58 protein-coding genes (1 of these 58 only partly in view) are annotated in these 56,730 nt (G+C 64.0%); 22 read left to right on the forward strand and 36 right to left on the reverse strand.

Annotation, left to right across the window (positions count from 1 at the left end; translation table 11 throughout):
* The 6 genes from WBA38_RS09105 to cysE form a co-directional block, all read left to right on the forward strand.
* Positions 1–671 (forward strand): DUF222 domain-containing protein (locus WBA38_RS09105; RefSeq protein ID WP_424322533.1); only part of this gene is annotated, 671 nt, incomplete at its 5' end.
* Between the two features lie 247 nt (positions 672–918).
* The gene (locus WBA38_RS09110) at positions 919–1,533 is read left to right on the forward strand and encodes a biotin transporter BioY (protein ID WP_424293055.1); all 615 of its coding nucleotides are present in this window, start codon (positions 919–921) and stop codon (positions 1,531–1,533) included.
* Positions 1,526–2,221 (forward strand): energy-coupling factor ABC transporter ATP-binding protein, encoded by a 696-nt coding sequence (locus tag WBA38_RS09115; RefSeq protein ID WP_424293056.1) that lies wholly within the window; start codon positions 1,526–1,528, stop codon positions 2,219–2,221. The genes WBA38_RS09110 and WBA38_RS09115 overlap by 8 nt, the downstream gene beginning before the upstream one ends.
* Positions 2,218–2,814 (forward strand): CbiQ family ECF transporter T component, encoded by a 597-nt coding sequence (locus WBA38_RS09120; protein ID WP_424322534.1) that lies wholly within the window; start codon positions 2,218–2,220, stop codon positions 2,812–2,814. The genes WBA38_RS09115 and WBA38_RS09120 overlap by 4 nt, the downstream gene beginning before the upstream one ends.
* 331 nt (positions 2,815–3,145) lie before the next feature.
* Entirely contained in the window at positions 3,146–4,084 is a 939-nt protein-coding gene (cysK, locus tag WBA38_RS09125) for a cysteine synthase A (protein WP_424293058.1), read from the forward strand.
* A complete protein-coding gene (gene cysE / locus WBA38_RS09130; RefSeq protein ID WP_424293059.1) occupies positions 4,084–4,662 on the forward strand; it encodes a serine O-acetyltransferase in 579 nt (192 codons plus the stop codon). Before cysK ends, cysE begins: the two co-directional genes overlap by 1 nt.
* A gap of 41 nt (positions 4,663–4,703) precedes the next feature.
* On the opposite strand, the gene WBA38_RS09135 is transcribed toward cysE, so the two are convergent.
* The 5 genes from WBA38_RS09135 to guaB all read right to left on the reverse strand — a co-directional run bounded on the left by WBA38_RS09135 (position 4,704) and on the right by guaB (position 11,157).
* Positions 4,704–6,452, reverse strand: coding sequence for a GMC family oxidoreductase N-terminal domain-containing protein (locus tag WBA38_RS09135; protein ID WP_424293060.1), 1,749 nt, complete (start codon positions 6,450–6,452; stop codon positions 4,704–4,706).
* A gap of 49 nt (positions 6,453–6,501) precedes the next feature.
* Positions 6,502–7,089, reverse strand: a complete 588-nt coding sequence (locus WBA38_RS09140) for a TetR/AcrR family transcriptional regulator (RefSeq protein ID WP_424293061.1) — start codon at positions 7,087–7,089, stop codon at positions 6,502–6,504.
* The gene (locus WBA38_RS09145; RefSeq protein WP_424322535.1) at positions 7,086–8,306 is read right to left on the reverse strand and encodes a cytochrome P450; all 1,221 of its coding nucleotides are present in this window, start codon (positions 8,304–8,306) and stop codon (positions 7,086–7,088) included. The genes WBA38_RS09140 and WBA38_RS09145 overlap by 4 nt, the downstream gene beginning before the upstream one ends.
* Before the next feature lie 111 nt (positions 8,307–8,417).
* Entirely contained in the window at positions 8,418–9,584 is a 1,167-nt protein-coding gene (locus tag WBA38_RS09150) for a GuaB3 family IMP dehydrogenase-related protein (RefSeq protein ID WP_424293063.1), read from the reverse strand.
* A 61-nt stretch (positions 9,585–9,645) separates the two neighbouring features.
* A complete protein-coding gene (guaB, locus tag WBA38_RS09155) occupies positions 9,646–11,157 on the reverse strand; it encodes an IMP dehydrogenase (RefSeq protein WP_424293064.1) in 1,512 nt (503 codons plus the stop codon).
* Between the two features lie 65 nt (positions 11,158–11,222).
* On the opposite strand from guaB, the gene WBA38_RS09160 reads away from it, so the two are divergent.
* The gene (locus tag WBA38_RS09160) at positions 11,223–11,609 is read left to right on the forward strand and encodes a DUF5319 domain-containing protein (RefSeq protein ID WP_424293065.1); all 387 of its coding nucleotides are present in this window, start codon (positions 11,223–11,225) and stop codon (positions 11,607–11,609) included.
* Positions 11,610–11,705: 96 nt separating this feature from the next.
* Here the strand turns inward: WBA38_RS09160 and WBA38_RS09165 are convergent, their stop codons facing one another.
* From WBA38_RS09165 to WBA38_RS09175, 3 genes are all read right to left on the reverse strand, one after another.
* A complete protein-coding gene (locus WBA38_RS09165; protein ID WP_424293066.1) occupies positions 11,706–12,533 on the reverse strand; it encodes an anti-sigma-D factor RsdA in 828 nt (275 codons plus the stop codon).
* A complete protein-coding gene (locus tag WBA38_RS09170) occupies positions 12,533–13,105 on the reverse strand; it encodes a sigma-70 family RNA polymerase sigma factor (protein WP_424322536.1) in 573 nt (190 codons plus the stop codon). Before WBA38_RS09170 ends, WBA38_RS09165 begins: the two co-directional genes overlap by 1 nt.
* Positions 13,106–13,176: 71 nt before the next feature.
* On the reverse strand, positions 13,177–13,977 hold the full coding sequence (locus WBA38_RS09175; RefSeq protein ID WP_424322537.1) for a hypothetical protein: 801 nt from the start codon (positions 13,975–13,977) through the stop codon (positions 13,177–13,179).
* A 455-nt stretch (positions 13,978–14,432) separates the two neighbouring features.
* On the opposite strand from WBA38_RS09175, the gene WBA38_RS09180 reads away from it, so the two are divergent.
* Positions 14,433–14,729 carry a WhiB family transcriptional regulator gene (locus tag WBA38_RS09180; RefSeq protein WP_424322538.1) on the forward strand — a complete coding sequence of 99 codons (297 nt, stop codon included), beginning with the start codon at positions 14,433–14,435 and terminating at the stop codon, positions 14,727–14,729.
* An 87-nt stretch (positions 14,730–14,816) separates the two neighbouring features.
* Here WBA38_RS09180 and groES read toward each other — a convergent pair whose 3' ends face one another.
* The 16 genes from groES to rplM all read right to left on the reverse strand — a co-directional run bounded on the left by groES (position 14,817) and on the right by rplM (position 28,424).
* Positions 14,817–15,107: a co-chaperone GroES gene (groES, locus tag WBA38_RS09185; RefSeq protein ID WP_424293771.1), complete on the reverse strand. Its 291-nt coding sequence runs from the start codon at positions 15,105–15,107 to the stop codon at positions 14,817–14,819.
* A 169-nt stretch (positions 15,108–15,276) separates the two neighbouring features.
* Positions 15,277–16,305, reverse strand: a complete 1,029-nt coding sequence (gene tsaD, locus WBA38_RS09190) for a tRNA (adenosine(37)-N6)-threonylcarbamoyltransferase complex transferase subunit TsaD (RefSeq protein WP_424322539.1) — start codon at positions 16,303–16,305, stop codon at positions 15,277–15,279.
* The gene (gene rimI, locus WBA38_RS09195) at positions 16,302–16,838 is read right to left on the reverse strand and encodes a ribosomal protein S18-alanine N-acetyltransferase (protein WP_424293769.1); all 537 of its coding nucleotides are present in this window, start codon (positions 16,836–16,838) and stop codon (positions 16,302–16,304) included. The genes tsaD and rimI overlap by 4 nt, the downstream gene beginning before the upstream one ends.
* A complete protein-coding gene (gene tsaB, locus WBA38_RS09200) occupies positions 16,831–17,532 on the reverse strand; it encodes a tRNA (adenosine(37)-N6)-threonylcarbamoyltransferase complex dimerization subunit type 1 TsaB (protein WP_424293768.1) in 702 nt (233 codons plus the stop codon). The genes rimI and tsaB overlap by 8 nt, the downstream gene beginning before the upstream one ends.
* The gene (gene tsaE, locus WBA38_RS09205; RefSeq protein ID WP_424293767.1) at positions 17,529–18,011 is read right to left on the reverse strand and encodes a tRNA (adenosine(37)-N6)-threonylcarbamoyltransferase complex ATPase subunit type 1 TsaE; all 483 of its coding nucleotides are present in this window, start codon (positions 18,009–18,011) and stop codon (positions 17,529–17,531) included. Before tsaE ends, tsaB begins: the two co-directional genes overlap by 4 nt.
* On the reverse strand, positions 18,004–19,185 hold the full coding sequence (locus tag WBA38_RS09210) for an alpha/beta fold hydrolase (protein ID WP_424293766.1): 1,182 nt from the start codon (positions 19,183–19,185) through the stop codon (positions 18,004–18,006). The genes tsaE and WBA38_RS09210 overlap by 8 nt, the downstream gene beginning before the upstream one ends.
* Positions 19,178–20,401, reverse strand: coding sequence for an alanine racemase (gene alr / locus WBA38_RS09215; protein WP_424293765.1), 1,224 nt, complete (start codon positions 20,399–20,401; stop codon positions 19,178–19,180). Before alr ends, WBA38_RS09210 begins: the two co-directional genes overlap by 8 nt.
* A gap of 6 nt (positions 20,402–20,407) precedes the next feature.
* Entirely contained in the window at positions 20,408–21,850 is a 1,443-nt protein-coding gene (locus WBA38_RS09220; protein ID WP_424293764.1) for an NAD(P)H-hydrate dehydratase, read from the reverse strand.
* Positions 21,851–21,930: 80 nt separating this feature from the next.
* Positions 21,931–23,793: a glutamine--fructose-6-phosphate transaminase (isomerizing) gene (glmS, locus tag WBA38_RS09225; protein WP_424293763.1), complete on the reverse strand. Its 1,863-nt coding sequence runs from the start codon at positions 23,791–23,793 to the stop codon at positions 21,931–21,933.
* Between the two features lie 18 nt (positions 23,794–23,811).
* The gene (locus WBA38_RS09230; RefSeq protein ID WP_424293772.1) at positions 23,812–24,669 is read right to left on the reverse strand and encodes a dienelactone hydrolase family protein; all 858 of its coding nucleotides are present in this window, start codon (positions 24,667–24,669) and stop codon (positions 23,812–23,814) included.
* Positions 24,670–24,781: 112 nt separating this feature from the next.
* Positions 24,782–25,036, reverse strand: coding sequence for a hypothetical protein (locus tag WBA38_RS09235; protein ID WP_424293762.1), 255 nt, complete (start codon positions 25,034–25,036; stop codon positions 24,782–24,784).
* The gene (locus WBA38_RS09240; protein ID WP_424293761.1) at positions 25,033–25,650 is read right to left on the reverse strand and encodes a hypothetical protein; all 618 of its coding nucleotides are present in this window, start codon (positions 25,648–25,650) and stop codon (positions 25,033–25,035) included. The genes WBA38_RS09235 and WBA38_RS09240 overlap by 4 nt, the downstream gene beginning before the upstream one ends.
* Positions 25,647–26,024 (reverse strand): hypothetical protein, encoded by a 378-nt coding sequence (locus tag WBA38_RS09245; RefSeq protein WP_424293760.1) that lies wholly within the window; start codon positions 26,022–26,024, stop codon positions 25,647–25,649. Before WBA38_RS09245 ends, WBA38_RS09240 begins: the two co-directional genes overlap by 4 nt.
* A 72-nt stretch (positions 26,025–26,096) precedes the next feature.
* Positions 26,097–27,455, reverse strand: coding sequence for a phosphoglucosamine mutase (gene glmM, locus WBA38_RS09250; RefSeq protein ID WP_424293759.1), 1,359 nt, complete (start codon positions 27,453–27,455; stop codon positions 26,097–26,099).
* A 1-nt stretch (position 27,456) separates the two neighbouring features.
* Entirely contained in the window at positions 27,457–27,984 is a 528-nt protein-coding gene (rpsI, locus tag WBA38_RS09255) for a 30S ribosomal protein S9 (RefSeq protein ID WP_424293758.1), read from the reverse strand.
* Complete coding sequence (gene rplM / locus WBA38_RS09260) at positions 27,981–28,424, reverse strand: 50S ribosomal protein L13 (protein WP_424293757.1); 444 nt, start codon at positions 28,422–28,424, stop codon at positions 27,981–27,983. The genes rpsI and rplM overlap by 4 nt, the downstream gene beginning before the upstream one ends.
* Before the next feature lie 194 nt (positions 28,425–28,618).
* Here rplM and WBA38_RS09265 point away from each other — a divergent pair, with 194 nt between their 5' ends.
* Together WBA38_RS09265 and WBA38_RS09270 are read left to right on the forward strand one after the other, a co-directional pair.
* Complete coding sequence (locus WBA38_RS09265) at positions 28,619–29,155, forward strand: YceI family protein (protein ID WP_424293756.1); 537 nt, start codon at positions 28,619–28,621, stop codon at positions 29,153–29,155.
* Between the two features lie 20 nt (positions 29,156–29,175).
* Complete coding sequence (locus tag WBA38_RS09270) at positions 29,176–30,003, forward strand: SDR family NAD(P)-dependent oxidoreductase (protein WP_424293755.1); 828 nt, start codon at positions 29,176–29,178, stop codon at positions 30,001–30,003.
* Positions 30,004–30,064: 61 nt separating this feature from the next.
* Here the strand turns inward: WBA38_RS09270 and WBA38_RS09275 are convergent, their stop codons facing one another.
* Both WBA38_RS09275 and eccCa read right to left on the reverse strand, forming a co-directional pair.
* Positions 30,065–31,246, reverse strand: a complete 1,182-nt coding sequence (locus tag WBA38_RS09275; RefSeq protein ID WP_424322540.1) for a type VII secretion-associated protein — start codon at positions 31,244–31,246, stop codon at positions 30,065–30,067.
* Entirely contained in the window at positions 31,243–35,193 is a 3,951-nt protein-coding gene (gene eccCa, locus WBA38_RS09280; protein ID WP_424322541.1) for a type VII secretion protein EccCa, read from the reverse strand. The genes WBA38_RS09275 and eccCa overlap by 4 nt, the downstream gene beginning before the upstream one ends.
* Positions 35,194–35,419: 226 nt before the next feature.
* Between eccCa and WBA38_RS09285 the strand changes: the two genes are divergently transcribed.
* The 3 genes from WBA38_RS09285 to mycP all read left to right on the forward strand — a co-directional run bounded on the left by WBA38_RS09285 (position 35,420) and on the right by mycP (position 38,913).
* A complete protein-coding gene (locus WBA38_RS09285) occupies positions 35,420–35,989 on the forward strand; it encodes a TetR/AcrR family transcriptional regulator (RefSeq protein ID WP_424293692.1) in 570 nt (189 codons plus the stop codon).
* A gap of 150 nt (positions 35,990–36,139) precedes the next feature.
* A complete protein-coding gene (gene eccD, locus WBA38_RS09290; RefSeq protein ID WP_424322542.1) occupies positions 36,140–37,600 on the forward strand; it encodes a type VII secretion integral membrane protein EccD in 1,461 nt (486 codons plus the stop codon).
* A complete protein-coding gene (gene mycP, locus WBA38_RS09295; RefSeq protein ID WP_424322543.1) occupies positions 37,597–38,913 on the forward strand; it encodes a type VII secretion-associated serine protease mycosin in 1,317 nt (438 codons plus the stop codon). The genes eccD and mycP overlap by 4 nt, the downstream gene beginning before the upstream one ends.
* Positions 38,914–38,926: 13 nt before the next feature.
* Here the strand turns inward: mycP and WBA38_RS09300 are convergent, their stop codons facing one another.
* A complete protein-coding gene (locus WBA38_RS09300; protein WP_424293689.1) occupies positions 38,927–39,589 on the reverse strand; it encodes a hypothetical protein in 663 nt (220 codons plus the stop codon).
* 117 nt (positions 39,590–39,706) lie between these two features.
* Complete coding sequence (locus WBA38_RS09305; protein ID WP_424293688.1) at positions 39,707–40,660, reverse strand: 4-hydroxy-3-methylbut-2-enyl diphosphate reductase; 954 nt, start codon at positions 40,658–40,660, stop codon at positions 39,707–39,709.
* A gap of 34 nt (positions 40,661–40,694) precedes the next feature.
* Between WBA38_RS09305 and WBA38_RS09310 the strand changes: the two genes are divergently transcribed.
* From WBA38_RS09310 to WBA38_RS09320, 3 genes are read left to right on the forward strand one after another with little or no spacing between them, the layout of a single operon-like run.
* Positions 40,695–41,408 (forward strand): lipid droplet-associated protein, encoded by a 714-nt coding sequence (locus WBA38_RS09310; RefSeq protein WP_424293687.1) that lies wholly within the window; start codon positions 40,695–40,697, stop codon positions 41,406–41,408.
* Positions 41,405–42,661, forward strand: coding sequence for an exodeoxyribonuclease VII large subunit (xseA, locus tag WBA38_RS09315; protein WP_424322544.1), 1,257 nt, complete (start codon positions 41,405–41,407; stop codon positions 42,659–42,661). The genes WBA38_RS09310 and xseA overlap by 4 nt, the downstream gene beginning before the upstream one ends.
* Complete coding sequence (locus WBA38_RS09320; protein ID WP_424322545.1) at positions 42,658–42,909, forward strand: exodeoxyribonuclease VII small subunit; 252 nt, start codon at positions 42,658–42,660, stop codon at positions 42,907–42,909. Before xseA ends, WBA38_RS09320 begins: the two co-directional genes overlap by 4 nt.
* A 9-nt stretch (positions 42,910–42,918) precedes the next feature.
* On the opposite strand, the gene WBA38_RS09325 is transcribed toward WBA38_RS09320, so the two are convergent.
* The gene (locus WBA38_RS09325) at positions 42,919–43,497 is read right to left on the reverse strand and encodes a DUF4245 domain-containing protein (protein ID WP_424322546.1); all 579 of its coding nucleotides are present in this window, start codon (positions 43,495–43,497) and stop codon (positions 42,919–42,921) included.
* 105 nt (positions 43,498–43,602) lie between these two features.
* On the opposite strand from WBA38_RS09325, the gene glpX reads away from it, so the two are divergent.
* Positions 43,603–44,589, forward strand: coding sequence for a class II fructose-bisphosphatase (gene glpX, locus WBA38_RS09330; RefSeq protein ID WP_424295667.1), 987 nt, complete (start codon positions 43,603–43,605; stop codon positions 44,587–44,589).
* Positions 44,590–44,674: 85 nt separating this feature from the next.
* Here the strand turns inward: glpX and WBA38_RS09335 are convergent, their stop codons facing one another.
* The gene (locus WBA38_RS09335) at positions 44,675–45,391 is read right to left on the reverse strand and encodes an ABC transporter ATP-binding protein (RefSeq protein WP_424322547.1); all 717 of its coding nucleotides are present in this window, start codon (positions 45,389–45,391) and stop codon (positions 44,675–44,677) included.
* A gap of 29 nt (positions 45,392–45,420) precedes the next feature.
* Positions 45,421–46,404 (reverse strand): ABC transporter permease, encoded by a 984-nt coding sequence (locus WBA38_RS09340; protein ID WP_424295663.1) that lies wholly within the window; start codon positions 46,402–46,404, stop codon positions 45,421–45,423.
* Positions 46,405–46,540: 136 nt separating this feature from the next.
* Between WBA38_RS09340 and WBA38_RS09345 the strand changes: the two genes are divergently transcribed.
* The 3 genes from WBA38_RS09345 to WBA38_RS09355 all read left to right on the forward strand — a co-directional run bounded on the left by WBA38_RS09345 (position 46,541) and on the right by WBA38_RS09355 (position 49,128).
* Positions 46,541–47,725, forward strand: a complete 1,185-nt coding sequence (locus WBA38_RS09345) for a sensor histidine kinase (protein WP_424322548.1) — start codon at positions 46,541–46,543, stop codon at positions 47,723–47,725.
* Positions 47,722–48,354 (forward strand): response regulator, encoded by a 633-nt coding sequence (locus WBA38_RS09350; RefSeq protein ID WP_424295659.1) that lies wholly within the window; start codon positions 47,722–47,724, stop codon positions 48,352–48,354. The genes WBA38_RS09345 and WBA38_RS09350 overlap by 4 nt, the downstream gene beginning before the upstream one ends.
* 93 nt (positions 48,355–48,447) lie before the next feature.
* Complete coding sequence (locus WBA38_RS09355; protein WP_424295657.1) at positions 48,448–49,128, forward strand: PIG-L deacetylase family protein; 681 nt, start codon at positions 48,448–48,450, stop codon at positions 49,126–49,128.
* Between the two features lie 85 nt (positions 49,129–49,213).
* Here WBA38_RS09355 and WBA38_RS09360 read toward each other — a convergent pair whose 3' ends face one another.
* On the reverse strand, positions 49,214–50,065 hold the full coding sequence (locus WBA38_RS09360) for a L,D-transpeptidase family protein (RefSeq protein ID WP_424322554.1): 852 nt from the start codon (positions 50,063–50,065) through the stop codon (positions 49,214–49,216).
* A 119-nt stretch (positions 50,066–50,184) separates the two neighbouring features.
* Between WBA38_RS09360 and WBA38_RS09365 the strand changes: the two genes are divergently transcribed.
* Positions 50,185–50,784, forward strand: coding sequence for a class I SAM-dependent methyltransferase (locus tag WBA38_RS09365; protein ID WP_424322549.1), 600 nt, complete (start codon positions 50,185–50,187; stop codon positions 50,782–50,784).
* Positions 50,785–50,884: 100 nt separating this feature from the next.
* Positions 50,885–51,709 carry a DUF559 domain-containing protein gene (locus tag WBA38_RS09370; protein ID WP_424322550.1) on the forward strand — a complete coding sequence of 275 codons (825 nt, stop codon included), beginning with the start codon at positions 50,885–50,887 and terminating at the stop codon, positions 51,707–51,709.
* Between the two features lie 78 nt (positions 51,710–51,787).
* Here the strand turns inward: WBA38_RS09370 and WBA38_RS09375 are convergent, their stop codons facing one another.
* The 4 genes from WBA38_RS09375 to WBA38_RS09390 all read right to left on the reverse strand — a co-directional run.
* On the reverse strand, positions 51,788–53,089 hold the full coding sequence (locus WBA38_RS09375) for a PhoH family protein (protein WP_424295652.1): 1,302 nt from the start codon (positions 53,087–53,089) through the stop codon (positions 51,788–51,790).
* A gap of 361 nt (positions 53,090–53,450) precedes the next feature.
* The gene (locus WBA38_RS09380; protein ID WP_424295650.1) at positions 53,451–54,317 is read right to left on the reverse strand and encodes an acyl-ACP desaturase; all 867 of its coding nucleotides are present in this window, start codon (positions 54,315–54,317) and stop codon (positions 53,451–53,453) included.
* An 80-nt stretch (positions 54,318–54,397) separates the two neighbouring features.
* The gene (glyA, locus tag WBA38_RS09385; protein ID WP_424295648.1) at positions 54,398–55,690 is read right to left on the reverse strand and encodes a serine hydroxymethyltransferase; all 1,293 of its coding nucleotides are present in this window, start codon (positions 55,688–55,690) and stop codon (positions 54,398–54,400) included.
* A gap of 11 nt (positions 55,691–55,701) precedes the next feature.
* Positions 55,702–56,730: the 3' portion of a DUF885 domain-containing protein gene (locus tag WBA38_RS09390; RefSeq protein WP_424295646.1), read on the reverse strand. 201 nt of this gene lie beyond the right edge of the window; 1,029 of the gene's 1,230 nt are visible here — the last part of the coding sequence; its start codon lies off the right edge, out of view; its stop codon occupies positions 55,702–55,704.

Consider the following 56,730-nt stretch of genomic DNA (forward strand, 5'->3'; position numbering starts at 1 on the left):
ATGACCGTTCGCTCGGCCAACGCCAGCACGACGCCCTGCTGGCGCTGCTGGAGGCCGAGCAAGCCCTGCGGCCCGGCACCGGCCGGGCCCTGTCCTCGGAGTTGGTCATCACGGTGACCGACCGGGAGTTGGCCGAACAGGCCGGAGTCGCCCTCACTGCGACCGGCACCCGCGTTCCAGTCGGCGAGCTCGTCGACCTCGCCGCGAATGCCACCCCGCATTTGGCGGTCTTCGCCAACTCCACCGGCCAGCCCCTGTACTTGGGGCGGGGGTCGCGGTTGGCCAACAAGCCCCAACGCCTCATGCTTTTCGCCCGCGACCGCGGGTGCACCGCCCACCACTGCAATGCCCCGTTCGCCCGGACCGAGGCCCACCACTTCCCGGACTGGGCCGACGGTGGTCCCACCGATGTGGACCATTTGGGCGCCGCATGCGGACGCCACAACCGCAGCGTGGGCAAGAACGTCGGCGAGTGGGAAACCAAACTCGTTGTGGACGGCCCCGCCCGGGGCCGGGTCGCCTGGCGACCCCGCACCCCCGGCAGGCGTGCCGCGTGGCGGGTCAACCCGACCCACCACGCAGAGTTGCTCCCCGTGAACGGCCCGCACGGCCCGCCGGCTCCGGAAGATTCTCGGCTCGAGGCCCACCTCGAGCACCTGTTGGGGGCGTAACCCACCCGACCAGCCGGACACCCCGGCCGGTCGGGGGTTCAGTCACGCCCACACAACCCAACAAACGCAGATTGGACAGCGAAACGAGGGTTGGGCGGGGCGACTTCTGAAGAGCCCTCCGCAGCGACGAAGCGCTAGCGAAGGAGCGAGGACTGCCGAAGCAGAAGTCGCCCCGCCAAACCCAGACAACCTGTACAACGTACAGGCCCGGTGACGTACCGATATCCGGGGCGAATACGATGTTCACATGACGAATCCCTCCCCAGAGATCGCGGACACTCGACGCTGGTGGTCGCTGACCACCGTCGACCTCGCGCAAGCCGCGGTCTTCGCCGCGCTGATCGCAGTCCTCGGCCTCGCCCCGGCGATCAATCTCTCGGCAGGTGTGCCGATTACGCTGCAGACCCTCGGCGTAATGCTGGCGGGTGCTGTCCTCGGACCGAAGAAGGGCACTCTCGCCGTCGCCATCTTTATGGTTCTAGCGATTGCGGGCCTACCGATTTTGGCTGGCGGCCGTACCGGATGGGTGGCATTGAACTCCCCGACCGGCGGCTATTTCCTCGGGTTCCTGCCCGGTGCCCTGGTCGTCGGCCTGCTCACCGCCTACATGATGCCCCGCTACAACATCATTCTCGGCATCATCATCAACTTCATTGGCGGCGCCATTGTTATCTACATTTTTGGCATCACCTATCAGATGATTCGCACGGACCTGGGTCTGTGGAAGCTCATTACCTTGAATGCTCCGTTCTTGATTGGTGACACGATTAAGGCGGTTATCGCCGCCCTGGTCGCTGCGCCGGTCCATCGTGGCCGTCCCGGTCTCATCACTCCGCTGCGGTCGAAGCGTAAGAGTGTCTGACCAGGATGGCTCCATCCTCTTCGAGGGCGTTGAGCATGCCTTCGGAGATCGAGTTGTGTTGCGCGGCATCAACCTCGAAATCCGCGAGCATCGTGTCGGGATCGTCGGCGCTAATGGCAGTGGCAAGTCCACCCTTGCCCGAATGATTAATGGACTTGTCCTCCCCGACCGCGGATCGGTCACGGTGAACGGGCTCGACGTCCGCAAAAATAAGCGCAAGGTGCGCCGCGACGTCGGCTTCATTTTCTCCGACCCGGACCGGCAGATCATCATGCCGACCGTCGTCGAGGACATCGAATTGTCCCTGTCGCGAATCATCTCGGATAAGGCGCAACGAAAGGCCCGCGCCCATGAGGTTCTCGCAGATTTCGGTCTTGCCGGACACGCCGACCAGCCGGCGCATCAACTCTCGGGAGGGCAGAAACAGTTGCTGGCACTCGCGGCCGTCATGGTGGTGGGCCCCAGCATTCTGGTAGCCGATGAGCCGACCACGATGCTCGACCTCCGGAATTCGCTCATGCTGAGAGAGACTTTTACCGAACTGGCCGAGCAGTTGGTGGTCCTGACCCACGACCTCCCCATGCTCGATGAGTTCGATCGCGTTATCGTGCTCGATGACGGACGGGTGGTTGCCGACGACGCCCCGGCTCCGGCGATTGCGTTTTACCGGACGTTGATGAGTCGATGATCGGCGTCTACGTTCCCGGAAATTCGCTGTTGCATCGACTGCCGGCGGGTTTCAAAATGCTCGCCCTGATGGCGGCGATCATCACCGTTGCGGTGGTGGTCCGGACGCCGATGGCTGCGTGGATCGCTCTCGCGGCTACGGCCGCGGTGTTTCTCATCGCGATGATTCCGTTCCGTGCCGCGTGGTCGCAGATCCGTGGCCTGCTGTGGCTGCTTGGTGTGCTGTTCCTGTTTCAGTGGATCGTCACCGACCTTTCGCGTGCGTTCGTCGTGACTGCGATTCTGCTTGCCTCTGCTGGGCTGGCGGCAGTCGTCACGCTCACCACTCGCACCACCGATATGCTCGACGCGATCATCGGCGCACTGCGCCCCGTGGAGCGTTTCGGTGTCCGCACCGACCTCATCGCCATGACGTTCGCCCTGACCATCCGCAGTATCCCGCTCATCGCCGATGTTCTCTCGCAGGTAGACCAGGCACGGCGTGCGCGGGGCCTCCGCGCTGGCCCGCGAGTTCTGCTGGCGCCCACCGTTCTTGCGGCCCTGCAGACGGCGGACGGGTTCGCCGAAACCCTGGCCGCGCGCGGCATGGATTGACCGGTTCGGTGCCACTTCCGCATTGCGCGGAACAACTGCTGTCGCCGACTTGTTAATCTCAATAGTGACGGCCTACGACGATGAGGAGAACGCGGTGGAGATCTTCCCGCACTTGTCGCGCGCTCTGTTCGCTCATTCCGCGTATCTGCTGACCGATCACTGTCTGTAGAGCGCCCGATTTCCGTGTGCCGAGCCTGTTCGGCACTCGTTTTCCGGCGCTCACCCCTCAGCCCGCGTTCCGATGCATTCGCATCGAACGCTTTTCACCGCCCCCGATCCACCCTGTACGGACGCCCGCGCGCGTCCACCCAAAACACTCTGAGGAATTGACATGTCGCCCAACGTTTTCGACGACGCCACCGCTCTTATCGGACGCACCCCGCTGGTGCGCCTCAACCGCATCACCGACGGTGCCGGGGCTACCGTCTTGGCGAAGCTCGAGTACTACAACCCGACCAACTCGGTGAAGGATCGCATCGGCGTCGCCATCGTCGACGCTGCCGAGGCCTCGGGCGAACTACCTCCGGGCGGCACCATCATTGAGGCCACCAGCGGCAACACCGGCATCGCGTTGGCGATGGTCGGCGCAGCTCGCGGCTACAAGGTGGTACTCGCGATGCCCGAGTCGATGTCGAAGGAACGTCGCGCGCTGCTGCGCGCCTTCGGTGCCGAGCTGCTCCTGACCCCGGCCGGTGAAGGCATGGCTGGCGCAGTGTCCGCTGCGGAAAAGGTCGCCGCCGAGCGTCCCGGAGCGGTGCTGGCTCGCCAGTTCGCCAACCCCGCTAACGCTGACATCCACCGTCGCACCACCGCGGAAGAGATCTGGGCCGATACCGCCGGCGATGTCGATGCGATCGTGGCCGGAATCGGCACCGGCGGCACCGTTACCGGCATCGGCCAGGTGCTGAAGGACCGCAAGCCAGACGTCAAGATTTACGCTGTCGAGCCGGCCGAGTCGGCCATCCTCAACGGTGGTGCACCCGGCCCGCACAAGATCCAGGGTCTCGGCGCCAACTTCATCCCCGAGGTACTCGACCAGACCGTGCTGGACGAAGTCATCGACATTGATGCCACTACCTCGGTCGAGTGGGCTCGTCGTGCGGCCACCGAAGAGGGGCTTCTCGTGGGGATCTCGTCCGGTGCCGCTATTGCCGCCGCCGTCCAGGTCGCAAAGCGCCCGGAGTTTGCCGGCAAGACGATCGTTGTTGTGCTCCCCGATTTCGGTGAGCGCTACCTGTCAACCCTGCTATTTGAAGGATTGGTGGACTGATGTCCAAGCTGTCGCGATTGCGCGAAGAGTTGCTCGAGGACCTGCGAGTCGCTCAAGAACGGGATCCGGCAGCTCGATCGGCATTCGAGATTGCCCTCGCCTACCCCGGGGTGCATGCCGTCTGGATTCATCGACTCTCGCATCGGCTCTGGAATTCCGGCATGGTGGCGAAGCTGCCCGCGCGACTTCTGTCGCAACTCGGGCGCTTCGTCACCGGCATTGAGATTCATCCGGGCGCGGTGATCGGTCGACGACTATTCATCGACCATGGCATGGGCGTCGTGATCGGTGAGACGACCGTCATCGGCGACGACGTCCTCATGTTCCACGGCACCACCCTTGGCGGTGTGAGCATGTCGAAGGGCAAGCGCCATCCGACTGTCGGCAACCGCGTCCTCATTGGCGCGGGCGCCAAGGTCCTGGGGCCGATCAGCATTGGCGACGACGCGAAGGTCGGCGCCAATGCGGTTGTCGTGCACGACATTCCGGCTGGCAGCGTAGCTGTCGGACCCGTGGCGACCACCCGCGGACGCGTCACCCAAGCGGACCCCTACGCTGACCCCGCGCTCTACATCTAAGGGCCGGACTACCGATCAGGTAACACCAAAGCCGGTGACGGTCAGGCCGTCTCGACCGACTTCGGCTTGTTCACCGGCGTGATCGACAAGCGGAGCGCACCCGGCGCGCTGGCTGGCACGACCGGCGCGTTGGGTGCCACCGGATCCAAACGGGTGTACGCCTCCCCCTGTGCTGGGCGCGTATCGGCTTCGCCCTTGTTGGGCCAGAGTGACGCTGCGCGTTCTGCTTGCGCACAGATCGACAGCGACGGGTTCACACCCAGGTTTGCGGTGATGGATGCGCCGTCGGTGATGTGCAGCGTCGGGTAGTTCCACACGCGGTGGTAGGGATCGATGACGCCGGAGGTTGGTTCGTCGGAGATCACGCAGCCACCGAGGTAGTGCGCGGTGAGCGGCATGTTCGCGACGTCGCCCCAGGTACCCCCCGCGAGACCGCCGGGCAGTTTGCGTGCCATGCGGCGCGTCGCCTCATTCCCCTTCGGGATCCACGTGGGGTTCGGTTCGCCATGTCCCTGCTTGCTGGTCACGTAGCGGAACGGGCCGCGCTTGCGAACAAAGGTGGTCAGCGAGTTGTTGCTGGTTTGCATCACGAGCGCAATAACGGTCCGCTGGCTCCACTGCCGCACCCAGAGGAGGCGGATCAGCAGCAGCGGGTTCTTGATGATCTCTTTCAGCGCCTGCCCGAGCCGGTTGGGGACACTGCCACCGTCGGTCAGGATGGTCTGCAGGTAGGCGATGGCGTTGCTGCCCTTGCCGTAACGCACCGGTTCGATGTGCGTGGTGCTCTCCGGATAGAACGACGACGTGATCGCGACGCCCTCGGAGTAGTCGCTGGCGGGGTCGTACTTGCGGGCCATTGCCCCGAGGATCGACTCCGAGTTGGTCCGGGTCAGGACCCCAAGCGAGTCCGACAGCTTCGGCAGGGTCGAGCCTTTGGCCGCGTGCATCAACTTTTGGGTATTGAAAGTTCCTGCCGCCACGATCACCTGTCCGGCACGGAAGGTACGACGCCGTGCGCCGAACGGACCCCACGACGACGATCCGTGCGTCGACACCGTCCACGACCCGTCAGCATTCTCGACGAGGCCGTCGACGGTAGTGCGGTCGATGATCTTCGCGCCGTTGCGTTCGGCGAGACCCAGGTAGTTTTTCATCAGGGTGTTCTTGGCACCGACGCGGCAACCGGTCATGCAGGCACCGCACTCGGTGCAGGCGGTGCGGTCGGGGCCCGCGCCGCCGAAGTACGGGTCGGCGACCTTTTCGCCGGGGGCACCTTCGCCGCCCGTCTTGGCGCCGAAGAAGACACCGACCGGGGTTGGGCCAAAGGTTTCGCCGACTCCCATGTCCTCGGCGACTTCCTTCATGACGCGGTCAGAGTTGGTGAAGGTCGGGTTTGTGACGACTCCGAGCATGCGACGCGCCTGCTCGTAGTGGGGTGTCAGTTCGGCTTCCCAGTCGGTGATGTGATTCCACTGCGGATCGGTGAAGAACGGCTTCCCCGGCTTGTAGAGGGTGTTCGCGTAGTTCAGGGAGCCACCGCCGACACCTGCACCAGCCAAGATCATGACGTCCTTCAGCAGGTGCATGCGCTGGATGCCGTAGAGGCCGAGTTTGGGAGCCCAGAGCCATTTGTGAAGGCGCCAACTGGTCTTGGCAAACTGGTCGTCTTCGAAGCGTCGACCGGCTTCGATTACCCCGACCCGATAGCCCTTTTCTACGAGGCGGAGCGCGCTGACGCTGCCCCCGAATCCGGAACCAATGATGAGAACGTCGAAGTCAGTCTGCGCCATAAGTGATCATGCTAATGATCATTGGCGAGGTATCAAAGTAAGCGCAGGCTCAGTAGTTACCCGCCGGTACCCCGGTGGAGATCACCCCGGGGGTGACGAACTGCGAAATCATGGCGCGTTCCTGCTCATCCGATTCGCCGGGAACCGTCAACAGCGAGACGATCACCCGTATCACCCACCGTGCGGCCAACTGGTTGTCCGGCGTGCCCGGCCCCAGGAAGGCTCCCGCCGCCTTCTCGATCAGCTCCGACGACAACGCCAGCTCCGTGGTGACCCCCGCGCCGCGCGGCACAAACCACACGGCCAAGGCCCGATCTCGGCGAACCCGGTGCAGTGCCGCCAGAATCGACGAGGTCAGTCGCTCACCCGGGTCAGCAAGGTGCGCCACCCCCGCCGCCACTTCGGCCCCGATACGCCGCGCTACCCGCTCCACGTAGGCCAACTGCAGTTGGGTGCGACCGTCGAAGTAGCGGTAAAGCGTGGCGCGCGAACATCCGACTGCCGCGGCAATGTCCGACATGGATGCTTCCGCGCCGAGCTCTTCAAAGACCTGCTCGGCGATCGCCAGGATTCCGTCCTGCACCACTTCGCGACGCGCACCGCGCATCCACTCGGTGCCTCGAGGTTGATCGCTCATGCCGTGAACGGTACCGACACCGGTCGTCGGACATAGTTTCCGGTTGCCCACTCGATTCCGTCGACGTCGACCGCGAAATCAGGGCAGCGTTTCAGCAACTCTTCCAACGCAATTCGCGCTTGCATCCGCGCCGCCGAAGCACCGAGGCAGTGATGCGCCCCGTGACTGAAGGTCAGGATGTTCGACGGGTCGCGATGCACGTCGAGTTCCCCCGCGTTGGGTCCGTACATGCGCTCGTCGCGGTTGGCCGACCCGTAACAGAGCAGCACCTTGCGGCCCGCCGGAATTGGCACACCTTCGATCTCGACGTCGGCGGTGGTGGTGCGACACAGCCCCTGCACCGGCGAGGTGAGCCGTAGAAGTTCGTTGACGGCAATCGGTAAGATATCCGGTTCCCTCAGCAGCACCTCGCGCTGGTCGCGATGCAGGGTGAGGAGCGCTGAGGAACCGCCGAGCATGCCGGTAGTCGTGTCGTTGCCACCGGAGACCATCGTGAACGCGAACGCCAATACCGACAGCAGGCCGCCGGGGTTTCCCTCCGGATCGTCAGCTAGGCCAGCCGCCACCAAATGCGACACCGTGTCATCACCGGGATGATTGCGACGAAAGTCGATGAGGTCGGTGAAGTACGCCATCAATCCCATCACCGCGCCTGCTGCCCCCTGCGCGGCCGCTCCCATGTCGGCACCGGGGTTGGCGGCGACGATGGCGTCGGTCCACTCATCGAACTGGCTGCGGTCCGCTTCTGGTACGCCCAAGTAGTGCGCAACCACCATGCTCGGTAACGGTTTGAACAGGTCGACTGCGATGTCGCCGCCGCCGCGGGCCGACAGGTCTTCGAGTCGCTCGGAAACAAACTGGCGGACAATTGGTTCCAGCGTGGTGACCTGCTTGGGCGTAAATCCGCGAGCCACGAGCTTGCGAAAGTCTGTGTGCCCCGGCGGATCTTGCATCACCATCGGCGGGTTATCTTGCAGCCCAATCTTTTCCAGCTCGCCGTAAGTCACGGTGAGACCCTGTGCGGAGGAGAACGTCTCCCAGTCGCGGGCCGCCGCCATCACGTCTTCGTGACGCGTGAGCACGTAGAAGTCCGACTCCGGATGCTTCTCCGGCACTACGTGATGCACCGGGTCGTTGTCCCGCAGTGCGGCGTACATGTCGAACGGATTGCGCCAGGAGTCGCCAGATCGGAGCGTGTACGACAAAGTCTCGGTCATGTCTTAAGACTGAGACAAATTTACAATACTGTCAATAGGTTGGGGCCCGAAAAGACCGCTGCCGCCCGTTGGTTAAACCAGCGAGCGGCAGCGGTGAAGAGCAGGGAGACGTCAGGCGCGGACCGACAGTCCCACCTTCTGGAATTCCTTCAGGTCGGAATAGCCAGCCTTGGCCATGGAACGGCGCAGACCGCCGACCAAGTTCAGCAGGCCGTCAGGGTCGTCGGACGGACCGTTCAGCACCGTATCGAGCGAAGGTCGTCCTTCGTCGAGTGCCACCTGCAGCAGGGCACCGCGCGGGGTATCCGGGTGTGCCGCAGCCGACGGCCAGAACCAGCCGTGGCCGGGAGCCGACGCAGCTGCTGCGAGCGGGGTACCCAGAACTGCTGCATCCGCACCGCAGGCGATGGCCTTGGCGAGGTCGCCCGAGGTGTGGATGTCACCATCGGCGATCACGTGAACGTACCGCCCACCGGTCTCGTCCAGGTAGTCGCGGCGTGCTGCGGCAGCGTCGGCAATGGCCGTGGCCATCGGAACACCGATACCCAGCACCTCGTTGGTCGTGGTGGACCCCTCGGTAGAGCCGTAGCCGACGATCACGCCTGCCGCACCGGTCCGCATCAGGTGCAGTGCCGTGCGGTGGTCGTGGACGCCACCGGCGATCACCGGGATGTCGAGGTCGGCGATGAACGTCTTCAGGTTCAGCGGCTTCACCTCCGACTCATCGTCGTCGGTGCGGTCAACCAGGGTCACGTGCTCTGCGGAAATGATGGTGCCGTGAACCACCAGGACTTCCGCGCCCGCCGCGATCAGCGTCGGCGTCAACTCGGGTGCGTGCTGCGGGCTCACGCGCACGGCGGTGGTGACACCGGCCGCCCGAATCTCAGCGACCGCTTTCGACAGGAGGTCAGGGTTGATTGGTGCCCGATGTAGTTCCTGCAGGCGACGAATGGCTGCCGACGGGTCGGGATTGTTTTCCGCAATCTCGACCAATTCGGCGATCTTTTCCTCGACCTGCTCGTGGCGGGCCCACAGGCCTTCGCCGTTGAGGAGGCCCAAGGCTCCGGCCTGGCCCATGGCAATCGCCGCAGCGGGCGAACCGAGGGCGTCCGTCGGGTGGTTCAGGATGGGTGAATCGAAGCGGTAAGCATCGATCTGCCAGGAAGTCGAAACGTTCTTCGACGACCGTGTCCGACGAGAGGGGACAATCGAAATGTCTTCCAATTCGTACGTCCGGCGGGCCGTCCGTCCCATACCGAATTCGACGAGGTCACGCACTATTGCGCCTTTCTAGTGGACTTCCGATGAACAGCTACGGCGAAGGCCGCCGCAAACCGGCTCAGCGTGAATAGTAGTTGGGCGCCTCAGCGGTGAGGGTGATGTCGTGAGGGTGGGACTCTTTCAGACCCGCCGCGGTGATCTGAACGAAGCGCGCTTGCTGCAGGTCGTCGATCGTTTGCGAACCCGTGTACCCCATCGCGGCACGCAGTCCACCGGTCAACTGGTGGATCACCTGCGACAGCGGACCGCGGAACGGAACCCGGCCTTCGATACCTTCGGGAACGAGCTTGTCTTCAGCGAGGACGTCGTCCTGGAAGTAGCGGTCCTTGGAGTACGACTTGCCCTGGCCGCGTCCCTGCATGGCACCCAGCGACCCCATGCCACGGTAGCTCTTGAACTGCTTGCCGTTCACCAGCACCAACTCACCGGGCGACTCAGCGGTACCCGCCAACAGCGAGCCCAGCATTGCGGTCGACGCGCCGGCGGCCAACGCCTTGGCGACATCGCCCGAGTACTGGAGACCACCGTCGGCGATGACGGGGATCCCAGCGGGCGCACAGGCTGCGCTGGCCTCGAGGATCGCGGTGATCTGCGGCGCACCAACACCGGCGACGACGCGCGTGGTGCAGATGGAACCGGGACCGACACCGACCTTGACCGCGTCAACACCGGCATCGATCAGCGCCTGAGCACCTTCGCGGGTGGCGACGTTGCCGCCGATGAGCTGTACGCGATCACCGATCTCAGCCTTGAGCTTGGCGATCATCTCCAGCACGCCGCGCGAGTGGCCGTGCGCACTGTCGACAACCAGCACATCAACGCCAACCTCGGCGAGTGCGAGCGCGCGCGTCCAGGCTTCGTCGCCCGCACCGACCGCCGCACCGACGAGCAGTCGACCATCGGCATCCTTGGTGGCGAGCGGGTGCTGCTCGGTCTTCACGAAGTCCTTGACCGTGATGAGGCCGGTCAGCTTGCCTGCTCCGTCGACGATCGGCAGCTTCTCAATTTTGTGACGACGCAACAGCCCGAGCGCGGCTTCCGCGGACACGCCTTCGGCGACGGTGATCAGCGGTGCCGGGGTCATTACCTCGGACACCTGACGAGAACTGTCGGCTTCGAAGAGCATGTCGCGGTTGGTGATGATGCCCACAAGGTCGCCGCCCTTGTCGACGACGGGCAGGCCAGAAATCCGGTAACGCCCACAGATCGCGTCAACCTCGGCGAGGGTGTCGGTCGGGAGGCAGGTCACCGGATCGGTAACCATTCCGGCCTCGGAGCGCTTCACGGTGTCAACAGCGGCGACCTGCGCCTCGACCGACAGGTTGCGATGCAGGACGCCCATGCCACCGGCGCGGGCCATGGCGATCGCCATGCGCGCTTCAGTGACTGTGTCCATAGCCGAACTCACGAGAGGCACCTTGAGGGTGATTCCGCGAGTCAATTTCGATGAGGTATCCACCGCGTTGGGGACCACCTCGGAGGCTGCCGGCAACAGCAGCACGTCATCGAAGGTGAGTCCGAGCATTTGGACCTTGTTTGGATCATCTCCACCAGTACGTACCTGCGTCATCTATACATCGTATCCACTGCGAAACGAGTGCGCCGTTGGCGTCCGGTTTCAGCTACGGTGGAAGCGTGCATGACCAGTTCCCTGGGCTCCCGCCAGATCCGTTCGCCGGAGACCCTGACGACCCCGCTTCGGCACTCGAGGCCCTCGACCCCGGAATCCCCCTTGACGAGGGAGAACGCACCGCTGTCGAGGAGGATCTCGCTGACCTCGACGTGTACCAACGCCTGCTCCACCCCCGGGGTGTTCGCGGGTTGGTGGTGATGTGCGAGGACTGTCGTGAAGATCACTACCACGACTGGGACATGCTTCGTTCAAATCTGAAGCAGTTGCTCATTGATGGTTCCGTGCGGCCACACGAACCGGCCGTCGATCCGCAGCCCGAGGACTACGTCACGTGGGACTACTGCCGTGGCTACGCCGACGCCTCGCTGCACTATCACGAGCGCTACTAGCTGCCAGCAGACCTGTAGCAGACGCAAATCAAACAGCGCCGCCGATCGTTACCTGGACTGGTAACAATCGGCGGCGTTGTTTATTGCTCTTGTTAACTACTCAGCTGGTGAAGTACTCGTCACCAGGCTTGAAGCAGGCGTTGACGACGAAGGCTTCGGGGTTTCAGACTTGGTCGGCGTCGGGGTCTTGGTACTCGACTGAGTACTCGGCGGCGTACTGGTCTCCGACGGCGTGGTCGGATCAGTCGTCGGTTCCTCAGGCACCGTCGTGTCGGTTACCGTGGGCACTGAAGAAGTAGACGGCAAGGCTGGCAGCGAGGGAATCAACGCGCCGGGATCCTGCTGCTTGATCTCGTCAATCATTTCCCGGAGTTGGTTGACCTCGTCCTTGTCGCGGATGGGGCCAAGATCGTCTTCCGCCTTGGCAATCAACTTCTTGGCTTTGACGGTGTCGCCCGCGGCCAGCGCCTTGCGGGCCTCGTTGATGTTGCCTTGGGCATCCATCCGGGCCTGGGTCTGCTGGGCCTGTTCGGAGAACACGACCTGTTTCACGTTCCACAGCGGATCACCCGGTTGCGAGCCCTCCGACAACACCAGGAGACCGGCTCCGGCAATTGCGAGGATCGCCGCCGCACCCGAGATGATGCGTAGCCTGCGCGAGAGGCCGCCGCGACTTTCGCGTTCATTCACGCGAACGATCGCTTCTTCGACGGCGTTGATCGTCGGTGCGGTGGGCATCGGCGTCGCCAGCGTATCTGCGCGCCAGCCAGCGATCAGACCTGCGAGTTGGTATTCGGTCTCATCGTTGATGATGGCCGCGCGTCCGGCAGCGAGGTCGTCAATGAATGCATCGTCACGGCGAACCGCAGACACGTCGATTGGGCCGCTCGACATGTCGTCTGAGGACATGTTGTCTTCGGTCATCAACGCTCACCCCTTGGATCAATAGTTTTCTTCAGTTTGGCGAGTGCCCGATGCTGGGCAACACGGACTGCTCCGGGACTGCTGCCGACCATTTCTGCGGTTTCTTCCGCAGACAGCCCCACGACCAGTCGCAGCACCAAGATCTCGCGCTGCTTCTCTGGCAGGATCGTCAGCAGTTCTCGCATCTGCCGCGAGGCGTCCGATTCGAGAGCGGACTGTTCGGGTCCGTTCGCGAAATCCACGTAGTCGGGAACTTCGTCGACAGGATCGGCTTTGACTCGCGCAGCCGACCGCATCGCGTCGGCAACCTTGTGCGAGGCGATGCCGTAGACGAATGCCATGAAAGGCCGCCCTTGGTCTTCGTACCTGGGCAAAGCTGTCATTACCGCCATCAACACCTCCTGCGCTACGTCGTCGGCCGAGAACAAGTGCCGTTCACCAACACCGATGCGTCCCCGGCAGTACCGCAAGACTGGCTCACGTACTGATTCGAGAACTGAGTTCAGCGCTTGACGGTCGCCGCCAGCTGCTGCACGGACCGCTTGACCCAACGCCTCACCTGTCAGTTTCATCGTCGCTTCGGTGCCCAAGTGTTACGCATTCGAGAAGAAATGACTGAAGCTCTTCTTTGTGCCGTCTTCCGTCAGTCATTGATCAAGCCTACCGATCCACGATTGTCCGGTTCCGCAACGGGCACAAAGGGCATGCCCCAGTCGATCAACACCGCTTGCAACTCGGCAGCTCGAGCGGCGGCTTCGCCTCCATCCGGGCGCAATCCGGCGAGCATGGTGCGCGCCGCCCATTCCAAGGGCGCGAGGCCGGCCGCGGCGCAGTCGTTGGCGATCCGTTCAGCATCGTCGGCGGCAGTGTCGCCGTTACTTGCCGCGGTGGCGATGAGCGCAGTCTTGAGCCGATGCCGGATCGACGGCGCGTCGGCCGCCAACTCAACGGCCCGCGCGGCGAGGCTGGCTGCGGGAGCACCCGAGTAGAGAGCCAATTCGGTGCGTACCCATGCAAGGCGCAGCTGGAGCCTGCCATCACAAGCCCATTGCGGCTCATAGTCCGTTTGGGCCGACCACAGTTGTGCTGCGGCACGATCGAGAAGTCGACGAGAGCCGTCGAAATCCCAAATCCCCAGACTGTCTGCTGCCAGTCCCACCAAAGCGTCAATCTGGGCTGCACGCGCCCAGGGGCTGGCAGTGCGCGCCTGCGCCGCCACCAGCAGCGCCGCCCCGTCGTCTATCTGCGCGTCGGCGTGCCGACCGGCCTGGCGGGTCAGCGAAGCCCTCGTCGACAACGACAGAGACTTCACGGCTGCGTCGACTCGCGGGTCGCGGAGCAGGTCGGCCACCACGGTCCGTGCGGCAGCCGCGCGCCCGCGAGCGCCGAGTTCCACGGCGTCGACCCATCGCATCAGGCTGGCGACATCACCACTCAAGGCCATTTCCGTCTGAAAAACTTCCCGAGGATCAGCCCACCACTGGTCCAACATTTCCCAACACGCCTTTCGTCAATCGCGCTCCGATGAGGAATACAGATTGCATTTCGACTAACAAACGATGATCAAACGGCGGCACATTTGCCCCAACCGAAAACTCCCGTTAGCGCTGCCGTTACTTTCGTAAGCTTGCGCTCCATCTTCTCATTGACGCCCGGACCATCGGGAATCGCCTGCAAGCAGCCAGCTTCTGGCGAATATCCGCAGGTCAGGGCGAACAAGGTCGGACCACTGCGGGCCACACTATCAGCATATAGTGGCCTTCATCACGTCACTTGCCGTTCATCTAGCGAATCGAAAAGTCCGACAAAAAGGCCCCGTGAGCGGGTTTGACTCTCTTTTCTGAACACACATACCGTGACACTCGTAGGTAATAGGCGTTTCCCATTCAGGAGCGAATTTTGACGACCACACTTGACCGACTGCCCGGCCCCAACTCGGATTTCTGGGATTGGCAGATGAACGGTAAATGCCGCGGCCTCGAATCAGCAGTCTTCTTCCATCCCGAAGGAGAGCGCGGCCAAGCCCGGATGCGACGTGAACGCCAGGCCAAGCAGGTCTGCGCAGCGTGCCCCGTCTTGACCCAATGCCGATCGCACGCCTTGAGCGTCGACGAGCCATACGGTATCTGGGGTGGCCTCACCGAGTCCGAACGAAACCAGATGCGCCGCCGCAACCCGGGTCGCATCGCCAGTTAGGTCAACTTCCAGGTACAAAAGCTTTCAAATACAAAGAAGCCCCGGTTGATATTCAACCGGGGCTTCTTTAGTTTGCTGCAGGCTATATCAGCCAACAACGGCGAGGATGTCGCGAGCCGACAGGATCAGGTATTCCTGACCGTCGTACTTAACCTCGGTTCCGCCGTACTTGCTGTAGATAACGACGTCGCCTTCCTTGACGTCGACCGGGATCCGGGTGCCCTGGTCGGTGACGCGGCCTGCGCCAACGGCGATGACCTTGCCCTCCTGGGGCTTCTCCTTCGCCGAGTCCGGGATGACCAGACCGGAGGCGGTAGTGGTCTCAGCCTCGACGGCCTGAACGAGGATCTTGTCCTCAAGCGGCTTAATGTTCGCCACGATGTCAGTCCTTCTCTTCGTGTAACTGATGGGAAAGTTTTTGGCCCCCAGTTCGCTTCACCGCGTCGTCGCGGGTGCCGCAGTGTCGCCGTTTAGGAGCCAACTAGCACTCTACCCATGCGAGTGCCAGCTCTCAACAGCTAGGGTGACGAATCTCGAACTTGATCGCTTAGAGCTTACTGACCTGCACGCTCATCCCCGGATCCGTGGCGACCGTCAACGGCGACGGATCGGCACCCCCACCGATGACATGCGCACCGAGCGTCGCGACCATGACACCGTTGTCCGTGCACAGCCGCGGCTTGGGGACCCGCAGGTCAATACCCGCGGCAGTCGTACGTTCCTCGGCGAGGGACCTAATCCGAGAATTGGCCGTTGCACCCCCGCCGAGGACCAACGTGTCGACCCCGCGGTCGCGGACCGCACGGATTGCTTTGGCCGTCAGCACATCCGCGACGGCTTCCTGGAACGATGCCGCAACGTCGGGCACTGACACCGATCGACCGGCGCGCACTGCGCTCTCCACATAGCGCGCGACGGCCGTCTTCAGCCCACTGAACGAAAAGTCGTACGGCGCATCACGCGGTCCGGTCATGCCGCGCGGGAAGGCGATCGCGTTCGGATCACCGTCGCGGGCAGCCTCGTCGAGGGCTGGACCGCCCGGGTAACCGAGGTCAAGGAGTCGGGCAACCTTGTCGAATGCTTCGCCAGCGGCGTCGTCGACCGTGGTCCCGAGCTCGACAATCGGTCGGGAAAGGTCCTCTACCCCGAGCAGGTGGGTGTGTCCGCCCGAAACGAGCAGCGCGACCGCCGATTCCATCGGCCCGTGCTCAAGGGTGTCAACGGCAACGTGCCCACCGAGGTGATTGACCGCGTAAAGGGGAACGTCCCAGGCGAGTGCATAGGCTTTCGCTGCTGCGACACCCACCAGGAGCGCGCCAGCCAAGCCGGGTCCGATGGTGACGGCGATCGCATCGGGACGGTCGATTTTGGCCGCTTCGCGAGCCCGAGTCATCGTTGGGACCATCGCCTGCAGATGAGCGCGTGAGGCCACTTCGGGAACCACGCCGCCATAGCGAGCGTGCTCGTCGACACTCGAAGCGACTTCGTCGGCCAGGAGCGTGGCGGCGTGACCGTCCCACTCCACAATGCCTACGCCGGTCTCGTCGCACGAGCTTTCAATGCCCATCACGATCATGAGTTCGCTGGCCCTTCTAACGGTTTTGCCTGCTCGCGGCCCGATGCTTCTTCTCGTACCCGTGCAGGACGCACCATCGTGTACGCGTCGGCACCCGACGGTTGATAGTAGTTCTTTCGCACGCCCGCGGTCTCGAAGCCATATCGCCGATAGAGCGTAATAGCTGGGTCGTTGTCGGTGCGTACCTCCAGGAATACCGGCGCATAGGCAGCGTCGGCAACTTCCAGCATCGCTTCGAGCAACGCCCGACCGTATCCGAAACCCTGGAATGCGGGGTCAACGCCGATCGTGTGGACCTCGCATTCGTGGTCCCCCGCCGGCCCAAGCATACTGATTCCCGCGTAACCAACGATGAGCGCGCCCGGTTCCGTTCGGGCCGCAAAATAGGTGTTGTAGTTGGCGCGCAATTCGGCGACGAAGCCTTCGAGTGGCCACGGCGAATCGCCAGCGAAAAGGATCTGCTCAATCTCGGCGCACCGGACCAGGTCCGACGGCGCGAGCGGGTCGATCAGTGGGCCCTGGCGATCAGGCATCGGCGACTGGGGGCAGCAACGACTTGCGCTTCTGGTCTTTGAGTTCCACCGCGTCCGGTCGGCGCAGGTACAACGGTGTCAGCATTTCGTTGGGAGCACTCGTCAAAACACGTTCGGCGGCCGCGGCAGCTAATGATGCAGCGGTCGGCGCAACCGACTCGGTGCCCGCGAATCCGAATCGCTCGGCAAAGCGTGGCTCGGCCAGCAGTTCGGCGGGCGGTTGCTCGCCGAACTGTTCGACGAGATTGTCGGGTGCCTGCACATCGGGCCCGGCGATGCGCTCTCCCTCCGCATAGAGAGCCCAGTACACCTCCCGACGTCGGGCATCGGTCAGGATTAGTCGCGTTCCGCCATCCAGCGGCGGGGCCGCGAGGTTAATGGCGTCGAGCGTTCCGACCCCATAGGCGGGAAGGCCGAGCGCATCGGCGTAAGCCGATCCGGTAGCCATGCCAACGCGCAGCCCAGTGAACGGGCCGGGACCACACCCTACGACCACCGCGGTGAGGTCGGAACCGGCGATGCCAGCTTCGGCGAGTACCTCGCGCATAAGGGTGGTGAGCACCTCGGCGTGCCTGCGCTGTTCGGTGACGATCCGTTCAGCGACGGCTCGTGCCGAGCCGTCAGCACGCAGTTCCACCACCCCGGTGACCACTGCCGACGTCGCGGTGTCGAGCACCAGTACTCGTACGGTCATCGGTTTACCCACTCCCAAGTCACATGTCGGGTCTCGGTGTCGTCATCGCGACGCAGCCGCACCATCAAGTACTCCTCGACGAGGCGTTCGACGACACCTTCGCCCCATTCCACAACAATGACACTGCTTTCCAAGTCGGTGTCGAGGTCGAGCGCGTCGAGATCATCGAGGCCGCCGAGCCGGTAGGCGTCGACGTGGACCAAGCCCGGCCCGCCGGCTGGCCCGGGCCGATGTTCGCGCGCGATGATGAAAGTTGGCGAAGAAATCCGCCCCGAAACCCCAAGCCCGGCACCTATCCCCCTGGTGAGGGCAGTTTTTCCGGCTCCGAGCGGGCCGTCAAGGATCACCAAGTCACCGGGCACCAGCATCGCTGCCAAGTCTTTGCCGAGCGACTCGGTGTCGATGACGTCGGGCAAGTCCCGGGCCCCGGATTCGCCTCGCTTCATTTCTCCGACTCCCGTGCCATCGCGGTCACTCATGCGCGTTTGCCTTCCGCCTGCGACGCCACGGCATCATCGGGCGGCCGAGCGCCAGGCGCGACCGTGAAACAAGGTCGTCAATACCTTCGGTGACCAACTCGGGCGCTTCCAACGGCAGCATGTGACCGCAGCCTTCGCCAATGACGAGCCGCGAGTCCGTTCCCAGCTGCGCGTAAATGCTCAGCGAGTTCGGCAGCGGCGTCAGCAGGTCCTCGTCCCCGGCCATGACAACAGTCGGGACCTGTGCGATTACCGGGATGGCGGTGGTCTCGTCGTGACTTTCGAGCACGGCCAGAAAGTTCACCATGGTGGCAATTGGGGTGTTCTGAATCATCGCCTCCACCGCCCGGCCGCAGGCCGGACTGTAGTAATCGGGACCGAAGCTCGCGGCGATGAGCACCGGTTGCAATGCGCGCCGCGTGATGCCGCGACCAGCTTCGACCGCCCGTGGGATCAGCCGGACCGACACCCGCAGGGCATCCATCACCGGATTGCGCAGCCCTTCCCCGAGGCCGGCTTCGGTAAGCCCCCGCGCCGCCGTCGACACCAGGGCGACGCCCGCGATGCGCCCGGAATGGGCAAACAGTCCGGAGTGTCGGCGTGCCAGCGACATGATCGACATGCCGCCCATCGAATGACCAACCAGGACTACCGGTCCGGTCGGTGCCATGGTCCGGATGACGGCGGCGAGGTCGTCGCCCAATTGCGCCATGGTGCTTGACTCCGCGGATGCGGGGTCGCTGGCACCGTGGCCACGCTGGTCGTAGAAGACCATTTGGATGCGCCGGTCGGCCCACTTCTGTGCCAAGGCGTACCGCTGAAAGTGCCACGCCGCCATGCGGAGGGTGAAGCCATGCACAAAGATCACGGTTAGTTCGGGGGTCGCCGTGCGCCCCCACGACGCATTCGCCGCCGGGTCGGGACTACCCGTCATGACGGTCCGGACCGCCAATGCCACCCCGTCATCGGCAACCACGGTCGCCACGTCGTCGCGGTAGATGGATTTGAAGTCCACGCCAGCGTGGGGGTCGATGCGCGTGGATGACTTTCCTCCGCGGCGTCGTCGCATGGCCCCGGTCGCGGTCTGAGCACCTAACGAGGTGACCTGCTGCAAACCCGATCGCCATGCGCCCTGAGCGCTTGGCTCGCCGCGCATGCCTTGAGATCTAGCCATCGGAATCTCCCAACGGGTCGTTCACGTACCGGCGAACAGCGCGGGAGCCGATGCGCGAAATGATCTCGTAGTCGATGGTGCCGGTGGCATCGGCCCAGTCGGTAGCTGTCGGGACTGGATCTACAGCAGGTGTGATCGAGGAGGTCGCCGCGGCGGCCGGACCGAACAGGACCGCACGGTCCCCTTCGGCTACACCGCCACCGTCTGGACCAAGGTCGATCACCAATTGGTCCATGCAGATGCGCCCGACGCCGGGGAATAGCCGTCCGTTCACGTGGACGGTGATCGACCCGGAAAGGAGCCGTGGGACACCGTCAGCATATCCGGCGGGTACCACCGCGAGCATCGTGTCTTCCGGAGCCTCCCAAGTGTGTGAGTACGAGACTCCCTGTCCGGCAGACACTGCCTTGATCAACGAAATCCGGGACTCGAAGGTCATCGCGGGAATCAGGCCGAAGTCGCCGAGCTCGGGAATCGGCGAATACCCGTAAATCGACAGGCCGGGCCGGACCGCGTCGTGTGCCAGATCCGGGCGAGTCAGCGCAGCTGGCGAGTTCGCGATATGCACCAGTTTGGGTGTCAGGCCGCGGCGCCGGAGGTCGGCGACGGCCTCGTCGAGTCGCTGCGACTGCACCGAGTTCAACGGATGGTCGGGCACGTCGCCGAACGCGAGGTGGCACATCACCGTGCTGAGTTCGACGGCACCTTCGGCGACCGCGGACGCCAGCAGATCTGCGGTTCGGTCCCATTCGTCGATGCTGATGCCACTTCGAGCAAGGCCGGTATCGACCTTCAACGACACCGTGGCCCTCCGCCCGAGAGTGCGGGCGGCATCGATCACCCGAGCGAGTTGGCGTGGTGAGGACACCGCAATATCGATATTGTCGGCGACGCCGCCAGCAAAGTCTGCCTGCGGCGTGTGCAGCCAAGCGATCAAGTGTCCGTTAATGCCGCCGGCCCGTAACGCGCGCGCTTCTTCGATCTGCGCCACGCCAAGTGCAATCGCACCGGCGGCGAGGGCGGTCCGACCGACGCGCAATGCACCATGGGCGTATCCGTCAGCTTTCACAACGGCGATCACGTCGGTGCCCGAGCGGTCCCGCAGCACTCCCACGTTGTGCGCGATCGCCCCGAGATCGACCGTCGCGTAGAGGTTTGCGGCGTGAAGATCAACGGGTTCACTGTTCGGGGGCTTGCCCTGTGCGCGTGGTTCCATCACCTTCTATTGTCGCAAATCCAAAAGTTCCCGCAGCACCGGTGCGACCTGATCGCGCAGTGCGACCGCGTTGGTGGGTGCTCCCCCGCTGGCGCGCGCTGCCGCCCGAGCGTGGACGCGTGCGGCGGCGGCCCCGGCGATTCGAGGTGAAAGTCCGGCTGCCAGGAGTGATCCGGCAACCCCGGAGAGCACGTCGCCCGCCCCGGCGGTCGCCGCCCACGAGGACCCGGCGTCATTACCGGTGACGTGCCCATCTGGATCGGCAACCAACGTAATTCGCCCCTTGAGCAGCACTGTTGCGTTGAGGTCTGCGGCGAGGCCGCGGACCGCGGCAAGCCGGTCGGGTCCGACTTGCTGGCCGGTGAACCTCGCGAACTCGCCCGCGTGCGGGGTCAAGAGCGTGGGTGCGGTGCGGCCGGCTAACAAGTCGGGGCTGCGGGCCAGAACGGTCAGGGCGTCGGCGTCGACGAGGGTGGGAATGTCGGCGGCCAGCACATCGGCGAGCAGTTCGTGTGCCTGGTCACCCGTCCCAAATCCGGGGCCGACCACCCACGCTTGGACTCGTCCAGCCTGCGCGAGGGCCCGCGTGGCAACCACTTCCGGCGAGACCGCGAGCACTTCGGCCACCGCCGGACCAACGTAGCGGGTCATGCCGGACGTCGCCGCGACCGCGGCGGATGTCGCCAGGACCGCCGCCCCCGGGTAGGTGCTGGATCCGGCGATGATGCCGACCACGCCCTGGGTGTATTTGTCGTCGGTCGGTCCCGGTAGCGGCCACACGGCAGCAATGTCGGCGTCGGTGAGGCTCGTCAGCATTGGCGCGGGCAGATCAAGGCCGATGTCGGCGACCACCGTAGCCCCGCAATTCGGGCCGGCCAGTAGGTGCGCGTACCGCTGGACACCAAACGTCACGCACACGTCGGCACGAACGGACGGTTCATGGATGACCCCGGTATCGGGGTCGATACCGGACGGCAGATCCACGGATACGACGGTGGCAGCCGTGTTGTCGGCCGAGGCCCTGGCGAGGCGGGTAAAGATTTCCGCCGCGGCCGGGCGCAGTGGTCCACGACCGCCGAGGCCGACAATGGCGTCGACCGCTACGTCTACTTGGCCCGGCACCTGGGCGACGACGCGGCCTCCGGCCCGACGCAGCGCGCCGAGGCCTTCGCGGTGGACGCGATCGGAATCGAGCAGCAAAGCGCTCACCGCTACCCCACGACGGGCAAGGATAGCTCCGGCGTACAGCGCATCACCGCCGTTATTTCCTGCCCCAACCACCAGCAGCACCTGTCTGCCGTAGACAGCACCGGTCCGCTGGCGCAGTTGATCGAGCACCACCCCGGCGACCGCGTTGGCGGCACGCGCCATCAATACCCCGCCTGTCAACAGGGAGCCGGTGGCCACCTCAGCGTCGCGGATTGCCTCAGCGGTGTAGTAGCCGATCACCGTTCTACCTAATCACGGTCGTGTGACAAACGGGGTTGTGACAAGCGTCGTACGCCAACGAACCGGGATATTCGCCGTGCCTATTCGACGGTGACGGACTTGGCGAGGTTGCGGGGCTTATCGACGTCATACCCACGTTCCTGTGCGACCGTCGCCGCAAATACCTGCAGCGGCACCGTGGAAACCAGCGGTTGCAGGAGCGTCGGCGTGTGTGGGATCGGGATCAGATGATCGGCAACCTCCGCGGCCGCCTTGTCGGTGGGCTCGGCGATCACGATGGTCTTGGCACCGCGCGCTTGGATCTCGCGGATGTTGCTGATCATCTTCGAGTGCAGCAGCGCACGACCCTCGGGTGACGGCATCACAATAATGACCGGCAGCCCGTCCTCGATGAGTGCGATCGGACCGTGCTTGAGTTCGCCAGCGGCAAAGCCCTCAGCGTGGATGTAGGCCAGCTCCTTGAGCTTGAGTGCGCCCTCGAGCGCCACCGGGTAGCCGACGTGGCGACCCAGGAACAAGATGGTGTCGTTCGAAGCCAGGTCGCGCGCCAAGTCTCGAACCGGCTCCATCTGCTCGAGAACCTTTTCCAACACCGCCGGGATACGTTCGAGTGCTTCAAATTCGCGGGTCACTTCGTCCGCGTATTTGGTTCCGACGGCCTGAGCGAGGGCCAATCCCACCATGTAGGCGGCGGCGATCTGCGCGAGGAAGCACTTCGTCGATGCGACACCAATTTCGGGTCCGGCGTGCGTGTAGAGGACCGCATCGGATTCACGGGGAATCTGCGCGCCGTTGGTGTTGCAGATCGCGAGGACTCGGGCCTTCTGGTCTTTGGCGTGCCGGACAGCTTCCAGGGTGTCTGCGGTTTCGCCCGACTGACTGATGGCGACAACGAGCGTCGAACGGTCCAGAACGGGGTCGCGGTAGCGGAATTCGCTGGCGAGTTCGACCTCGACGGGCAGACGTGTCCAGTGCTCGATCGCGTACTTGGCGATCATGCCCGCGTGGTACGCGGTGCCACAGGCCACGACGAAAACCTTGTCGACATCCCGCAGATCCTGATCAGTGAGCCGCTGTTCGTCGAGCACGATGCGGCCATTATCCAGGTGCCCCAACAGCGTATTCGCGAGGGCTTCGGGCTGCTCGGCGATCTCCTTGAGCATGAAGTAGTCGTAGCCGCCCTTCTCTGCGGCTGCCAGGTCCCAATCGATGTGGAAGGGCGTGCCGCCGGTTGGGTTGCCGTCAAAGTCGGTGATGTCGTAGGTGTCGCTGGTGATGACGACGACCTCGTCTTGCCCGAGTTCCACCGCATTGCGGGTGTGTTCGATGAACGCGGTGACGTCGGACGCGACAAACATTTCGCCGTCGCCCACGCCGACCACCAGCGGGGTGGACCGGCGCGCAGCCACGATCACGTCGGAGTGGTCGGCGTGCGTGAAGACGAGCGTGAAGGCGCCCTCTAGACGTCGCAGGGCGTTGTAGGCCGAGGCCACGAAGTCGCCGGCATTCGCGCCCGATGCATACTCGCGTTCCATCAGGTGGACGGCGGTCTCGGTGTCGGTATCGGACAAAAACTCGACGCCCGAGTCCTCCAACTCGGCACGCAATGGCGCATAGTTTTCGATGATGCCGTTGTGCACCACCGCGATCTTGCTGTCAGTACTGACATGCGGGTGAGCATTGCGGTCGGTCGGCTGCCCGTGAGTAGCCCACCGGGTGTGCCCCATGCCGGTGGCGCCGGTCAGCGTTTCGGTGCCGACGGTCGCGATTTGTTTGTCGAGGTTCTCCAGCCGACCAGCCTTTTTCTCGACCGCGAGGGAACCTTTACCGTCCAAAATGGCAACGCCAGCCGAGTCATAGCCGCGGTACTCCATCCTGCGGAGGGCGTCCACGACGATATCGAGCGCTTCGCGCTTGCCCACATAACCCACGATTCCACACATGGGTACCAAGAATAGCGGTCAGCGCGAGCGGGGCTTGGACCCGAGCAATGCCGAGACGTGGTCGAGTTCGCTGCGCTCGGCGGTCTCGATGTCGACAGCCAGCACATCGCCCATTGTTGCCTCGGGGTCAGAGAAGGCCGCATACCGACCATCGCCTGCGAGTCGATGCAGGAAAAACCCGGTGAGCTGGGCTCGAACCGCTTTGTGGACCTTGGAGTCGGCACCGTTTCCGCCGATCAAAGACTTGACCGAGGGTCGCTCAATCAAGTCCTTATCGGTGGCCCCGGCCAATGTGCGCAACACCACATCTCCGGGCAAACCTTCCGCGATCGCGAGTGCATTCCCGGTCATCGACGCAAGGTGCGCGGAGCCTGCGACAATCAACGACGGCGCCGCCACAGTCTTCACTGCCTCGTGCAGGTCGGCGGTCGTTGGCGCCGGGAACAGGGCCGCCGTTGCCGCAAACGACATCGGCGGGCGTCCCAGGAGAATCTGGTCCGATGCCGCGCGGATCGCGGCGGCCGCCCCGAATCCGTGTCCAACGACGCCGACGCGCGACGGGTCGACCGTCACGCTGCCATCGCCGAGTTGGACGCTCTTGACGACGGTCGCTGCGGCGCGCAGATCGGTGCCGAGGTCAATGTCGGAGGCGAACGGTCCGCGGCTACCGTCAGGTGCGGCAACCACGATGCCCCACGAGGCGAGGTGGAATAGCAGGTCTCGGTACCGGGTGCTGCTGACCAGCCATCCGTGCCCGAAGGCGACGGCCGGTAGGTCCTTGCCGGTGCGCGGGGCAAAGATTTGGCCCGACATCCCGACGATGCCCAGGTCGCCGCGGTCGACCTTGTAGGGCCCGCGGCGGGCGAGAGTTGCCATCGCCAGGTCGGCCGCTAACGGCTCAACCTTCTTCTTCCCGATTTTCCTGTTCCCGAACACGCCCTAACCCTATGACACCGCATGTCTGGCGCGCGCTCCACCGGTCAACTCCTCACCGTCGGCGGATCCTCGGTCGCGCCGCGTCGAGGTTTGCAGGCAGTAGCAGTTGGGGCACCACGGTGCTGGCGGCGTCGGAGTCTGCTTCGAGGCGGGCCCGCAACCGACGGATGCGTGCCGGTTCCTGCCGTTGCGGCACCGTTGCGGTTAGCGCGTTAAGACGGTCCCGATAACGCCGATCGGCGACGTCGAAAGCAGCGGCGGCGGCGGTGCCCAGTTCATCGAGACGGGCGAACATCGCGGTAGTCATTGCATATCCGCCAGCGCGAGTTCGCCGTCGGACCCGACCTGCGCGGCCCAGGCGGTGGCGACCTCGGTGAGTACCTCACGGATACTGTCGCTGGCTGTGACCCCGGCAGTCTCGGCGTACTCGAGTCGAGCCTGAATTTCACCGCGCAGGGCGTGCGGACTCAATGTCCCGGAGTTGAGGGCAGCGGGCAATGCGTCGAGATCGAAGCCGCTTAGCCGTGGCGTACTGACCAAGTCGAGGACTCCTCGATGACGCCCCAGGATGCCGTCGAGCACGATAGCTGCCTGTGCGGTTGCCGCGGCACCGTCGTTGAGGTTGCGGCTGAGGTCCGCAAGGCCGGCACCGACGCTGCGCAGGACGCCGCCTGCCGCGCGCCCCGATCTGCCGGACCAATCCGCGGGCGACTGATCATCAAGCACGCTTGACATCCCAATAGCGTGCGCGATGTCCCCCGCGAGCGCCGTTAACCGTCGGGCGTCGTCGACGAAGTTGCTGAAGCGGAATTCATCAACGCCATGGTGGGGGCGTCGGACTGTGGCGTCGTCCGCACTGGTGAGGCCTAGTTCTCGGCACGCGGCGATCAGCGACACGAATGGGTCAACGCACGATGTCATCGCGACCACCTGGTGACGGCTACGACTGCCGCGTCTTCGGTAGCGGCGAAGGCTCGACCGGCACGAGACAGGTCGGTGGCCAGCGCGTCCACGGAACTGCCGCAGGCACGCAACTGCGACCCTAGTTCCCGGAGTCGCTCGGCGGTCGCCATTGCGGCTCGGTGTGCGGGCCCGGTGTCTGCCCAGTCGCATAGCCCGCCGCCGCTGAGGTCGGCCGCACTCGTGGCCAGGGTTGCCGAGATGACGTGCTGTGCTGCTGTCAGCTTGGCGAGGGCATCGAGATCGACGCGCATTCCGTCGCTGCCCGTCCCATAGCCATCGCTGGTGTACGCCGCATCTCCGCTGTCACGTTGGTCCTCGCCGTCACTTCGCATATGACTTAGACGCGCACGGTCCCGGTTCGGTTCCACGACACGCCGAGCTTCCGAGAATGCGGTTCTGGGGAACTAGACGGACGCGACAACCTTGGCGACACGCTCGGCGATGCCGCGCGCAGATTCTGCGGTCGGGGCTTCCACCATCACGCGAACCAACTGTTCGGTTCCGGAAGGACGCAACAGGATTCGTCCGTATCCGTCGAGTTCGGCCTCGGCAACCTTGACGGCATCTAGGACCGAGTCAGCGACCGCAACGGCGTGCTTGTCGGAGACCTTCACGTTAATCAGTTCCTGCGGGAGCACCATCATCACCGAAGCCAGGTCGGCGAGCCGAGAACCCGTCGATGCCATCCGTGCGGCCAGCATGAGTCCGGTGAGGACACCGTCGCCGGTGGTACCGGCCGCGGGGATCACGATGTGACCCGATTGCTCGCCGCCGAGGGCATAGCCGCCCGCACGGAGTTCTTCGAGCACGTAGCGATCGCCGACACCGGTGACCTTCAGGTCGATGCCCGCTTGATCCATCGCGATGTGGAGACCGAGATTACTCATCACGGTGGCGACGAGAACGTTGTCGGTAAGTTCGCCAGTCTCATGCATGGCGAGTGCCAGGACTGCCATGATTTTGTCACCGTCGACGATGGCGCCGGTCGAGTCCACAGCCAGGCAACGGTCAGCATCGCCGTCGTGTGCCAAGCCGAGGTCGGCACCGTGCTCAAGGACGGCAGCCTGCAACTTCTCCAGGTGCGTCGAACCGCAGCCATCGTTGATGTTGAGACCGTCGGGCTCGGCATAGATTGCAATGACGTTGGCGCCAGCGGCCTCGTATGCGGCCGGACCAACCTGTGATGCCGCGCCGTGTGCACAGTCAACGACGATGGTCAGTCCGTCGAGTCGAGTAGTGACAGTTTGTGCCAGATGCGCGAGGTAGCGGTCTTCGGCGTCGGCGGCGTCGACGATCCGGCCGACTTCTGCGCCCGTCGGTCGCGGATGATCGGCGCGCATCGCGTCTTCGATGGCGTCTTCGATGGCGTCGCTGAGCTTGTGGCCGCCTTCGGCGAAGAATTTGATGCCGTTGTCGGGCATCGGGTTGTGCGATGCGGAGATCATCACACCAAAGTTTGCTTTGTAGTCGGCGGTGAGGAACGCGACCGCGGGGGTCGGAACCACACCGACTCGCACTGCGTCGGCTCCGGCTGCTGCGAGGCCTGCACAGACTGCGGCTTCGAGGAGTTCGCCGGAGGCGCGGGGGTCGCGGCCGACAACAACCCGGGGACGAAGGCCTACTGCTTCTCCCTGGTTTGGGCGGTCGAAAGTATCTGCACCAAGAACGCGAACGGCGGCCGAGGCCAGGTCCAACGCCAACTCGGGTGTGAGTTGGTCGTTGGCCCGGCCTCGGACGCCGTCGGTGCCAAAAAGACGAGCCAATTTAGCGCTTGCTGTACTGCGAAGCCTTACGGGCCTTCTTCAAGCCGTACTTCTTACGCTCAACTGCACGTGCATCGCGAGTGAGGAAGCCAGCCTTCTTGAGGGCCGGACGGTCCTCGGGGCTGACCTCAATGAGGCCGCGGGCGATAGCCAGACGCAGGGCGCCTGCCTGGCCCGAGGGGCCGCCACCGACGAGGCGAGCGTGGATGTCGAAAGCATCCGTGCGGTCGACGAGGACCAGCGGAGCCTTGATCAGCTGCTGGTGCACCTTGTTCGGGAAGTAGTTCTCGATGCTGCGGCCGTTGAGGTTGAACTCACCGGTGCCCGGGGTCAGGCGAACGCGCACGATGGCTTCCTTGCGGCGACCAACGGTCTGGACCGGGGCGTCGAGGACGACGGGGCCACGCGAGGAAACCTGGGTCTCAACAACCTCGACGGTTTCGGTGGTGTACGAGCCGTCTTCCGACAGGGTCTCTTCCTCGATGACCTCGACGTCGACGTCGTTCAGGTTTTCGTTTTCGTTGCTCACTGGGCCACCTGCTTGATCTCGTAATTAACCGGCTTCTGAGCGCCGTGCGGGTGGTTGGGGCCCGCGTAGACCTTGAGCTTGCCAGCGATGGCGCTGCCCAGCTTGTTCTTGGGGAGCATGCCCTTGACGGCACTCTCGACGACGCGCTCAGGCTTGGTGGCCAGCAGCTCACCGATGCTCTGCGAGCTCAGACCGCCCGGGTGACCCGAGTGGCGGTAGAGGCGCTTGTCATTCAGCTTGTTGCCGGTGACTGCGACCTTCTCGGCATTGATGATGATGACGTAGTCGCCACCATCCATGTTGGGGGCGTAGGTGGGCTTGCCCTTGCCGCGGAGCAGGTTGGCGCTCGCGACGGCGAGGCGGCCGAGCACCACGTCGGTGGCGTCGATGACGAACCACTCGTGAGTGATGTCACCGGCCTTCGGTGAATAGGTAGACACGTGTATGTCCTCTGAACTCGATTGCTGCTGGTCAAGTAATCCTGCAGAGTGCTCTCCCGGCGACCAGTGGGGACCCGGGAGCTCTGTATACGCAGGGCACCAGCGATCCAGATTACGCGCGCCGGGTGTCGCTGGTCAAAACGAATGCCGTCTCCCTGCCACCGAAGACGCTTACCTCACCGTATCGTGGGCCCATGAGCAGTCCGTCGCAGATCTTGTTGGGTCCGGAGCAAGGCACATTCACCCTGCGGACCGGGGTGGTTGGGCCAGCGGCCCGGACCGGGCACAACCTGACGATCGAATTCGAGCGCTGGCAGGCCACCGTTGATCTCGACGGCAACGTGCCAACGGCGGTGGTGCTCGCGGTGAACGTCGAATCGTTGCAGGTGCGCAGCGGCGAAGGCGGCATCACCCCGATGACGCCACCCGAACGCGCCCTGGCACGGGTGAATGCCTTGAAATCGTTGAAAGTCACCAGGTTCGGCGACATCACCTTCCGTGCCTCCGCGATCACGGCCACCGACGACGGATATTCACTGACCGGTGATCTGAGCATTTGCGGCAAGACCCGTCCGCATTCCGTTACCGTCGTCGTCGATGGCACCCAAGTGAGCGGCGAATCGTCGTTGAAGCAAACTGATTTCGGCGTTAAGCAGTATTCGTTAATGATGGGCGCGCTGAAGGTGGCCGACGAAGTGACCGTCGCACTTGAGGCGACGATCCCCACTTAGACCCGGGAGAATTACACAAGATGGCCCTGTCCACCGAAGGAAAAGTGTTCGTCGTGACGGGCGCAGGCAATGGGATCGGCCAGCAGGTCGCCCTCGAGCTCGTCGAGCAGGGTGCCACCGTCGCCGCGGTCGACATCAATGCCGATGGCCTCCAGCAGACGGCCGATGCTGCCGGCGCGCGGATTTCGACGCACGTTCTCGACATCTCCGACAGCGATGCCGTCGCGGCCTTTCCGCAGGTAGTCCTCGATGCCCACGGCGTCGTCGACGGGTTGTTCAACATTGCCGGTATCGCGCAATCAGTCGGAACCACCCTCGACATTGAACCCGAACGCATTGACCAGCTGATGACCGTGAACTTCCGCGGCACCGTCGAGATGACGCAGGCGTTCGTCCCGCACCTGGCCGAACGGCCCGACGGCGGACGAATCATGCTGACGTCAAGCCTGTCGGCGATCGTGCCGGTCCCCGGCGCGGCCGTCTACGGCGCATCAAAAGCCGCTGTCGCCTACTACGGCTACGGCCTGTCCCAAGATCTGCGACGCCTCGCCCCCTCCGTCACCGCGACGACGGTGACTCCGGGCACCATCTGGACCGACATCGTTCGCAACACCGCCGAAAGCATGGGCATCCCGATTGCCGTTGCCAAGGGCTTCGCCATGTCGCCACGCAAGGCCGCGAAAAAGATGATCGCGGTGACGATGAAGGGCCGCACCTCCTCGGTCATCGGCAAGGACGCGCACGTCTACCGAGCCCTCGGACGCATCAGCGCACCCCTTGCCGAGCGCGTCTCCTACCTTCAGGTTGGGAGTTTCGCGTACCGGAAAGCCCCGGCACCAAAGAGCTGACACCGCTGCCTGCCGTCAATGGTCATGACCGACGACAATCACCGCGTGCCGAGCCGGACCGCTAACCGGCTGCCACCCGCAGCGATCCGACAGTCGCCCGGCAAGGCCCATCAACCGAGTGCTCCCCGGTTCCCGCCTGGCAGCCGACGCTGACTTGCAGTGGGTCTTCGACGGTCACGTACCAAGCCACCGGAGCACCCGAAACGGGCGTCTCGCGGTAACCGATCACGTGCCTGCCCGCATAGGTGAGATCGGGGGTGAACTCGGCAACGGCGTCATCTCCACGCTGCGCAATCCGGTTCCGCAGGCTGGAGGCCACCGACTCCGCAGTGGAACCGGCACGCAATCGCGACACCACGACAATCAGTCGCCGACCGTCGTCTGGTGACACAAATACCGCGCGGTGCCCGCCAGCCTGCGCGTCCTGATCTGTGCGCCGCCACGAACCCGGGACCTCGAATTGGGCTGCGCCTACAGCCGCCGTGGTTCGGTCTGGCGGAATTGCCCGCGGCCAATGCACCCACGCCGCTGTCGCGACCGTCGCCGTCACGAGCAATCCGACGACCACCGCTGGCGCACGACTTAACCGTTGTCGCGCGGGCACCGGCGGAAGCGGAAGTCCGGCAAGCAGGTCCGCTCCCGTCATCACACCGGTACGACTACCGTGCAGCACCAGGGTGTCCCGTTCCACGGGCACCGCGTCAACCCCGAACGAGGTGGCCAAGAGCGTCCGCGCCTCCTGCACGACCGCCGCATGGGGCCCATCGACAAACACCGCGTCAGCAGTCTCGAGCAGGCGCGCCCAACCCGGATCGACGGGGATCCGCTGCGGCAGCGTCACCTCCCCCGCACCCAGTTCCCATTGCCCGTTGTGCCGTGTCACCGCATGCGCACTCCAATGCCCGCCGGTGGTCGGCAGCAGGCTCGTTTCAACGACGACGCATCGCTGCGCCGTGGCCTCCGCATGGGAGGCGGCAATCGCTACCGCGCGCGGAATCGGTTTCGGGCGAGCACCGACCGCAGTGAACTCAGCGAGGAGCGAAGCTGTCCGGACCGGACCCCACACCGTTGGGACCAACACCGAGTCGATGTGACCCGCATGAGCCACCCATTCGGCAAGCGCCGGTCGTGCGATGGCCCGGCGTGCCACGCTGTCGATGTCCTCGAGCAAGGCTGAGACGTCACGGCGCCGGTCGCCATCGTCCACGTGTCCGTAGGCGAGGTCGATCGTCGGAGTGGTCATGCGTGTTCACCCACCGCGACCTGCACGATCTGCGCGCCCCGATTGCGCGAAATCAGTTCCCCGCGCCCGACCGGAAGTCGCTGCATCCGGTGTCTGCCAACCACGTACCCCTCGTCCGGATCCCCGTCCATCAGGAGGACATCGCACGAGAGGTCGCGCAGGCACGCGATGACCGGATCGAATAGTGCGCGACCGAGCCCTCCCGAACGTCTGGCGACGATCATGCGGAACCCAATGTCGCGGCCATGGCCCGCCATCTCGATGAGTGGGAGCAATGGATTCCCGGACGCGGTGGCGACGAGGTCATAGTCGTCCACGACCAGGTACACGGTGGGCCCCGACCACCACGATCGGTCGCGGAGCTGCTGCGCGGTTACGTCGTCACCCGGTAGTCGTGCCGCGAAGAATTCGGCGAGTTGCGCCATCATCGGACGGGCGGTCCGCTCCGAACTCGCATACCCGGCCAGGTGCCCTTCGGGAATTTCACCCAGGAGCCCACGGCGGTAGTCGACGAGCACCACCTTGGCCTCCTCGGGGGTCGCTGAGGCGACCAAACCGCGAACCAGTGTGCGGAGTGTTTCAGTCTTCCCCGATTCCACGTCGGCGAACACCAGCAGGTGCGGTTGACTGTTGAAATCGAGGAGGTACGGCCCCAAATCTGCTTCCGACAGGCCCAGCGCCACCTGCCCCGCCGCCACCGGCACACCGTCGACTGCCGCCGCGAGGGCTTCGCTGCCAACATAGCGGGCAAGCATCCGCACGGGCGGTGCTGCCCGCCCGCCGAAAGTCGCCGCCACCTGTTCCACAAGACCTGCGGTACCTGCCGAAACACTCGCAGCATCGGCCACACCGTCGATCCTCGGCAGGGCCACCAGCAGGTGCTTCTCCTGCGCGGTGAGGCCACGACCGGGGCGTCCTTCCGGAACTCCAGCAGCGGCTCGGCGACCCATCTCCGAATCGAGCGCGTCGCCAAGCTTCAATTCAATGCGCCCGCCCATGAGGTCCTTCATCGCGGGCCGAATCTCGCCCCAGCGGGTCGCCGTCACGATCACGTGAATCCCGTACGCGAGGCCGCCAGATACCAGCGTGTTCACCTGGTCTTCGAGCAGTTCAAAGTCGGCGCGCAGCACCCCGATTCCGTCGATGACGAGGAAGACGTCGCCGTGTCGGTCATCGGGGAATTCGCCCGCAGCTCGGGCCTCGCGATACTGCCGCATCGACTCGATGCCGTGTTCGGCAAACACCTTCTCCCGATACGAGCGGACGCCCTCGACTTCGGCGAGAGTCCGTCGCAACGTGTCTCGGCTCGATTTGGTCGCCACGGAGCCAACGTGCGGCAGCCCGCCAAGTGCCGCCAACGAACCACCGCCGAAGTCGATGCAATAGAACTGCACCTGTTCGGGCGTGTGTGTTATTGCGGCACCGCAGATCAGCGTCCGCAAAGCCGTCGACTTGCCGGCTTGTGGACCACCGACCACCGCGATGTGGCCACCGGCACCGGAGACGTCGAGCCGGGCGATGTCACGGCGCTGCTCGTACGGCAGGTCGATGATTCCGAACGGGAATGATAGTTGTCGAACTTGCTCGCCCTTTCCCAGGACGAGTGCATCGAGTGTGACCGCCGGTTCGAGCGGCGGCAGCCACACCTGATGCGGTCGACGCCCCTGCCCTGCCAACGCCTGCACGATGGTCTCAAGCACCGTTGCCGACGGGCCGTCGGCAAAGTCATCGTCGATCACCGGCACTGCCTCGAGAGGAACCTCCGCGGTGGTGAATGCCAGCGGCACCAGCCCGGCGACTGGTCCATCTCCAGCGCCGACTCCCGGGATTGGGTGCGGACGATACGGTCCGGAGACGAAGCAGGTGTCGAAGCGGGTTGGCGTCGACGAGTCACACTTCAGGTAGGCCGCACCCGGCGAATTCGGCAGGTGATAGGCATCGGGGACTCCCAAAACCGTGCGAGATTCGTTGGCGGAGAAGGTTTTTAAGCCGATCCGATACGACAGGTGACTATCGAGTCCGCGGAGCCGACCTTCTTCCAGCCGCTGAGATGCGAGCAGCAGATGGATGTGCAACGACCGTCCAAGCCTGCCAATCGCGACGAAGAGGTCGGCGAACTCGGGCTTCTGCGCGAGGAGTTCGGAGAACTCGTCGACGACGATGAATAGCGCTGGAAGCGGATCGAGGGACGCACCGGCAGCGCGAGCAGCCTCGTAGTCGGTGACGTTGGCAAAGTTTCCCGCCGCACGCAACAGTTCCTGTCGCCGGTTGAGTTCGCCGGACAAAGCGTCACCCATCCGGTCGACCATGGAGAGTTCCTGCTCAAGGTTGGTGATGACTGCCGCCGTATGCCGGGCCTTCTCCAAACCCAAAAACGTTGCACCACCTTTGAAGTCGACCAGGACGAGGTTGAGTTCATCGGGTGAGTGCGTGGCAATCAACGCGAGCACCAGGGTGCGCAACAGTTCACTCTTGCCACTGCCCGTCGCTCCGATGCACAATCCGTGCGGCCCCATCCCGCCGTGCGCGCTCTCCTTGAGATCCAGGTGAACCGGTGCGCCGTTGGGCGTGTATCCGATCGGGACCCGTAACCGACTTGGGCCGGAGCGGCCTGCCCAACCGGAAGTCGGACTAAAGCTGCCTGCATCCTGGATACCCAGCAGTGCAGGCAACCCCGGGTCGCTCGCGGCCAACGGGCTATCGAGGTCGAGGAGAATGTCGTGACCCCCCGGGCGGTATCGGGCCAACCTGCGTGCCACCGCCTCTGCGGAGACTCGATCGAGGAAGTCGACGATGGCGAACTCTTCCAGCCCGGCAGCGGTGCGCGCCGAGATCTTTCCCCCGGTCACCACCAGTTGCAGTCCGCGTTGCGCTGCCAGTGGACTCGGTGCGCTCCCCAGCCCGATGACGGTGACGCCATCTAATCCGGCACCTCCGATGAGTTCGTCATCGACGTCCATGGCATCGGTGTCGACAACCACCACCAGGTGTGACGACGCGAGCGAGTCAGCGGTCCGCGAGAATCCCGCGCGGGCATCCAGATCTTCGGCCAGATCAGCCTCGAGTTTCGCCAGCGTCGGATAGACCATCCGGACCGCGCCGAGCGCATCCACCCGCGTCGGATGCCCCGCGTGTGGCAGCCACTTAAGCCAATCCCACTTGGCCGCAAGGTGGTCGTCGCTGACGACGGCTAGCCGCAAATGGTCGGGTCCGTGGAACACCGCAAGTTCACACAACATAGACCGCAGAAGCCCATCCACTTGGGCGGAATCACCGTTAATGCTGACGGCGGGAAAACTGTCGAGGGCGATGGCTGTCGGGAGGTCGTCGACGGCGGTGTGCGCCACCGCAAATCGGCGCAGGGCGACGGCTGACACCGGTTCGAGGTCGTCTCCCGGCGGCGTTTCGGGCGGAATCAATGCCGTCGCGAGCCGATGCGTTCCTCGTCCGACCCGGACTTGGACGAAGTCATCGTCGAGCGGTCGACGCTCCCACATCCTGCGCCCGCCGACGTATCCACCCAGTGAGGTCGGTTCCGGATGGTGCCAGACCGCCGACTCATACTGTGCGGCAGCTGTTTCGGAGACGCTCGCCCGCAATTGACCAAGGTGTCGCAGGTAGTCTTTGCGACTCTCGTTCAATTCCGCCGCCCGCTCCGGTCCCCCACGACCGCCAGAAGCAAACATTCCGACCATCGACATCACCATCATGAGTGGAAACATCAAGAACAGCGGGTTCGCGAGGGCCCCGGATCCACCGGTCACGATCATCATCGCGACCATTCCGACCACCGCCACCACCATGACCACTGGCAACAGTCGGACCAGCAAGCTGGGTGGGACCGAACGGGACAGTTCCGGTGGTGCTGTCAGTTCTATTTCGCCGACGGCCACCTCCGGCGGTACCAATCGCGGACGACGTGCGAAACCAATCGTTGCACCAGCCATGCGAGCCCCCAGCCCTTGAACTGACCCGCACACCCCCGCATGCGTTGGGGAGATTTGTATCAAAGACCCCCGGTAGAAATCTCCGCTTTGTCCGAGTTCTCGCCCAACAGGTTGTTACCCACACCAGCCCGCACCCGCGTCTACTGCGACCGCCTTGACAGTTTGTTCCAGATAGATAGTTTCGATCATCTTGCACGTGAACGTTCAAGAGGGCACCGTAGGGAGCATGAGTCACCCATTGCGCTCGCGACAGCGGGCCCGCGTCCGACAGGACATCCAGTCGGCCGCCTGGCGTTTGTTTAGCGAATTGGGCTTCGGGTCGGTGACAACCAAGCAGATCGCCGAGGCCGCAGGGGTTTCCGAGAGCACCTACTTTCGACACGTGAACAGCAAAGACGACCTTCTCCTCTACCCACTCGAGGCCAGCAGTGCGGCAATCGTCACCGCTTTCGCCGCCCAGCCGACAGGTATCTCGGCTACTCGCGCGCTCGCCGACGCCATCGTCGAACGCACCGAGGCATCCCCCGACGTCGAGTTGGAACTTTGGCGAACAGCCCTCGCCAGCGCACCAGACCTCGTCGATCGCATTACCCTGATCCGCCACGAAGACGCCCGAGAATTAGTGCTGCTCGCTGCCGATCGAATGGGATCATCGCCCGACTCCCTCGAACCTGGTGTGCGCGTCCACAGCGTGTTGTCAGCGGCCGCATATGCCTACCGCCGATGGTTTGACGGCGATGCCCGCGAACTCAAAACTCTCATCAGAGCCGCAACCGACCTCGTCGTCGGGCCGTAGCAAACGACCTGTCGCCGCACACCGCGAATACGCCGATTTGCCCGATTTTTAGAATCCGCCCCGCCGAGGTTGTCGGCGTGGTTATCTCGACGCCATCGCCTCGCGGAAGCGAGTGTGGGAGTGGTCAGAAAACCTCGGGGGGTTACCAAAATGACCGTATTTGTCGAACCGGATTTAGTTCGAATCTCCATTCTTGGTGGCCGCAAACAGCTCGACGTCGGCCTGCCCACAGAGGTTCCAATCGCGACGCTCCTACCGGATTTGCTTGTTGCACTGAAGGTTCCAGATTCCTCCGGCTCTGATTCACCTAGTTGGACGCTCGCTTGCGTCGACGGCGCGCGGCTGGCCCCGACGGAAACGCTGGCTCAAGCCGGGATCCTCGATGGCGACTTGCTGATGGTCCGCGCAGATCGCCCCCGGGAGCGGTCCGCATTGGTCGACGACGTCGCCGACGGAGTAGCCATAAGCCTTACCGAAGAGCGAACCGGCTGGACGGCCTCGGCTTCGCGCACCATCGGCTACGTGCTGTTTGTACTTGCGGCTACGGCGGCGATCCCGGTTGGTCTAGCAGCTTCTGCTGGCGGCGGACACGTTGTGATCGGAACGATCGCGGCGGTGGGCGCGGCCATCGCGCTGACGATCGCGGTCGCTGGCGCACGCTTGGGCGTGGACCCCCAAACAGGAACGGTGCTGACCTGGGGAGCCTGCGCCATGGCGGGGCTTGCGGCGGCCGTGGCCGCGTCCCACTTCTCGGGCGGCGCCCAGACGGCCGTCGCTGCCATCGCGGCCGGACTCTGCGCCGTCATCGGCTACCGCCCCGGCATGGAGGCAACAGCCACCGCGATGCATACCGGGATCACCACCGCTGCAATCCTCATCGCACTCGGGGGAACACTGGCTGCCGTCTCCTCGATGCCGCTGGCCGACGTCGCCGCAGTGAGCGCTGCTGTCGGTGTTGCGGTGGTACTGATGGCTCCCCGGCTAGCGATCGTCCTCGCACGACTGCCGCTGCCCGCAGTCCCCATGACAACTTCGGACCCGTCAGCATTCCCTGAAACGGCATCGGTCGACGGCGTCGAAGCACTCCGACTGTCCGGGCACGACCCCCTCGGGGCGATCGCCGACCTCGCGCTCGGCGACCTGTCGGCGCTCGCCCGGCGAGCCGGGATTGCCGCGTCGTTCTTGACAGGCATCCTGGCGGGGTCGGTCGTCGTCACGGGAATTGCCACGGTCATCGTCGCCGCCAACGGCGGCACGTCAACCGTCACCCTGGCCTATTGCGGATCAATCGTTGCCGCCGTGGCCGCTCGTGGACGTACGCATACCGACCAGTGGCAGTCCGGACTTCTCGTTGCTGCCGCGGGTATCACCGCGGTGTCCACCGCCGTCGCAGTCCTGTTCACCGATGGTGGTCCGAGCCCACTGTCGGTCTTCGTGGCGCTCCTTGGGTTTGCGGTCGCCGCGCTCCTGCTGGGATGCGTCGCCGCCGGTGCCGAGTACACGCCGCCGGCCGTCCGGCTCGCCGAGATCCTGGAGTACGGCGCGCTGATCGCGGTGGTCCCACTGCTTTTCTGGGTCCTCGACGTCTACCGGACCGTCCGTCAGCTGTGATCCGCCGTCTCTGCGCCGCGACCGGCGTCGCGGCAGTCTTGGCGATCGCGTCGGCGGGGCCCGCCGCAGCCTCTCCCCGACCAGTCGTCATCCCGGCCGCGGTGGTCGCGACACCGCTCGGACCACCGGAACCCACAGAGCAGCGCGCAAACTGCGCCAGCGTCGTCGACGCGGTAGCTTCAGACCAGCCGCCTGGCCACCGACTGCTCAATGTGTCGGCCGCCCACGACTTCAGTCGCGGCGGGGGCGTCAAGGTCGCCGTCATCGACACCGGAGTCAGCCCCCATGCACGACTGCCGCGGTTGGTCGCGGGCGGCGATTACGTCGGCACCGGCGATGGCCTGTCCGACTGCGACATGCACGGCACCCTCGTCGCTGGCATCATTGCCGGGCAGGGATCAATTGCCGATGGGTTCGTCGGGGTCGCACCCGATTCGACGATCATTTCGATTCGCCAATCCTCTGGTGCATACTCGGCCAAAAACCGAGGTGCCGACGGTGCCGTAGTCGGCGCAGGTTTCGGACCGATCGAAACGCTCGCGCGCGCCGTGATTCGCGCCATCGACCTCGGTGCCCGGGTGATCAACATTTCGGAGGTCGCCTGCCTCCCGGCCGGTGTGGATATCGGCGACGGTCTGCTCGGTGCGGCCCTCGCCCAGGCTCGGGCGCGAGACGTAGTTGTCGTGGTTGCCGCAGGCAATCTCACCGAGACGACGGGGTGCCGCGAGCAGAATCCCGCCGGTGCCGGATCACCCGAACTCGCGTGGGCACAGGTTCGGACCGCGGTGACCCCGGCCAGATTTTCGCCTCTGGTCTTGACGGTCGCGGCGGTCGACGCCACCAACGGCGCACCTGCGGAGTTCAGCCTGCGTGGCCCGTGGGTTGGTGTTGCCGCGCCGGGAACGCAGGTGGTGAGCTTGGCGCCGGGTTCGGCAGGACCTCGTCTCGTCGATTCGCTCCGCACTGACGACGGCCTCTCGTCATTGGCGGGAACCAGCTATGCCGCACCTTATGTCGCGGGCGTGGCCGCTTTGATCCGTAGCCGCTTCCCCCACCTCACCGCACCGGAAGTTGTCGACCGGATTGTTCGCACGGCCCACGGTGGCGGCCATGACCTCACGGTTGGCAGTGGCCTCGTCGACCCCGTCGCCGCCCTCACCACGACGGCTGACGACCGCACCGCGGTGCTCCCGCGTGCCCTGGCGTCCGATGCCTCGCCCAACAAAACAGACCCCGGAACAGGAGTAATCCTGGCCGGGGTCGGTATTGGGTGCTGTGTCCTGCTGGCGCGCTGGCTACTGAAGCGGCGTTGACCCTCGGCGAAGATCAGCCGGACAGGTTGGTCCTCAGCCACCCGACAGCCCCGACGAAAAATGCGGTACCCAAGGCAAGGAACACCGCGTACAGCAATCCACGCCAACCGTGCACGCGGGTATCCGGCGTCGACTCACCGCCCGAAACGGTTGCCGCGTCGACGCACGGAGACACCGCCGACTTCTTCCAAAGTGACGCGGGTTCAATGAGCAGGTAGAGCAAGACCCCAACCTGACCGACGGTGAACATCCAGAACCAGGCCCACCGGTTTCCCCACCTCGGGCGCGAAGCCAACATCGCAACGAACGTCCCAAGCCACGCCAAAGTCAAAGCCATACCGAACCAGGCCGAAGAGCGAAACGCCCAATTGTTCGGTACCTGGTCGCTATTTTCGCTGATCTCAACGCCACGATTTCGAAGGCTTTGCATCGCTTGGGACTTCGACACGGGGTCGGCAACAATAGGGCCGCGCCGCCACTGGAACAGGCCCGTCGACCAGGCACCAATCCAGGTATCAGAAACCGTCCCGTCGGATTCGTCGAACACCACTGAGTCGACTGAACCGCTGTCCAGAGCTCGAGCAAACTCCGGGTAGTCGGCAGTGCGCGGTTGTGCTGCCACCACGGTCGCGGCAAACCCCGTCACCAGAATGAGTAACGCGACAACGCGCGCCACCAACCGTGCCTTTTCCATACGCCCCCGCGTTTTCCCCACGACCAGGTCTGCAAAGCATTCGTCCGTACTTTGGGCCCACGGCGGGGGCCCAAAGTACGGCCGAAACGAAAGATACCGCTAGCGCGGGTTGCGTGCCGGGCGCAGTTCGCGCGGCAACGCGAAGACCAGAGTTTCCTGTGCGGTCGTCACGGTCTCGACATCTTCGTAGCCGTGCTCGGCGAGCAGGTCGAGGACGCCCCGGACCAGAACCTCGGGCACCGACGCGCCGGAGGTGACGCCCACGGTCTGCACGCCGTCGAGCCAGGCAAGGTCGATGTCGCGGGCGTAGTCGACCAAGTACGACGCCTGCGCGCCGTTCTGGAGCGCCACCTCAACTAGGCGCTGCGAGTTCGACGAGTTCTGCGACCCCACAACAATCACCAGATCGCACTCGGGGGCCATCGCCTTCACCGCAACCTGACGGTTCTGGGTGGCGTAGCAGATGTCGTCCGACGGCGGATCGTTGAGCAGCGGGAACTTCTCGCGGAGTCGGCCAACGGTCTCCATCGTCTCGTCCACCGACAGGGTGGTCTGCGACAGCCAAATCACGCGCTCGGGGTCCCGAACCACAACGTTGTCGACAGCGTCGGGACCGTCCACCACCTGGATGTGCTCGGGCGCTTCACCCGCGGTGCCTTCCACTTCCTCGTGACCCTCGTGGCCAATCAGAATGATGTCGAAGTCGTCGCGGGCGAAACGCTTGGCCTCCTGGTGCACCTTCGTCACCAGTGGGCATGTCGCGTCGATGGTCTTCAACTGCCGCGCTTCGGCAGTCCGGTGCACCTCCGGTGACACACCGTGCGCCGAAAACACGACGATGGCACCTTCCGGGACCTCGTCGGTTTCATCAACAAAGATCGCACCACGTTCGATGAGGGTGTCGACCACGTGCCGGTTATGCACAATCTCCTTACGGACGTACACCGGGGCACCGTGCTTGTCGAGGGTTCGCTCGACTGTTTCCACGGCCCGGTCGACGCCTGCACAATATCCACGGGGCGACGCGAGTAGGACGCGCTTACTATCAGCCATGACCTCCAGGGTACGGCTGTGAGACAGTAATTACATGAGCCGTCCTCCGTACCCCGCTCGAGTGATCGCCGGTTTGGTAGTCATCACGATCGAGGAAACCCGCAAATTCCCGACCCGCCTCATCACTTTCCCGATGACCGCGATCAGTCACGGCCTGCAGGCTGGCATGCGGATGCAGCAGAACATCGCCGAACTCGCCATCAAGGGTGACGAGGTGCTTGCGCCGTACTTCGATAAGACGGAGGAGCAGCCAGAATGGGCCCGTTTCGACGAGGATGACGACACCAATTCGGCGTCGGCTCCGCTCGTTACGGACGCCCCGCGCTCTATCCCAGAGGTCGACAAACCGGTAGCCAAGAAGACCCCGTCGACCCCCTCCCCGACTGCTGCCAAGGCAAAGCCTGCCGAGACCGGTTCGGCGTCGGCACCTGAGACCAACGGCACAGCCGCAAACGGCAAGACCAACTCGGGTCGCTTCGCTTTGTACAGTTCCGCGCCGACCGAGGTGACAAATGGTGCGACGAACCGCACCACGGACTCGACGCAGCCGCTGCCTCCGACCGTTGCCGAACTCGACTACCCGAACCTGACTCTGGCTCAGTTGCGCGCCAAGGTTCGCGGCCTCGGCGTCGACGAACTGACCGAACTGCGCGCGTTCGAAGCCGAGAATCGCAACCGGACCCCGTTCGTCACGATGATCGACAACCGCATCTCCAGCCAGCAGAAGAAGTCCGAACCCACCAAGTGACGACTCCGGCGCCAGCGAATTCTGCCGACAACCCGTGGCCGGTCCGGACCCTCAGCTTCAAGATCGCTGACTGGATCCACCGGCTGGGTCAGGTGTGGGTGGAAGGACAGCTCACGCAGATCAATCACCGGCGCGGAACGCGGACGGCATTTCTGACGCTGCGCGATCCGGCCGCCGACATGTCGCTGTCGGTGACGTGCGATCCGGGTTTGCTTGAACGCAGCCCTGTCACGTTGACCGAGGGGGCGCGGGTTGTTGTTTACGGTCGGCCGAGCTTCTATTCCGGTCGCGGAACGCTGTCGTTGCGGATCACCGACATCCGTCCGGTCGGGATCGGCGAACTCTTGGCCCGGATCGAGCGCATCAAGAGTTTGCTCGCCGCGGAGGGCCTGTTCGACGTCCGCCGCAAAAAGCCCCTGCCCTTCCTGCCCCACACCATCGGCCTCATCAGCGGTCGAGCCAGTGCGGCTCAGCACGACGTCATCGCGGTAGCTTCGGCCCGCTGGGAGGCCGTGCAGTTCGACGTTCGAGATTCACCGGTCCAGGGACCAACGGCTGTCCCGGCAATCGTCGAGCACCTCGCTGCCTTGGACGCCGACCCGCACGTGCAGGTCATCATCATTGCCCGCGGTGGCGGCAGCGTCGAAGACCTCCTGCCATTCTCTGACGAGACGCTCCTGCGCGCCGTGGCAAAGTGCACGACCCCGGTCATCAGCGCGATCGGCCACGAGGCCGACAATCCGCTCCTCGATTTTGTCGCCGACGTGCGTGCCGCCACCCCCACCGATGCGGCGAAGCGTGCCGTCCCCGACGTCGTTGCTGAACTTCACGGCATCGCTACGCTGCGCCGTCGCAGCGCGCACGCCCTCCGCAATTGGGTCCACCGCGAGGAACGCGTCATCGAGGGCCTGCGAGCCCGGCCGGTCCTGGCCAATCCCCTCCGCATGGTCGACGACCGACAAGACCGCGTCGACGGCGCGATTCGCGACGTTCGCCGGACCGTGAGGCATTTGCTGAGTTTGGAAGAGCACCGCGCCGGGCGTCTCGCTGCGCAACTTTCGACGCTGGGCCCGGCACAAACCTTGGCTCGCGGCTACGCCGTGGTGCAGCGAACCGACTCCGCTGCCCCGCACGCAGTCCGGTCCGTCGATGAATTACCGGCCGGGGCGCATGTCCGGATTCGAGTTGCCGACGGATCTAAGAAGGCGATCATCGGGCCAGGCACCATCACTACCGAAGGAGAACAGCCGTGACGTCACCCGCTGACGACCTGATTCCCGTCGCCGAACTCGACTACGAGCAGGCCCGCGACGAGCTAGCCGACGTGGTGGCTCAGCTTGAGCGCGGCGGATTGGGCCTCGACGAATCGCTCGCCCTGTGGGAACGCGGCGAACTCCTCGCCAAACGATGCACCGAACACCTCGAAGGTGCCCGCGGCCGCATCGAGGCCGCACTCAACGCCGAAGACGCCGAAGACGCCGAAGACGCCGAAGACGAGTAGTAACGCGCTCTACCGCGGTGCCGGGCGCTCGACTGCCAGCGGTTGTGCCTTCGTGACAGCTGCAGCCAGCGTCTCCATGTCGGCGTCGTTGCCGCGGCTCACCACAGCCAGGCGGACGTCACCCATATCGGCGATCCACGTCCGACGCTTCTCGTCACCCGCGTACATCACCCACTGGTGGTCGGCGATCTGTCGCACGCCTTCGCCGTTGGCGGTGTCGCCGAGCGTCTTACGAACCAACTGCTCTTCGGTGGCACCGGATTGAGTCAGCTGCACATAGATGCCGTCGGGAGTAATCCAGCCGACGTTGCTGGCGACCGATGCACCCACTTCTTGCGTCGAACCGGAGTTGGGTTTCCAATCGGCCGGGACTGCCGGATTCCGAATCGGGAACGGCATGGTGTCGGCGTCCGCCCGCAGACCTGCGGAAACATTAAAATCCGGAATGTTCTGGTTGGTCGCAGAACTACCAAAGCCCCACGAGCAACTACCGCTGACTCCGGCGACAACGAGCGCGATCAGAAGCAGTGGGATCAACGTCCTGACTAGATCACGGCCATCCTGGAGGATCCTTGGTTTCTCTGCCATGGGGCAATTATCGCAGTCTGGTGCTGCCCCCAGCTAATCGCGAGCGGCGACCATGAAATAATCGAGGTATCCAACCTTCTTTTCGCAACGAAAGTGGTTTCACCTATGACGAAGCAAGCGCCCGATCGCAACCTGGCCATGGAACTGGTCCGCGTCACCGAGGCGGCTGCGCTCGCCGCCGGACGCTGGGTTGGCCGAGGTGACAAGAACGCTGGCGACGGTGCGGCAGTCGATGCCATGCGTGATCTGCTGTCGACCGTTTCGATGCGCGGCACCGTCGTGATCGGCGAGGGCGAGAAGGACGAAGCGCCCATGCTGTTCAACGGCGAGGTCGTCGGCAATGGTGAAGGACCCGAGGTCGACGTCGCGGTGGACCCGATCGACGGCACCACGCTGATGGCGGAGGGTCGTCCCAACTCGATCGCCGTCATCGCCGTCTCCGAGCGCGGCACCATGTACGACCCGTCGGCCGTGTTCTACATGAACAAGATTGCGGTGGGCCCGGCGGCGAAGGGTGCCATCGACATCGAGCAGTCCGTTGAGTGGAACATCAACTCGGTCGCCGCGGCCAAGGGCATCGACGTCGCAGACCTGACCGTGGTCGTGCTCGATCGTCCCCGTCACGCCGGTCTCATCAGCGAGATCCGCGAAGCTGGTGCCAAGATTCGTCTGATTTCCGACGGTGACGTCGCCGGTGCGATCGCCGCTGCTGGCGAGTACAGCACCGTCGACATGCTGATGGGCGTCGGTGGCACTCCCGAGGGCATCATCACCGCTGTCGCCATGAAGTGCATGGGTGGCGAGATCCAGGGCAAGCTGTGGCCGCAGGACGAGGCTGAGCGACAGAAGGCGATTGATGCTGGCCTCGACGTCGACGAAGTCCTGACCAACGACATCCTGGTCCGTGGCGAGAACTCGTTCTTCTGCGCCACCGGCGTCACCAACGGCGACATGCTTCGCGGAGTCACCTACCGTCCCAACGGCGCGACCACCCGTTCACTGGTGATGCGCTCCAAGTCGGGCACCATCCGAACCATCGAAGGTGTGCACCAGACGTCGAAGCTCCGCGAATACGCGCGATTCGACATCTAGTCTCGATTCTCGTCGCATATGCCACGATCCCCGCTCCTTGTCTAACTAAAGGAGCGGGGATCGTGGCATCATGTGTCTCTGGGTGTTAGACGGCCGCACCCAGCGCACTAAAGGCATGTCCGGAGTGCGTTTCGTCGACGATCGACCCATCGAGCATGTGCAAGATCCCGTCAACGTCGCTGAGCGTTTCCAGGTCGTGGCTCACCAGCAGAGACGCGATGTTGCGTTCACGGGCGAGATTGATCAGCAGTTCGACAATCGCCGCCCCGCGCGTCGAATCCAGTGCCGAGGTCGGCTCGTCAATCAGCAATACTTCCGGGCCGTTGATCAGCGCGCGCGCAATGTTGACCCGTTGACGCATGCCGCCGGACAGCTGACCCGGCTTGCGGTCGAATGCACCGTCCAAGCCGACAGCCGACAGCAGTTCGTGCGCCTGCTTGCGATGACGCGAGGGACGTCGCCCAGCCACATGCACGGCCAGCAACAATTGTTCTTCGGCGGTGAGTCCAGGAATGAGATTGTCGTTCTGGAAGACCAAGCCGATGCGCTCGCGGCGCACCTTCGCGAGTTCCTCATCGCGCAGCCCAGCCAGTTCTTGACCGGCGATCTTGATGGAGCCCGAGTCGGGGCGGATGAGGGCACCGGCAACTGCCAGCAGGCTCGACTTTCCGCAGCCCGACGGACCCGTCAACGCTACGGTCCGACCGGCCTCCACGTGCAGCGAAGCATCGCGGACGGCGTGGACGACGGCACCATCACCATCGGGGTAGGTCAGGTTGATGTTCTTCACGATCAAGCTCATTGCGGTTCCAATCAACAAGTAGGGGTGGGTTAACGGTTGAGGGCGACAAGTGGGTCGACAGTCGTCAGCGGCCGCAGAGCGAGGCCAGCACCGATCAAGCCGAGGACGCCCATGCCCGCGAGCATCGCGAAACCGCTACCCAAGTCGACGGCGATCGGGGCGATGCCCGACAGCAGGGAGGCTGCGGTGAACCCGAGTGCAGCACCGATGATCAGGCCCGACAGCAGGACCAAGGTGGCCTGGGCGAGTCCGTCGCGAAGGAGGTACCAGCGGCCGGCACCCATGGCCCGCACTACTGCGAGTGACGGGATGCGCTGTCCGGTCCAGACTGCGAAGAAGCCTGCGACGACAACAGCCGAAATCACCAGCAGCAGCCCTTGAATGAGGAGCAGCGACGAATGCTCTGACTTGAATCCCGGAATGATATTCAGCGAACCGGCGCGGTCAACCTCCGTCAGACCGGCAGGCACGTTGACGCTACTGTCGACGATCACCGCGTTCACCGCATCGCGACCGGACACGTTGTGCCATTCCTTCATCGGAAGTTCGATGACAGGCTGATGCGCGTACAAGCCGACATCGCTGATCGAATCGATGCGGATTTCTTCGTTGCCGAGTTTCAGCAACTCACCGGCCTGCACACCAAGAGTCTTGGCGACCTCAGGATTAAGCGTCACGTCATGAACGTCGGTGCGGCCGAAGGCGGCGACGGTGGCGTTCACCGAATTGTGCCCGGCACGCAAGGTAGCGATACCGAGTTGGGTGCCGTCAATCTCCGACGCGGTCGAGGATTCGATGGCACTGTCGGACAGGGTCGCCGGGGCGCCACCGCTGTCTTGCTGCACCACCAGGCCCGAGCCCGGGAGCGCTTCAATGGCGGAAACTGATTGCGAGCGCAGACCGGCAGTCAGCGCCGACAGCGTGATCACCATGAATGCCACCAGTGCCACGACACCGACAATGAGACCGAAACGTCCTGCCGCAGCGCGAATTTCGCGCAATCCCAAATACATGAACAAACTCCTTGAAGTCGATACACCTAGCCTTCCTGGAATCGACCGCTGATACATCGCCTCACCACCCCATCTCCGTATCCATCGAAAGGTGTAGACGGCCGGGGTTCTGGCCAACTGTGGTGATACTGGAGGCATGACTCTTGAACGACACGCGGACCGCTACGCCGAAGGAGGCGGCCACGTTTTGTTTCTGGCGCTGCTCCTCGTCGGGCTCGCCCAGACGATGGCGGGCACTGCGCCAATCGCCGTCGGAGGCAAGGCCGCCGTCTTCGTCGGCGTGGCGGTCGTAGCTGGTTGGTACGCCTACGGGGCCATTGCGAAAGCCCGCGGCGACCTTCGGGTTAGCCCCGCCGTTTGGGTCTCGATCCTCACCGCCCTGTGGGTGATGTTGGCCTTCCTGTGCCCGGCATTCGTGTGGATCGCCTTTGTCCTCGCGATGCTGTGCTGGCACTTCCTGCGCGCACCCGCATCGGTGATCGCTGAATTGGTGATCGCGGGGACGTCCATTGGTGCCACGCTGCTCCACAATCCGTCGGTGGCGGTGGGCGGCATCATCGGCCCGACGATTGGCATTGCGACGGCCGTCGCCGTGACCGGGATCTATCATCGGATTTCGCAGATGGTCGATGAACGCGATGCCTTGGTCGACGATCTCATCACGACGCGAGAACTGCTCGCGCAGAAGGAACGCCAGGCTGGCGTGCTCGCCGAGCGAGAGCGCTTGGGCGGAGAGATCCACGACGGAACCGGCCAGAGTTTGGCGAGCATCATTTTGCTCCTGAGATCGGCCACGAGTCCCGATACGTCCGAGAACCAGCGTGAGGTCCAGGTGCAGACGGCCCTCGCTACCGCACAGGCCGCGCTCGCCGAATCCCGTCGGTTTTTGCTGGGGCTAGACGCCCCCACGTTTGCACCCGCCCAGCTCACCGAGGCTGTCGAAGCGCATGCGGTGCGGGCAACTGAGCTCGGGGTTCCGGCGGAGGTCCAGGTCCACGGCACCGCCGTCGCCCTCGGACCCGACACCGCCAACGCGCTGCTCCGCGCCGCCCAGGAAGCACTCACCAACGCGGTCAAGCATTCTCGCGCTACCCAGGTCCGGGTAACGATCACCTATCTGCCGGACGAAGTGCACTTGGACGTGGTCGACAACGGCATTGGGCTCGACCCCAGTCGACCGTCAAGTTCCGGCCGGTCCGGCTTCGGGCTGCGGGCGATGAAAAACCGCGTGTCAGAGGCGGGCGGTAGCGTGTCAATTGAATTTAGCGACGGTGGAGGCACCACCGTTCACGCGCAGTTACCGATCGGAAGTGCCGCATGATTCGGGTAATGCTCGTCGACGACCACCCCATCGTCCGCGCCGGACTGCGCGCTGTCCTATCCGCCGCACCCGACCTGGACGTGATTGCCGAGGCAGGCACTGCGGCCGAAGCGATCAAACTCGCCAGCGAACTCTCGATCGATGTTGTCCTCATGGATTTACGCTTGCACGGCTCTGAGCAAAACGACGCCGACGGCGTCTACGCCACCAGCACCATTCGCAAGCTTGCCGATCCACCGCAGGTCTTGATCCTAACGACCTACGAATCCGATGCAGACATCGTCCGCTCCGTCAGCGCCGGCGCCGTTGGCTACCTGCTAAAAGACGCTGCTCCCGACGTCTTGATCGGTGCCATCCGGTCCGCTGCCGCAGGCGAAACCGTTCTCGGCCCCGCTGTCGCCGCACGCCTGTTGAATCGTGTCACCAACTCCCAAACCGCTTTGACGCCTCGCGAGTTGGAAATCGTCGAGCACCTCGACCTCGGGCTCACCAACCGCGAGATCGCGCGTCGCCTCGTCATCTCCGAAGCAACCGTGAAATCGCACCTCGTTCACATCTTCGACAAACTCGAAGTCACCAACCGCAGCAAAGTGGTTGCGACGGCAAGGCAGCGCGGACTAATTGGTTAGTTCGGCCCTGTTCTGTTGGTTCGGCCCTGTTCTGGTTAGTTCTACCCCGTTTGGTTGACCCGCGTCCCGTGCAGTCCGCGTACCGTGACAGGCATGAGCCTTGATACTTTCCCGAGTGATTGGTCCACTGCCCTAGTCCTGGTTGCCCACCCGGACGATCCCGAATACGGGATGTCCGCCGGTATCGCCCGTTGGACATCCGAGGGCAAACGCGTTGTCTACGGCCTCGCAACCAGCGGCGAGGTCGGCATCGAGGGCATGCCGGCCGAAGTTGCCGGCCCGGCACGCGAAGCCGAGCAGATCGCGTCGGCCGCCGTCGTTGGCGTCACCGAAGTCGAGTTCTGGGGGTTCCCTGACAGCCAAGTGCGCAACTCCCCGGAACTCCGCGCCAAGATCACCGAGGTCATCGAGCGGGTATCCCCCGATATCGTTCTGTGCACCTACGGTGGTGCCGAGTTTGCGCCCGGGTTCCCCAACCAGAGCGACCACATCGAGTTCGCCGCCGCGCTCCTCGACGCCTACGACGAGATGACCAGCCCACCGTCGCAGCTGTACTGGAATGGTCCCGGCGGCACCCACGCGGTCGACGTTGACGGGTTCGTAGAAGCGGCCGTCGAATCTCTCGCCTGCCACAGCAAGTACTTGGAAGTGCTCGATCCGACAACCCCGGTCATCGAGCAGGCCCGCAATCAGGTGGCCACGTTCACCAAGCCGATCGACGGTTTCGACGCCGCGCACGCGACCAGTTTTACCCTCATGCGCCCCAAGAGCTAGCTGACTAATAAGCCACAAACACCGAGGCCGTACGCGTTATCGCGTACGGCCTCGGGTTTACCAATGTGGCTTGTGTGCCTGGGTATCAGGGCGTGGGAGGGGCCAGAATGCTCGGGATGAGACCGGCCAGGTTGCCGAGAATCCCACCGAGTAGATCCGCACCGGGCAACGCTGGCGTCGCTGGCGCTTCCTTCGGCGCATCGACATTGACGCCGATCGTGATCTTCGGGCTCTTCGCGGGGTCGAGCCACTTGAGGATCTCGATCATCTTCTCGCGCTCAATAGCCACGCAACCCATGGTCGGATTGCCGTCGGTGACGTGCAAGAAGATCGCCGAGGCGTCGCCGGGCGTCCGGCTCGGATTGTGACTGATGTTGACCGCGTAGTCGTACATCGGTCCGGTGTTGTACAGGTTTTCGCTGTCCCCACCGGGGCTCGTCTCCGACTGTACGTGGGTGTTGTACGTCGGAGACTTTTCGTTGGAGTCCCACCAGTCACGCGTGGTGGTCTTGAAGTACGGCATCTTGGTGCCTTCGGGCGCATCCTGACGACCGAATGCTTGATCGAGTGGGAACGTGCCCTCCGGCGTGCGGTAGACGTTGTCCTGCGCCTTCCCCATGCCCTTTTCACCAAGGAATGCCTTGGTCGGACCGATGACCGGCGACCACTTGCCTGCCGCATCCTTTTCGAATGCGGTGAGGGTTGCCGTGGTCGACGACGCGACGGGTGCGGTCACCATGATCATCTGGCTGGTGTCGGACGCGCCGGGCACGGCGGGGGTACCCGGTTGAGTCAAGCCCTTGAGCAGGTTCTCGATCAGCGTCGTAACGGAATCCACCCCAGTCGGGAGCGGCGTTTGGGGCGCTGCAGTGGCATGACCGGCACCCACAACAAGCGCGCCAATCAGAGCCGTGAGCGTGAACCCCACTTGTAACATTCGCCTCATCAGTAACTTCAGCACCACATCAGTGTGCCAGCCAAATGCGCCCGCTCGCCACCGTCAGAGACCATCGTCACCTTTCCGCAACGCGTCCGTTAGGCACCTACCCTGGAGGTATGACTCCCCAACCGCGATGGATTACCGACACGGACCCCGGCCACAGCAACTGGTACGTTCAGCGCTTTCGTGAAATGGCCGCGAACGGCGACGATCTCTTCGGAGAAGCCCGATTCATCGATGCGATGGTTCCTCGGAAGTCGCGAATCTTGGACGCGGGTTGCGGCCCCGGACGCGTCGGCGGCTACCTCCACGCGGTCGGCCACACGGTAACCGGAGTGGACGTCGACCCGATTCTCATCGAGGCCGCAGAAACCGACTACCCGGGCCCCGACTGGATGCTCGGCGACCTGTCGCAACTCGACCTCCGAGAATCGGACGGCACCCGAAAAACCTTCGACGCGATTGTCTGCGCGGGCAACGTCATCGCGTTCGTTGCCCCGGAAACCGAAGCACTCGTCCTACAGCGTTTGTCGGAGCATCTCGCGCCCGGCGGCAGACTGACACTCGGCTTCCACGTCGCGAAAATCGCACTCGCCGACTTCGACGCGGCTCTGGCCAAAACCGACCTCACGCTCGATCTCCGCCTATCAACCTGGGACATCAAGCCCTGGCACGCCGACGCCGACTTCGCCGTCTCGGTCCTACGCCACAAATAGTCGAGCATTGGCGCAGGTAAATCTGTGGAGAGATGCTGAATCAATTCACGATTGACGCCGCATCTAGCGCCCGCTGGCGCGGTTTCCGACCATCGGAATCATGCAGTCGATTCCATCCGGTGTGTACCGATACGACCTTCTCTCCAAGGAATTCGGAAGGGCCGGGCTGAAGCGACTGGTCCGCGACGGACATGCCACGCAATTGCGGCGGGGTTGGTATCGCCTCGGCGATCCGCCCGCCGAGGTCGTCACGGCTGTTCAGCGCGGTGGAGTTCTCAGCTGTGTGTCAGCGCTGCGACATTACAAGGTCTGGGTTCCGGCCAGTGCTGGCATCCACGTACGCGGAAATGTCACCGCCGTCCGAACACGGAAAGGCCCCTTTTGCAGGCAGTTTCGCCGTCCCGAGCCCGAGTACTGTGCCATCGATGACATCGAGACCGCACTCCGTCACGCGGCCCGATGCCTGGACGATGAAAGCTTCATTGTGGTCTGCGATTCGATTCTCAATAAGCGACTGCTGACCTTCGATCAACTCGCCTACCAGTTTCGAGATGCCCCCAAATCGACGCAGAACCTCCTGGAACGCTGTGACGGACGCGCCGAATCCGGCACCGAGTCCATCACGCGATTGCGGCTGCGAAGCAAACGAATCCCAGTGCAGATCCAAGTGCAGATTGGCGATGTGGGGCGGGTTGATCTCTTAGTTGGCAATTATCTGATTATTGAAATCGACGGCTGGGAGTACCACGGCGACCGCCAGCACTTTCAAAGTGACAGGGAACGCGACACCAGGCTCTTCAGCCTCGGCTATCACGTTCTGCGGTTTACCTACATCGACATCATGGAGAACTGGGACGTCGTCTTCGCGACCATCATGAACGCGGTCCGCAACGGGGTTCATCGTCGTCCCTCGCAGCGTGCATAAAAGTTCCCGCTCACGGTCGATGAAGACACTTCTGCCTTCATCTCCCGTGAGCGGGAACTTCTATGCGCAGTCTCCGCGCTACACCGCGCCCGGTGCGAACTCTTCCAGCATTTCCGTCACCAACGCCGCGATCGGCGATCGCTCGCTGCGACTCAACGTGATGTGGGCGAACAGTGGGTGCCCCTTGAGCTTCTCGATGACCGCGGCCACACCATCGTGGCGACCGACGCGGAGGTTGTCGCGCTGTGCCACGTCGTGGGTCAACACGACGCGCGATCCGGAACCGAGTCGGGAGAGCACCGTCAAGAGAACATTGCGTTCCAACGACTGCGCTTCGTCAACGATCACGAATGAGTCGTGCAACGACCGCCCGCGGATGTGCGTCAGCGGCAATACCTCCAACATCCCTCGGGAGAGGACCTCGTCGATAACCTCGGTCGAAACGAGTCCCTCAAGGGTGTCAAAAACAGCCTGTGCCCAGGGCCCCATCTTGTCCGACTCGCTGCCGGGCAGGTAACCCAGTTGCTGGCCACCCACCGCGTATAGCGGCCGGAACACCACGACCTTCCGCTGCGTCCGACGTTCCAGCACAGCCTCCAGACCAGCGCAAAGTGCCAGCGCCGACTTGCCGGTACCCGCCTTGCCACCGAGCGAAACGATGCCGACGGACTCGTCGAGCAGCAGATCAAGTGCGACCCGCTGCTCGGCGGAACGCCCGCGCAGACCGAAGGCTTCGCGGTCGCCGCGGACGAGTTGCACCTGTTTGGTCTCGGTGACGCGACCGAGTGCACTGTGACCGTTGCCCAGCATCCGTAGGCCGGTGTGGCACGGGAGGTCGCGGGCCTCATCCAGATCGATGAGCCCGTCGGCGAACAGTGCGTCGATCGCCGTGTCGGCGACGTCAACCTCATCCATCCCGGTCCAGCCGGACACCACGACGTCTTGCGCATGGTATTCGTCGGCCGCGAGACCGACCGCCCCGGCTTTGACCCGGAGCGGCGTGTCCTTCGATACCAGCGTCACATCGCGGCCTTCGGCACGCAGGTTGAGTGCGCACGCGAGGATCCGCGAATCGTTGGTGTCGTTGCGGAAACCCGCGGGAAGCACAGCCGGATCGGTGTGGTTGAGCTCCACCTGAAGGGTGCCGCCCTCCGTGCCAATAGGGATTGGCAGGTCGAGGCGTTGATGCTCGATTCGAAGATCGTCGAGCAACCGCAGTGCTTCTCGGGCGAACCAACCGAGTTCACTGTGGTGACGTTTGCCCTCGAGTTCGCTGATGACGACCAGAGGCAAAACCACCTGGTGTTCAGCGAAACGACTCACAGCCCAAGGATCGGACAGCAAGACGGAGGTATCGAGGACGTAGGTGCGAACGGTCACGTCGGACTCCTAGGCGCCCGTGCGGCCCCGCACGGAACCACGTTGTCTTTCGGTAGCCGGTCAGCTCGGGCCTAACGGTTGTCCACACTTGCGGCGGTCAACCAAACGGCGAGAGCCAGGGCCGGCTCCCTCGTGACACTGATGGGTTTCACGATTCGAACCTCCCGCACGAACCGCTTCCCCGCGGCCCGTTACGGCTCAACCTACGCCGCGCAACCCGACGACTCGGGGAAGCCAGGGCCTCGTGTCGGTTAACGTTCAATGACTGAAAGCTCACCGCCTAGCGGGCAACTCGCACGGAAAGCGAACGCAAAAGCACCGGGCATTCAACGAGTGACTGCCCGGTGCTTCTGGAGAAAGACTATCCCTGTGCGAGTGCCAGAATCCGCTGGCGGGCTTCTTCGGCTTCGCCGCTCAGCCCGTGAACGTTCTCGAGCTTCAGTTCGTCGACGAGCTTGCGTGCGATCGACGCATCGGTCGAGGCGTCTTCGAAGTCGGAGATGAAGTCCATCTCGGCATCGAAATCGGCGATGTCGGAACCGATGTGCTCGATCTCGGCGAGTGCCTTGTCAACAGCGATGATGGTGGCCTCTTGGTCGGCCACCATCCCTGCCATCAGGAACGCCTGGAATGTCGCGGCCTGGACGGCATCGTCGGTGCGGACCTTGGCGAGAATCTGCTTCAGGTTCTCATCTTCGGCGTAGCCAATCAGCTTGTCGGCGAAGATGACGCTCTGGTTCTCGTGCACGGCGAGGAGTGCCAGCACATCCATCGGGCCGAGGTTCTCGATGGCCTCGGGGTTCTGGCGCCAGCCAGCAACAACGTGGATGCGGCGACGGTTCTCCGCCTCGACCGGGTCTGTTGCACGCGTGACGACCAAGTAGTTGCGCAGGACGATCGAGTGACGATTGTCCTCGGCAGTCCACACGCCAACCAGCTGACGCCAGTCGGAGAACACCGGGAAGTGCATGGCGAGCACACGGTGGAACGACGGCAGGTTGTCCTTGGTGAGGAGCAGCGCCTGCAGGCCAGCGATCGCGGTCTCGGACAACTTGGAGTCACCCGGCACGTAGTCTTCGCCCCCAAGGAACGCGAAGTTGCGACCGAGGTCCCACGGCACCCACTCAGACGGGTTCCACGAAACGGCACCCTCGGCGTGCTCTTCCGCGATTTCCGGGAGCGCCTTCTCGAGTGCGTTGACTAAGTCCTCATTGCTCAATTTCGCCACGTGGTACACCCTAATCGAGTTACGGCCCCGACCGGTAACCGATCGGGGCCGCGTGCACGACGTTGAGGTCGTTGTGAGGGCTACTTGCCGCTCATCAATCCCCAGTCTTCGAGGCCTTCGTACAGCGGAAGGTCGAGGGCCAGCTTGCTGACGCGAGCGCGTAGCGACGACAGATCCGCACCCTTGCCTGCGGCGAGAGCGGTACCGATGATGTCGGCGACCTCCGTGAACTCGGCGTCGCCGAATCCGCGGGTAGCCAGGGCCGGCGTGCCAATGCGCAGGCCGGAGGTGACCATCGGCGGACGCGGGTCGAAGGGCACCGCGTTGCGGTTAACGGTGATGCCAACCTCGTGGAGGAGGTCTTCGGCCTGCTGGCCGTCGAGTTCCGAATTACGAAGGTCGACAAGCACCAGGTGGACGTCAGTGCCACCGGTCAGGACCGAGACACCGGCCTTGGCGACGTCGTCGGCCATCAGTCGCTCAGCCAGAATCTTGGCACCGGAAAGCGTGCGCGCCTGACGCTCGGCGAACTCTTCGCTCGCGGCGATCTTCAATGCGACCGCCTTGGCTGCGATCACATGCATCAGCGGCCCACCCTGCTGACCGGGGAAAACCGCCGAGTTCAGCTTCTTGGCCCATTCCTTCTTGGCGAGGATCAGACCCGAACGCGGACCGCCGAGGGTCTTGTGGACAGTGGTGGAGACGACGTCGGCGTGCGGTACCGGACTCGGGTGGAGGCCTGCGGCAACGAGACCGGCGAAGTGCGCCATGTCGACCCACAGGTGTGCGCCAACTTCGTCGGCAATCTCGCGGAAGGCCGCGAAATCAAGAGTGCGCGGGTACGCCGACCAGCCGGCGACGATCACCTTCGGCTTGGTGTCGAGGGCAATCTTGCGAACCTCGTCCATGTCGACGCGGAAGTCTTCTTTGCTGACGCCGTAGAAAGCGTTCTCGTACAGCTTGCCGGAAAAGTTCAGGCGCATACCGTGCGTGAGGTGACCGCCGTGCGCCAGGTCGAGACCGAGGAGCGTCTCACCCGGCTCCATCAGCGCCTGCAGGACGGCGGCGTTGGCCTGAGCGCCAGCGTGCGGTTGCACGTTGGCGAACTCGGCACCAAATAGCGCCTTGGCACGGTCACGGGCAATGTCTTCAACGACGTCAACATGTTCGCAACCGCCGTAGTACCGGCGGCCGGGGTATCCCTCGGCGTACTTGTTAGTGAGCACGCTGCCCTGCGCCTGCAGGACGGCTCGGGGAACAAAGTTCTCCGACGCAATCATCTCGAGCGTGTCGCGCTGACGCGACAGCTCGCCGTTCATCGCGGCGGCGACATCGGGATCCAGGTCGGCAAGGGACTGGGAAAACTGGCTCATGAGACCTAAGTCTAATTCGTCAGTTCGGCGCGAAGCACGCTCGGGGTGAGGGGTTCGTCAAGTAAGCGACCGAACCGGGCTAGACGGGCCGGGCCGACGGGGCCTGCTTCGTCGAGCCACTGCCCCAGCAGCGCGTATCCCTCCACATAGGTGGAGATGTACGCACGCCACAGCGGATCGGTCAGGAACCGCAGCATTTGGCGCGCCCGATCGGGGGCGACAAGCAGCCAGCGCTGCAGGAATGCGGCAACGTCGTCGATGTCCGCACCGCGGTCGTGCAGCGCCAACGCGGCATCTTGACGGACCCGGATCAGGCCTGCCGCGGCGTTCGAGATAGCTCGGGCGCGCTCCGCATCGAATCTGAGGCCGAAATCACCATAAATTTCTGCGGCCCACTCCTGCCACGACGTGCCCATCGCGGCGGCTAGTGCATGGTCGGCGAGCCCTTCAGCCATCAAGCATTGCGGGGTGTTGACCAGGAAAATGGTGTGTTCGAGCTGGCCCGAACCGACGAGCCGCTGTTCCTTACGGCAATGTTCGGTGTGGTGACCGGGGTAAGCCTCGTGAGCGATGAGCCCGGGCAACGACGACATGTACTGGGGCACATCCGTGTTGACCGCCACCTTCGACCGGTAGTCGCCCAGATAGTAGTTGAAACCCGACCACGGCTTATCGCTGACGATCTCGAACTCCACGACCTCCGCATCTGGCAGCGGGAACTCCCGCCGGACACGTTCCCGCAGACTTCCCGCGAACTCGTTGATAAGTGCGGCCACCTTGTCCGCAGGAATCTCGTCGGCTCGCCGGTAGTCGGCGTACGCCCCACGCAACTGATCGCCCGTCGCTCCGGGCACCCCGAGCGCGTCGGCCATCGCCGCATGCGCATCGCGATAGACCGCTTCATCGCCGGGCCCAATACGGACGTCAAAGTAGGCTTCCACCTCGTCGACGAAGCCGATCGCTTCCCCGGCGAACTTGCGGCCGGAGCACTCCAGCGCCCGCAGGTGCGCGCTGACGAACTCGGCACGGTCGGCGGGTAG

Source organism: Gordonia sp. (in: high G+C Gram-positive bacteria), from assembly GCF_049647785.1.
Classification (GTDB): domain Bacteria; phylum Actinomycetota; class Actinomycetes; order Mycobacteriales; family Mycobacteriaceae; genus Gordonia.

Coding starts and splice junctions, on each gene's coding strand:
- WBA38_RS09310 (WP_424293687.1), top strand. CDS start 40,695: ATGAGCCGTCCTCCGTACCCCGCTCGAGTGATCGCCGGTTTGGTAGTC.
- WBA38_RS09110 (WP_424293055.1), top strand. CDS start 919: ATGACGAATCCCTCCCCAGAGATCGCGGACACTCGACGCTGGTGGTCG.
- glpX (WP_424295667.1), top strand. CDS start 43,603: ATGACGAAGCAAGCGCCCGATCGCAACCTGGCCATGGAACTGGTCCGC.
- WBA38_RS09335 (WP_424322547.1), bottom strand. CDS start 45,391: ATGAGCTTGATCGTGAAGAACATCAACCTGACCTACCCCGATGGTGAT.
- WBA38_RS09175 (WP_424322537.1), bottom strand. CDS start 13,977: ATGGCCTTGAGTGGTGATGTCGCCAGCCTGATGCGATGGGTCGACGCC.
- WBA38_RS09210 (WP_424293766.1), bottom strand. CDS start 19,185: ATGGCTAGATCTCAAGGCATGCGCGGCGAGCCAAGCGCTCAGGGCGCA.
- eccCa (WP_424322541.1), bottom strand. CDS start 35,193: ATGGCTGGTGCAACGATTGGTTTCGCACGTCGTCCGCGATTGGTACCG.
- glyA (WP_424295648.1), bottom strand. CDS start 55,690: ATGAGCCAGTTTTCCCAGTCCCTTGCCGACCTGGATCCCGATGTCGCC.
- WBA38_RS09340 (WP_424295663.1), bottom strand. CDS start 46,404: ATGTATTTGGGATTGCGCGAAATTCGCGCTGCGGCAGGACGTTTCGGT.
- WBA38_RS09370 (WP_424322550.1), top strand. CDS start 50,885: ATGCAGTCGATTCCATCCGGTGTGTACCGATACGACCTTCTCTCCAAG.
- WBA38_RS09285 (WP_424293692.1), top strand. CDS start 35,420: ATGAGTCACCCATTGCGCTCGCGACAGCGGGCCCGCGTCCGACAGGAC.
- WBA38_RS09345 (WP_424322548.1), top strand. CDS start 46,541: ATGACTCTTGAACGACACGCGGACCGCTACGCCGAAGGAGGCGGCCAC.
- WBA38_RS09120 (WP_424322534.1), top strand. CDS start 2,218: ATGATCGGCGTCTACGTTCCCGGAAATTCGCTGTTGCATCGACTGCCG.
- WBA38_RS09230 (WP_424293772.1), bottom strand. CDS start 24,669: ATGGCAACTCTCGCCCGCCGCGGGCCCTACAAGGTCGACCGCGGCGAC.
- rimI (WP_424293769.1), bottom strand. CDS start 16,838: ATGCCTGATCGCCAGGGCCCACTGATCGACCCGCTCGCGCCGTCGGAC.
- WBA38_RS09135 (WP_424293060.1), bottom strand. CDS start 6,452: ATGGCGCAGACTGACTTCGACGTTCTCATCATTGGTTCCGGATTCGGG.
- WBA38_RS09365 (WP_424322549.1), top strand. CDS start 50,185: ATGACTCCCCAACCGCGATGGATTACCGACACGGACCCCGGCCACAGC.
- WBA38_RS09355 (WP_424295657.1), top strand. CDS start 48,448: ATGAGCCTTGATACTTTCCCGAGTGATTGGTCCACTGCCCTAGTCCTG.
- WBA38_RS09235 (WP_424293762.1), bottom strand. CDS start 25,036: ATGACTACCGCGATGTTCGCCCGTCTCGATGAACTGGGCACCGCCGCC.
- glmS (WP_424293763.1), bottom strand. CDS start 23,793: ATGTGTGGAATCGTGGGTTATGTGGGCAAGCGCGAAGCGCTCGATATC.
- WBA38_RS09275 (WP_424322540.1), bottom strand. CDS start 31,246: ATGACCACTCCGACGATCGACCTCGCCTACGGACACGTGGACGATGGC.
- alr (WP_424293765.1), bottom strand. CDS start 20,401: ATGGAACCACGCGCACAGGGCAAGCCCCCGAACAGTGAACCCGTTGAT.
- WBA38_RS09350 (WP_424295659.1), top strand. CDS start 47,722: ATGATTCGGGTAATGCTCGTCGACGACCACCCCATCGTCCGCGCCGGA.
- WBA38_RS09140 (WP_424293061.1), bottom strand. CDS start 7,089: ATGAGCGATCAACCTCGAGGCACCGAGTGGATGCGCGGTGCGCGTCGC.
- guaB (WP_424293064.1), bottom strand. CDS start 11,157: ATGACGCAGGTACGTACTGGTGGAGATGATCCAAACAAGGTCCAAATG.
- WBA38_RS09270 (WP_424293755.1), top strand. CDS start 29,176: ATGGCCCTGTCCACCGAAGGAAAAGTGTTCGTCGTGACGGGCGCAGGC.
- WBA38_RS09170 (WP_424322536.1), bottom strand. CDS start 13,105: ATGAAACTGACAGGTGAGGCGTTGGGTCAAGCGGTCCGTGCAGCAGCT.
- WBA38_RS09165 (WP_424293066.1), bottom strand. CDS start 12,533: ATGACCGAAGACAACATGTCCTCAGACGACATGTCGAGCGGCCCAATC.
- WBA38_RS09360 (WP_424322554.1), bottom strand. CDS start 50,065: ATGTTACAAGTGGGGTTCACGCTCACGGCTCTGATTGGCGCGCTTGTT.
- cysK (WP_424293058.1), top strand. CDS start 3,146: ATGTCGCCCAACGTTTTCGACGACGCCACCGCTCTTATCGGACGCACC.
- tsaE (WP_424293767.1), bottom strand. CDS start 18,011: ATGAGTGACCGCGATGGCACGGGAGTCGGAGAAATGAAGCGAGGCGAA.
- WBA38_RS09240 (WP_424293761.1), bottom strand. CDS start 25,650: ATGACATCGTGCGTTGACCCATTCGTGTCGCTGATCGCCGCGTGCCGA.
- WBA38_RS09325 (WP_424322546.1), bottom strand. CDS start 43,497: ATGGCAGAGAAACCAAGGATCCTCCAGGATGGCCGTGATCTAGTCAGG.
- WBA38_RS09245 (WP_424293760.1), bottom strand. CDS start 26,024: ATGCGAAGTGACGGCGAGGACCAACGTGACAGCGGAGATGCGGCGTAC.
- cysE (WP_424293059.1), top strand. CDS start 4,084: ATGTCCAAGCTGTCGCGATTGCGCGAAGAGTTGCTCGAGGACCTGCGA.
- WBA38_RS09145 (WP_424322535.1), bottom strand. CDS start 8,306: ATGACCGAGACTTTGTCGTACACGCTCCGATCTGGCGACTCCTGGCGC.
- tsaD (WP_424322539.1), bottom strand. CDS start 16,305: ATGATCGTGATGGGCATTGAAAGCTCGTGCGACGAGACCGGCGTAGGC.
- WBA38_RS09305 (WP_424293688.1), bottom strand. CDS start 40,660: ATGGCTGATAGTAAGCGCGTCCTACTCGCGTCGCCCCGTGGATATTGT.
- eccD (WP_424322542.1), top strand. CDS start 36,140: ATGACCGTATTTGTCGAACCGGATTTAGTTCGAATCTCCATTCTTGGT.
- WBA38_RS09265 (WP_424293756.1), top strand. CDS start 28,619: ATGAGCAGTCCGTCGCAGATCTTGTTGGGTCCGGAGCAAGGCACATTC.
- tsaB (WP_424293768.1), bottom strand. CDS start 17,532: ATGACCGTACGAGTACTGGTGCTCGACACCGCGACGTCGGCAGTGGTC.